Consider the following 57,671-nt stretch of genomic DNA (forward strand, 5'->3'; position numbering starts at 1 on the left):
GTTACATGGAAGTTACTGAAGAACTTAATGAAAACAGGATGTTAAGTCTTCAGCAACAATTAAAGGGAACATAGCCTTTGTTTTAGGATATTGGTGTTTCCTAAGGAGAGGGTATATGAAGCTTGAATTTTGTTTAAATCCAGATCAAACAGACCTTGATTTTGTTCGTGAAGGTATTCGATCTTATAACCGACTGCATTTACCTGAAGGGGAAGTGCATGCTATAGGCTGTTTCGCAAAAGATGAGAATGGCAAGATCATGGGTGGCTTGACTGGCGAAATGTTTAAAAATACGGTGTTTGTTGAGTTTTTGTGGGTAGACGCTGAAAGTCGAACCTCTGGTCTCGGTAGTCAATTAATGTCGATGCTAGAACAAAAAGTAAAGCCTCATGGGGTTACCCATGTTTATTTGGATACCTACAGCTTTCAAGCTCTTGAGTTCTATCTCAAATTGGGTTTTGAGAAAGTGGGGCAGTACTCAGGCTATCCTGCAGAGGGCATCCACAAGTACTTTCTACAAAAGGAAATTGTAGGCTAGGGAAAGCACGGGTTAGCTTGACTTGTTCTAGTGAAAATCAAAAAAGAGGCGCGAATTTGCGCCTCTTGTTGTATCAAATATCTATGTTTCTCTTTGACTTACAAACTTTGCTGGTGCGCGTCGATAAGTTCGTTCATCTTCGCTTCTGCTGCTTGCTGTGCTTGTTCATAGCTCATATCCGCAGGGAAGAGGTTGATGACTTCGTAGTAACATTTTAGTTTTGGCTCAGTACCAGAAGGACGAACAATCACGCGAGATTGATCTTCTAGGTGATAAATCAATACGTCACTTGCTGGTAAGTCAATGGATTCTTCAGAGCCGTCGTCAAACATGCGAACCGATGTTTTAAGATCTTCGGTTACTGCAACTTTTTTACCAGCAATCTCTGTTGGTGGATTGGCTCGGAGTTTGTCGCCGATTGGTGGAGAGTTCGGGTCGAGAGCGATGCTGCGTTGTGCGTTGAAGTAGAAACCGTGCTCGCGGTACAGCTCTTCCAGTTTATCCCACAGTGTTTTGCCTTGCGCTTTAAGCTTGCCTGTTAGCTGTGAAAACGCGACGATTGCAGATAAACCATCTTTATCCCACACCTTGTTACCCACGGTATAACCGAGCGCTTCCTCATAAGCAAACAAGAATGGGTTGGTTTCTGTCTCTTGTTCCATGGCAACGTTAGTAAGCCATTTAAAGCCAGTTAATGTTTGATAGTATTGTGCGCCATGCGCCTTAGCGATGCTGCTCAGCATTCTTGAGGATACGATGGTGTTGCCAACCAAAGCGTTAGGTTGCTGTTCCAGCAAGTAATCGCCAAACAGTGAGCCCACCTGATCACCTGTTAGCATTTGATACTCGCCATCTGGGCGTTTAACTGCCACGGCAAAACGGTCCGCATCTGGATCGTTCGCGCAAGCGATATCGGCATCTACGGACTTACCTAATGCCATCACCATATCCATTGCACCGGCTTCTTCAGGGTTTGGGAAGTTGACGGTTGGGAAGCTTCCATCAGGTTCGCGCTGTTCCTTAACACTTGCCACTTTTTGGAAGCCTGCGTCGGCAAGTAGCGTTTCCGCCATATTCGCGCCAACGCCATGCATTGCGGTGTAAGCAATAGATATATCGGTATTGTTGTCAGGAGTAAGCAGCGCGTTTTCATTCATTGTCTTACGGTAAGTTTGGTAGTAGTCGTCTTCCAACCAAACTAACAAACCGTGCTGTTTTGCATCATCGAGAGACATTAAAGGTAATGGCTTCGTTGTTGCGTCATCAATTTTCGCTGCGATTCCAGAGTCGTGTGGAGGAATAATCTGTGCGCCATTCTCCCAATATACTTTAAAGCCATTGTATTCTGGTGGATTGTGACTGGCAGTAACAACAACAGCGGCCGCCGCATTCAATGTACGGACACCAAACGCGACAATTGGGGTTGCTGCAACGTCATACGTTAGGTAAACCTTGATACCAAGGGCCGTCAGTACGGATGCGGTATCATGCGCGAATTGTTTTGAATCGGGACGACCATCGTAGCCAATAACGACACCACGACTCGCGGCATCTTTGACTTGCTCAAGCAAATAGTTCCCTAAACCAGTGGCGGTCTCTTGAATCACCAAGCGGTTCATTCGGTTTGGACCTGCGCCCACTTTTCCACGTAAGCCTGCAGTACCAAAGGCAAGGCGTGAGCCAAAGCGATCAGTAAGTTCTTGTTCATTGTTCGTATCGACGAGGTGTTGTAGCTCTTCACGAGTCTTAGGATCAGGGTCTCGTTCTAGCCATTGAGTAATTAGTGCTGTCATATCAGTCATTCCTTAGTAGGTGGAGCCTACTTTCTTGGACACTTCGTTTGGTAAGTATCTCAATGTTTTCTTTTAAATCAATGTAAATGGTTCTCAATTACATTTCAAAGAGGGCAATCGATAAACCGAATTAATTTTTCTTATCCGAACAAAATTTAATCATATTTAATTTCTTGAAGAACCTTGGAACTATAACTAGCCTTTTAACATAAATATAACAAACCGTGTCGAAATCGTAGTTTTTGTGATTTTTCGTAAAGTTGTTCGATATTTGCATCGGGACGCAAGGAAGCTCGCGTAGGCGTAGCGGCTGAGCAGAGGAGAGATCTTTTGAAAAGATTAACGACTACTCTAGCCTTATCACTGAATGTGATTTTAATCACATTTTCCTCTTTTGGTTGGTCAAAGGAAAATGACTACAACATGACAAAAGGGGTCACAGAGATAAGTGGGCAAGTGTATGAATTACATATGCTGATTTTCTATATCTGCTGTGTAATTGCTTTGATTGTTTTTGGTGTGATGTTCTATTCCATCTTCCGTCATCGCAAGTCAAAAGGAGCAGTTGCCGCACATTTCCATGAAAGTACAAAAGTGGAAATTATTTGGACGGTCATACCCATCATCATTCTTGTCGCTATGGCTATTCCCGCAACAAAAACTCTAGTAGCAATGGAAGATACAAGCCAATCGGATATCACGGTCAAGATCACAGGCTCGCAATGGAAATGGCATTACAGCTATTTTGGCGAAGATGTTGAGTTTTTTAGTTTGCTTGCCACCAGCCAAAAACAAATTGATGGAATCGAAGCTAAAGGCGCACATTACTTACTGGAAGTAGACAACCCTTTGGTGTTGCCTGTGAATCGCAAAGTGCGTTTTTTGATGACTTCTGATGATGTCATTCACTCTTGGTGGGTACCGGACTTTGCCGTCAAGAAAGACACCATTCCAGGTTTTATTAATGAAGCATGGACAAGAATTGATGAGCCAGGCGTATATCGCGGCCAATGTGCGGAGCTATGTGGTCGTGCACACGGATTTATGCCAGTGGTGGTGCATGCGATGGAAGAAGAAAAGTTCGATGAATGGCTAGCGAGTAAGAAGCAAGAACTCGCACTTCAAAAAGCGGCGGCACAAGAAGCGCTCTCTCAAGACTTATCTATGGACGAATTGATGTCGCAAGGCGAATCGATATACACGGCGCGTTGCGCTGTGTGTCATCAGGCAAATGGTGAGGGGATTCCGGGGGCATTTCCCGCGATTAAAGGCAGTCCTATTGCAACCGGAGACGTTACAGAGCACATAGATATTATTGTCAACGGTCGCCCAGGCACCGCAATGCAGGCTTTTTCTAATCAGTTAAGTGACAAAGAAATTGGCGCGGTTATCACATATCAACGAAATGCATGGGGCAACGATACTGGCGATACAGTGCAAGCATCCGATGTGAATGCCTTTAAGGCACAAGACAGTGCTAAGGAGGAAATATGAGTAAGCCAATAGATAAGGCAGTGAAGTCTGCGCCAGCAGAAGCCAGTGCGAACAGTACCATTGCGATTGATGATGGTCACGAGCATCATGCCCCCCAGGGCATCACTCGTTGGTTGTATTCTACAAGTCATAAAGACATAGGCACCCTCTACCTTTGGTTTAGCTTTGCGATGTTTCTAACAGGTGGTGCGATGGCTATGATCATTCGTGCCGAACTGTTCCAGCCAGGGCTACAGCTAGTCGATCCGCAGTTTTTTAATCAAATGACCACGGTACACGGTTTAGTAATGGTATTTGGTGCGGTGATGCCAGCATTTACGGGTCTTGCTAACTGGATGATCCCGATGATGATCGGCGCTCCAGATATGGCGCTACCGCGCATGAACAACTTGAGCTTTTGGATCTTACCTTTTGCATTTCTCATCTTGTTGAGCTCGTTGTTTTTACCTGGCGGCGGTCCTGATTTTGGTTGGACGTTTTATGCTCCGCTGTCCACGACTTATGGCCCGGATAGCACAGCGCTGTTTGTATTCTCTGTGCATATCATGGGTATCAGCTCCATTATGGGCGCGATTAACGTTATCGTGACGATCGTAAATATGCGAGCTCCGGGAATGACTTGGTTCAAGTTACCAATGTTTGTTTGGACTTGGCTAATCACCGCTTTCTTGTTGATCGCGGTTATGCCGGTACTAGCGGGTGCGGTGACCATGGTTCTTACTGACAAATATTTCGGGACTAGCTTCTTTGACGCAGCTGGTGGTGGTGACCCGGTAATGTTCCAACACATCTTTTGGTTCTTTGGTCACCCAGAAGTGTACATCATGATTTTACCGTCGTTTGGAATCATCTCCGCCATTCTGCCTGCTTTCAGTGGTAAGAAGCTGTTTGGTTATCATTCGATGGTTTACGCGACGTGCAGCATTGCATTGTTATCTTTCCTTGTGTGGGCGCACCACATGTTTACCACGGGGATGCCAGTTTTTGCTGAGCTCTTCTTCATGTATTGCACTATGCTGATTGCGGTACCAACGGGGGTTAAAGTCTTTAACTGGGTTGCCACCATGTGGCGTGGAGCTCTGACATTTGAAACGCCAATGTTGTTTGCCATTGCCTTTATTGTGCTGTTTACCATTGGTGGCTTCTCGGGACTGATGTTGGCGATTGTGCCGGCGGACTTCCAATATCATGACACTTACTTCGTAGTTGCCCATTTCCATTATGTGTTGGTATCTGGTGCGGTATTCTCGATCATGGCAGCGGCATACTACTGGCTACCTAAGTGGACGGGTAATATGTACGACCACAAGCTGAGTTTATGGCATTTCTGGTGCTCAATTATTTCCGTCAATGTCCTGTTTTTCCCAATGCACTTCCTAGGCTTAGCGGGCATGCCAAGACGCATACCGGATTACGCCATTCAGTTTGCTGATGTTAATCAAATAGTATCAATTGGTGGGTTTGCATTTGGGTTGTCACAACTGATCTTCTTATGGTTGGTGATCAAGTGTATTCGTGGCGGGGAAAAGGCTTCTGCAAAACCGTGGGAACGTGCGGAGGGCTTAGAGTGGACAGTGCCAAGCCCCGCGCCACATCATACGTTTACTACACCGCCTGAGATTGACTAGCAAAGAGTGGGGTGAGTGACATGAAACCGAATCCATCAAACAAGAAGCTCACAGTGAAGTTACTTTTGGCGACCCTGTTAATGTTTGGCTTCGGCTATGCACTGGTCCCACTTTATGACGTGATGTGCGACGCACTGGGAATCAATGGAAAGACAAGTGAAGTGGCCGCCATTCAACCGACAGGTATGCAACCGGACATGAGTCGAACTATTCGCGTGGAGTTTATGGCGCATGTCAGCCCAGATATGCCTTGGGAGTTTAGACCCAAAGTGATTTCGATGGATGTTCACCCAGGTGAAGTCGTACAAACCGAATACCTTGCATTTAATGAAAGCGGGCAGAAGTTGGTGGGGCAAGCCGTTCCTTCTGTTTCTCCCGGGACTGGAGCTGCTTACTTCAATAAGATTGAGTGTTTTTGCTTTAACCAGCAGCCTCTGGATGGTAAACAGCAAGCTCAAATGCCGTTGATTTTTTATATCGAACCGGGCTTGCCGGAGTCTATACACACGTTAACGCTGTCTTACACACTCTATAAACTTCCCCCTCCTACAGGCTCTTAGCCACTCAGGGAGAGAGATACAGACCAAGATTGGTCAGTAAGGAGAGAAATTATGAGTAACAAGCCAGGAATATATTATGTTCCCGCTCAAAGTAGCTGGCCGATCATCGGTGCATTTGCTCTGTTTTTGGTTGCTGTTGGCGCGGGCATGACCGTCCAGGGGACACAAAGTGACGGTGCAGTGGGAACCATTGGTGGCATTGTGCTAGCGGTGGGCTTCTTGTTCTTGCTTTACATGTTGGCTGGTTGGTTTAGTAATGTGATTACTGAATCACTGAATGGAAAATACAGCTCGCAAATTACTCGTTCTTTTCGCCAAGGAATGAGCTGGTTTATCTTTTCTGAAGTGATGTTTTTTGGTGCCTTTTTTGGTGCCTTGTTCTACGCCAGAATGATTTCTGTGCCTTGGTTAGGTGGGGCAGATAATAACTTCATGACTAACGAAGTCCTGTGGCCAACCTTCGAAGCGATGTGGCCACTCACACTGACACCGGGGGGAGAAACAACACAAGCTATGCCGTGGCAGGGCATACCCCTTACCAATACTATCTTGCTGCTATTGTCGTCTATTACGCTACATATGGCGCATATAAGCCTTGAACAAGACAAAAGAACGGCACTGATTGTTTGGTTAGAGATAACCATCGTACTTGCTGGCTTTTTCCTATATTACCAAGCGGTTGAGTATGTTCATGCTTATCAAGACATAGGGCTCACGTTGCAGTCCGGTATTTACGGTAACACGTTCTTCATGTTGACGGGGTTCCACGGTTTACACGTTTGTCTTGGGACTATCTTCTTGATCGTGCTGCTGTTCAGAATCGCTAAAGGTCACTTTTCGCCAAAGAACCATTTTGCCTTTCAAGCGGGCAGCTGGTATTGGCATTTCGTGGATGTGGTTTGGTTATGTCTGTTTGTGTTTGTTTACGTACTTTAGGCGCAGTGTGAACTCTTCGTTCGACTAATAAGGGCGAGGGTTTGGTGCTAGCCAACCCGAGCTGAGCGCAATAAGCAAAAGGACGACCACCAAAGCGGAGAACATGACTCGACGGCCTAAGTAATGACTCATGGGTTTGTCTCTTTTTTCAGGATTATCTGGGTCTTCACGAACCATTTCGATAAGCGCTTTTGCGAGGTTGAAGATAATGAAAAGCAGCAAAAGGACAAGCGTCAGTTTGAATAGAAATACGGTGGACATGGCACCTCCGGTTTCATCATTGTTGTTATCAAGACAATTATGGCTATCGAAACGGTTTTGGGTTGCAGTTGGTTTAACTGTGGTTGTGTTTTCTCTTTTGGTCAAACTGGGTTTTTGGCAGTTTGAGAGAGGGCAAGAAAAACAAGCATTGGAACAAGCCATTCTCGCGCGTGCGGATAGTGCGTACCAAGCACTAAGCGTCGTTCTTGAAGACAACGACTGGCGAGAGGAAAGTATCCTCGGGAAAAAAGTGGAAGTTAATGTTGTTCCTCAGGCGTTTCCCGTAATTTTGTTAGATAACCAAACGCATCAAGGCAGTGTGGGATATTTAGCATTTCAGATTGTATTGACGAGCGATGAGCCTAGTGCCTATGCGTTATTGGAGCTTGGTTTTGTCGAGGGAAGAGCAGATCGCTCAGTGTTACCAACGGTCACCAAACTCGATAATTCGACTTTCATCACAGGACGCCTGTACCGAAAATCTACTAATCCACTGAGCTCAGAGTTAATGCCGGAAGTTGGCGATGTTATTCGCGTGCAAAACCTAAACATCGCGCAATTGAATCAGCTACTGAATATTGAACTTATGCCCGCAGTCTTGCTGCCAGACAATTTAACTCGTTGGCCCTATGACTTTCCTTGGAATCCATTGCCACTCAATAGTGCCAAACATTTTGGCTATTCGATTCAATGGTTTTCGATGGCAGGTGTTTTCTTATTACTGACTTTAATTGTTTTTGTTCGTTGGCAAAAAAAGTTGCGTCACATGGAGGTGAAGCATGACATCTAAAGTAACCAAAGGACGACTAATGTTGATTGCGCTGGTTTGTACGTTCGCGCTTCCCGCTGTCATTGCAAAAGTCATTCTCACACAAGGGTGGTATCAAAGCGGAGTGACCAATAGAGGCGAGTTAGTCGAACCATACACGACGTTAGAGCAACTTGGTCAAGAGTCACCTCTCAAAGACCATGGTTGGCAACTCGCTTATGTATTGCCTAACGAATGCACTGAAGAGTGTAAACAGCAGCTTTACCTGCTTCAGCAAAGCCATGTTGCTTTAGGTAAGTATCAAGAGCGAGTAGTGCCAGTCGTTTGGCAGACTGAGCATTCAGATCCCATGGAAGTATCGATGTTAGCGATGCAAATGAATGAATTGGTTACCTCTAAAGTGAAACCTGGGCAAATGTTGATCGTTGATCCTCTTGGGCAGCTGGTGATGTCTTACTCGCCGAAACCAAATGAGGACTTAGTCCTATTGAATAAAGGTATGTTGGCGGACTTACGCAAGCTCTTAAAACTGTCACGAGTCGGTTAGAGGAAGTGCATATGAAATTAATTCAGTTGGTGAGATTCAGTTTGCTCCTAACTCTCGTGGTGATCATGTTAGGGGCATATACTCGCCTTTCAGATGCAGGGTTAGGTTGCCCGGACTGGCCTGGTTGTTATGGGCACTTTTCTGTGCCGCATCAAGAAGAAGACGTCATACGTGCTAACCTGAACTTCCCCGAGCGGGCAGTAGAGCATGAGAAAGCATGGCTTGAGATGATTCATCGCTATTTTGCAGGAACGTTAGGTTTAGTCATTTTTGCGATGGCAGCGATATCAGTAAGGTCTGAGCGTGTAAATTCAACCATTCCGATGTTGCTCAGCGTATTGGTGATTGGGCAGGCACTTTTGGGAATGTGGACAGTTACTCTTAAATTAATGCCCGTCATCGTGATGCTTCACTTGCTCGGTGGTTTTGTTTTATTGGCGTTACAGGCGATTTTTTACTGCCAATTAAAAGCGCAAAACAATCTCTATTTCTCTCCATCTTCTAGCTCTCTGAGAGGCTTTTCATTGTTGGTTTTCCTGGTTGTTTTGGTGCAAGTGCTCCTTGGAGGATGGACTTCGTCAAATTATGCTGCGCTGATGTGTACCACACTGCCGATTTGTGAGGGAGACTGGATGAGCCATCTCTCATGGAAAGAAGCGTTTTCTTTCTGGCAAACTGGATTCGAGAATTATGAATTTGGTGTCTTGGAGTATCCGGCAAGAATGACTATACACGTCACTCATCGTATAGGCGCTATTGTTACCGCCACCGTGGTATTGGCTTATAGTATTGGGCTTATGAGGCAAGATTCTCATCATTCACAGAGAATTGGAGGGTGGTTGTTATTCACTCTGGTGTGCCAAATTATGCTGGGTGTAAGCAACGTAGTATTTCAACTTCCTATCTATGTCGCGGTGGCGCACAACCTTGGTGCCGCTGTTATGTTGAGTCTCGTTTGTGTTAGCCAGTTTTACTTGTGGCAGGGTAAAACGGCTTGGAATTACACCGCGAAAGGAGTTCGCTATGAGTAAAGAAATCGCGCTGTCGTTAAATGGGCGAAAGCGACTAAGTTCCGTTTATTTGAAGTTAACGAAACCTAAAGTGGTGGCGTTAATGTTGGTGACGGCAGTAGTAGGTATGAGCTTAGCCCCGGTTGATGATTTCCCCTGGTTGCAGGCGGTAGTTGGCCTAACGGGGATTGGTCTGATGGCAGGGTCTGCGGCAGCGTTTAATCATCTAATTGACCGCCGAATTGATGCGAGAATGGCACGTACACACAAACGACCATTGCCATCGGGTGAGACTAAACCATCATCGGTGATAGCCTTCGCTACAGTTTTAGGTGTCTTAGGGTTTGTACTTCTCTATGCGATAGTCAACCCGCTGACGGCATGGTTGACTTTGATGAGTTTGCTCGGCTATGCGATGGTATACACAATGTACCTCAAACGTGCTACGCCCCAAAATATCGTCATTGCAGGGATTGCCGGTGCGATGCCGCCTCTTCTCGGTTGGACTGCTGTAACAGGGCAATTACATGCGAATGCCTGGCTGCTCGTAATGATCATTTTTATCTGGACGCCACCACATTTTTGGGCTCTGGCTATTCATCGTGTCGAGGATTACCGCAAGGTAGATATTCCCATGCTGCCAGTGACACACGGCATTGAGTACACCAAAACTTCTATTCTGTTGTATACGGTGCTATTGACTTTGGTTTGTGTCCTACCGGTTTTGGTTGGTATGGTCGGCGTGGTGTATCTTTTTGCCTCGCTACTCCTCAATGCTGGCTTTATGTACCATGCATGGAAGCTAAAATATGCACCAGAGCCAAATACCGCGATGGAGACGTTTAAATTCTCTATCTATCATCTTTTGGCGTTGTTCATTGCATTGCTTTCGGATCACTATATTGGTTATTAACCTTTCTTAAAACAGAAAACGCCGCGTGGTTCGCGGCGTTTTTGGTTTTGATACTTTGGCTTTAAGACAAAGCTTTCTAGATTTATTGAATTTCTAGCAGTTCAACATCAAAGATCAAAACACTTGCTGGTGGAATTGGGCCAGAGCCACTCTTACCATAGCCAAGCGTGCTTGGTACGAAAAGGCGGATTTTCTCACCTTCTACCATGTATTGTAGACCTTCTTGCCAGCCTTTAATGACTTGGTTAAGACCAAATGAAATCGGCTCACCACGATTAACAGAGCTATCGAATACCGTGCCATCAATCAAGGTGCCGTGGTAGTGTACTTTTACTTTACTTGTTGCCGTTGGGTGAACCTCACCTTCGCCTTTTTCAAGAACCATGTATTGAAGGCCACTTTCTGTTGTGATGACGCCTTCTTTTTTCGCATTTTCTAGTAAGAATGCTTGGCCTTTGGCAAAGTTTTCATCTGCTACTTTATGGTTTGTCCAAGTACGGTAAATGAAAAAGCCCGCCAAAATAAAAATAATAAGAGGAAACAAAAATTTAGACACGTAATCTCCTTGTCTATTTAGGTTGTTTTAGCAAAAAGTTGATGGTTTCTGCCATGGCTTCAACGCTGTCATGACCACCAGTAATCACTTGATATTTTCCGTTTACGATAAAGGCTGGAACGGAGTTAATTTGGCCGCGAGTCGTGATCGCTTCTGCCTTAGTGATGTACTCAAACAGCGCTTTTTGCTGTGCTTCATCTAAATGGTAAGGGCTGATAAGGTTGCGAGACTCAAAGGCTTTCTCTACGGCGATTTGGCGTTCCTCAGCCGTTGCATCGGCACCCATTTGCACAGCAGTAAAAAGATCCGCCATAAACGCTTTATCTGGTGTTGATTCAAGCTGCATTACGGCAGTATAGAAGATGATGGCGCTCACTTGTGCACTTTCATTGAACGTTACATGCATTTTTTCAACGCTTTGATCGGTCAATGATTCAATTTGAGGGACAAACTCTTCCATTGAGCGGCAGTGGCCACAAGTTAAAGAGAATGCTTCAGTCAGGGGAGCTAAATCATATTCTTCAAGGGATACTGGCAAAACTTCGTATTGTTTGCCTTGCTGAGGCTGACTCTTGCCGCTATCGCATGCCGACAAAGCCATTACGGCAACAACAACAGCAAAGCCTTTCGATATGGTTTTTAACATAGTAGTGCTCTAAATGAGAAATTTGCGTTAGTTTATCGGTTAACGATAGTGACTAAAACCATTAAATAACAATAAAATGAGACCATTGGTAACAGACTTTGCCTGACGTATGGGCTGTAAGGGTAGGGTATTTTAGTGTTGCTTTTTATTTGAGAGATGATTTTGCATTGACTCCAGTGGCATGAACGCTGCATAGACAAACCAATCGGTGGACAAAAGCGCTAAAGATTCGGCGTGTTTTGTCGACACAATGAACAAGAGTTTTTCTACGTTGGTAATGGTATGAAGCATTGGTTTTTAATTGTTTGTGGCATTCTGGCCGGGTGCAGCAGCCTCGATCAAGATATGGTCCCTGGTGGGAACATTTTAGATACAGCTCCTAAATCAAACACTGAGCTGAGACACCCAGAGTGGGGATACCCGAGCGCATCCAATGTGGCTTCTTCCCCTCGTTCATATCAAACGGCGAGGGCGTCAGTAAAAAAGTCGCAAAACGTGACCTCTCTGGAAATGTTCCTGAGCAGGCATAACATTCCTCACGAGACGCTTAGTGGTGGTCACCTGATGATACGTTTGAAAGAGCAAGTGCATTTTCAAACGGGCTCTGCACGGTTATCTGCTCAATCTCAAGATTGGATTCGAAACATTGGTCACTATCTGGCTGGAAGAACTGATGTTGATGTCGTGATTGATGGTCATGCGGATAGTACGGGAGCTGAAAGTTTCAACGACACGCTATCTGAAAAGCGAGCTCGTGAAGTAGAAAAACAACTATTGGCGACGAGTATTCCACGTCAACGAGTGTTTTCTAGAGGCTTCGGAGAGTATGTACCGAAGTGCAGCAATGCGACAGCAAGTGGTAAAGCTTGCAATCGGCGCGTAGAGCTAACATTGATCGTGGATGAATAACACAGACGTTGGGCGGTAATCTTCGTTGTGTTGTTCTCGCATACTCGTTATTTGCTTAGTGGAGTTTAAGTTCGGAGTTGAGCAAGAAGACTGAATAAGGAAAGCTCGCACGGCAACATTTAGCTAGAAAAAATAGAAAAGAGGCACCGTTAGGTGCCTCTTTTACATCCGCCAATGTTCATAGGGGGAACTTAGGCAAATTCTTTTTCAACGTAAGCGACGATGTCAGATGACTCGTATAACCACTGTGTTTCGCCATCTTTTTCGATACGAAGGCAAGGGACTTTAACTCGCCCACCACCTTGCTCTAGTTCAGCTCGATGAGTAGGATTATTTTTTGCATCACGTAGCTCAATGTTCACCGATTGACGTTTCATTGCACGGCGGACCTTTACGCAAAAAGGGCAGGCTTCAAATTGGTAAAGTGCGTATTGTTTCGCTTTTTCATCAATACGTTGCTGTTCTTTTGCGGTGCGCTTAATACCACGAGGTGAGAACACCGCGTTCAGCAATAAGATAACCTTGCCTAAAATCCAACGGATAAACTTCATAATGATCCCTTGATGTTCATTGGGTAACTGTCCTTTAAGAATGCAATCATGATGCTTGTTGCACTGAGCGTGAAGTCTATCAGTTGTTTGAAATGGATAAAACCATGTATTTTATGCGGAAAATAGACGTTTAAACCAACCCCAAAAGCCACTTGCTGAAGCCGGACGGGCTTCCTTACCTTGATAAAAACTTTGCATGAGTTCGGTTCTGAATGCATCAACGTCCATGCGTTTTATGACAAGCTCGTGCTGCAATGTATTTTGAGTCTGCTCAGCATGATCGTGCGCCAAGCTGAAATCCATATTTAAATAGCCTTGCGTGTATAACCAAAGGTGGGTGACTAAGATTAGGTCTTCAGCAGATTGGTTAGTAAACTTATCCGCGTGCTCATTACCCAAGGAGTCAGTCAGAACTTGCTGCATACGCTGGGTAGAGTGAGCATGTTGCTCGTAGTTAGCACTTGCTTCAATATGTGATTTGGTCAAAAGGCCAAGCAGGTGAAGAGTAGGTGCTGTTGTGGGTTTGTTCTCACAGACTTTTGTAAATAGTTGTGACTGTTCTTTTAACCAACGTCGCTTTGCTGCTTTATGTTCTTTAACAAAGGGGATTTCTTCAAATCCCATCTCTTGACTCAGTTCACTAAGAGACGTCATGGTTTTTTAGTTCCTTCACCGTTACTTCGATATGCTGATCATTGATATCAACAAAAATTGAGCTGCCAGTAATCATAACAGAAAGGCTAGTACCTCGGTCAAGGTGCTGACAAATCAAGTCGATAGCGTCATAGTCAAAGCTCTCTACGTTGACGGGAAGCATTGAGAACTTTCCTGACATTTTGTCCCACCAGACAGCCGCTTTGGTGTTATAAGTGTAAACTTTTACATGCTTTGCTAGGCGAGAAGCTTTCTTAATTCTGTCTGGTTCTGGTTCGCCAATTTCAATCCAGTGAGTAATGCTTTGATCATCGCCAACATGCCATAAATCAGGCTCTTCAATCGTAGAGAGTCCTTTTGTAAACTCCAGATTGCTTTGAGCATTTAAACAGTAAGCTAGAATGCGAGCCAACATTCTTTGCGGCTTTTCAGAAGGGTGAAGGGCGATAGTTAGATTCTTAGAATCGTAATAGTCATTATTCATATCGGAAATGGCGATACGAAATTTGTAAATGGTTGGTTTAAGAGCCATAGATTTATATCGTTTTGTTGGCAAAATAAGTTTTAGGCAAAAAAATAGCCAGCTTTAAAAGCTGGCTATCGTATCAAATTCTTTAAGAATTAAAGTACTTTGATTTGCTCTGCTTGAGGGCCTTTTTGACCTTGAGAGATAACAAATTCTACTTTCTGGCCTTCAACTAGAGTACGGAAGCCGTCACCAGTGATTGCAGAGAAGTGAGCAAATACGTCAGGACCGTTTTCTTGTTGAATGAAACCGAAGCCTTTAGTTTCGTTGAACCACTTAACTGTGCCAGTAGCTGTGTTAGACATGTCTATTTCCTAAATATCTAAATAATGTAATCTTTCGCCTCAACGGCGCTTATAGCGTGGAAAAATAAATTGCTATTGCGTACCACAGGACGACGGGTTACAAGTAATCCAACGAAATGTGAAAACAAAGAACTTTCTTTCTAGCCGTGTTTGAGTCTAGGTTAATTCCACGAAGAGTCAACATATATTAGTGCTTTATGGACAAATATTTGTATTTAGTCACTATTTAACCAGCATGTTTTTGATTAAACTTCAAATAAATGACGGTGATGTGAAGTTTTTTAGCATAAAATTCAACTAAATCTATAAATTTGACTTATTTATATAATTATTGTCCAATCTGGTTCGACCATTAAGGAGGATTTATGGCAAAGCGTAAAATCAGTCCTCAACCGAGTGGCTCACAACATGAGACCGACTTCGGCAGAGGTGAAATCAAAGACAACGCGTTAAAAGCGGTTGTTACCAGTCAGCTGTTCCAAACACGAGTCGTTAAAGCGAAAAAAGGTAAAGGTAGCTTCAGCCGTAAAATGAAGCATAGAGGCAAAGAGCCCTATTCAAAGTTCTCCCCAAGGTGGATTTTGAATAGGGCTTTTTTGTTGGTACTAGGTGTTTGCAAAACTGATGATATTCAATTTTTAGTACCAGATAAGTTTTCCTAATTTATCATGTACTGCTTCAACTGCTTCAACTGCTTCAACTGCTTCAACTGCTTCAACTGCTTCAGCGAGCTAGGCGTTGAAAGTACCAATTAAGTACTAAAACTTACTAAGTTAGATTCATATCAATAAGCGTCACTTCCTGTCTTATGCAACTCTACTATATCTTTAGTCTAATCAAACAGCCGAGATTATGGTTTAAAAAGACTGGTGAGAAGTAGGTATGTCATCGACGAGTTATGGTACTTATGGTTGCAAATGTAAAAAAGCGTGTGCTTCTTTATTACTACTGTGGCTGTCCATTTGTCCGATGGCGCATGCACACAAGTCAGAGTCTCATTCTTTAATTGTTGCTAACTCCAAAGCGTGGAAGCCGTTCTCTTACCTTAGCCCAGATGGTGAACCTAAAGGTATTTTAATCGACTTTTGGAAAGAGTACGCGGCGAACAACCAAATCGACGTTCAGTTTCTCCTTTTGGATTGGGATGCTTCTTTACAAGCCGTAAAAGAGGGTAAGGCTGACTTTCACGGAGGACTTGTCTACTCGCCCGAAAGAGCGAAGTATATGGACTTTGGCGCAGTCATAATGCCTATCCAAACCAAACTGTACGTAAATAAAGATGTACTTTCGGTTGATATCAGGAGTGTTTTAACTGGCGAAATGACGCTGCCAATTGGCGTTGTTAAAGGAAGTTACGAGTCTGAGTTTGTTCAGACGAATTATCCGAATGCACCTATCGCAGAATACATTAACAATGATTCGATGATACAAGCCGCCGTCGATAAAAAGGTGCTGTACTTTGTTGCAGACCTGCAAGTTGCTAACTTTTATATGGCAACCACGCCGGGAGCGGGTATGTTTGTCCCGACAATTAGCTTATATAGTAAAGATCTTCGGATTGCAGCAGGAATGCACAGTGCAACTTCCATTTTAGAGGTATCAAGAGCGTTTGAAAAAGTCATCGATACGGATCGTGAGCGGATCCTCACCCGTTGGAGTGTGGTGAAAACGGTTTATCCACTTTATCTTTTCCCTATTGCTATTTTCATTATGGCGGTTGCAACGCTTTATCATATTTTTGCCCTCAAACGTATGGTTGCTCTTCGGACAAGGCAGTTAACGATTGCCAATCAGCAATTGCTAGAGATGACGTTGACGGATTCTCTCACAAAGCTATACAACCGTAGACACCTGATTGAGCAATTGGCGCTACTGAATCATTTGAAGCGAAACTTAACGGTGATGGTGTTTGATATTGATGATTTTAAATCAATCAATGATCGATATGGCCACCTTGCTGGAGACCGAGCAATAGTTGCCATCGCAGAAGCCGCTAAGTCGATGACTGATGACCGAATGACATTGGCGAGAATTGGAGGAGAAGAGTTCGCACTCGTTACGTCTTCTCTGTCAGAGCGAGAAGCGCTCAATTTTGCCAATATGCTTTGTAAAGCCGTTTACGATCAGCCTGTTATACTGGGCGGACAAGCAATTCATTTGAGTATCAGTTTGGGCTGTGCTTACTATCCTGAGTTTACCCACATCGTGAGCTTGCAAGATGCTGACGAGTTGATGTATCAAGGTAAGTCTGAAGGAAAGAATCGTGCAGTTTTCCAAGTTATAACAGACTGTCAGCTTCAACCTGCGCTTCGTCAAGTGAATTAGGTCTCGCTAATTCAACTGATACTTCAAACCATCCTCAAGCCTCAAAGTTTTAGTCAGAGTAAGGTGGTAAGCGTTGACGATCACGTTGCGTTGTTTTCTTTGAGGCCAATTTGCGTACAAATACTATCACTTTCATATATATAAACCCCCGCTTGCTCACGTTTTTATCATAGAAGCAGTAATTGTTTTAAAGTGATAAGTGATTTCTTGGTAAAGATCAGAACCCCTGTCTACACTCAGTGTAAAGTAATGCATATAAAGCATGATGCATACGGTGTTGTACAAAAACAATTAAAGAAGATAAGAAATAAGTTGGCTTGAGAAGGACGGGGAATGAACAACGAATGCTTTGCTAGGTTCCGAGCTGTCACGGATGAACTGTCAATGAAAGAATCGTTGTCAGTTGGGAAAGACCCTTATGCTCACTATCTCAAAGATATTGTGGGGATTGATTTGTTGTCTCGTGAAGAGGAGTTGCATTACGCCAAACTTAATCGAGCTGGTGATGAAGAAGCGCGCGAAATGTTGATTGAGTCTAATCTTCGACTTGTTGTGAAAATCGCAAAAGGCTACCTCAAACGGCCAGGCAATAACTTTACTCTGCTCGATTTAATAGAAGAAGGTAACATTGGTTTGATAAAAGCGGTCGATAAGTTCGATCCTGAGCCAGGCTACCGTTTTTCTACTTATGCGGTATGGTGGATTCGCGAGAATATAGAAGCGGCATTAATGAACAATGGCCGCACGGTACGTTTACCTGCTCATGTGTGCAAAGAGATAAATAGCCTGGCTTTAAAAAAGCTCGATGCGTCAAAAAGTGAGAGCAAGGAGTTGTCTATTTCTGAACTCTCACGCTGCTCAGGGGTGAAAGCAGAGCGTATAGATGAACTTGTTGCTCTTAGTGGTTTTATTGATGTATCGACCACTGCGGACCTTCATCGTGTTCCATTTGTTCTTGAACTGTGTGAAAGTGAGTATACGCCAGATCCACAACAAGACTGTGAAAACCAGTGCTTTACTCAAGCTATTGAAAATATTATTAAAACCTTGCCAACTAAGTTGCAGAAAGTCTTAATCCATCGATTCGGATTATTTGACCAGAGAGTGAAAACCTTGTCGGAAATAGGCCTGTTGTTAAACGTGTCTAACGAGCGTGTTCGTCAGATGCAGATAGAGGCGGTTGAACGCGTGCAGAAACGTCTCCGGTTCGATGGTTGGGTTTAAGATTTTTAGCCCCTTATCCTAGCCGATTAATTTACTGGCTTGCTACTCTGTTCTTCCGTAAGTAACAGCAGCTCAAGCTGTGCTTTAGCTGCTGCCTCCAATCTCCATACACTCAATAATCGGTTAAGTGCTGCGCGATAAGTACGACTTTTGAGTAAAAAAGCGAGCGTACTTGTGTAGTTGTTTACGACTTGCGCTTGTGTCTCGACTAATGCGGTTTTGTTTTCGATGTCGATGTGTTGAAGGTTAAAGTCAGGAAGAAACGCACACTCATACCATACCTCTACAATTTCACGAATTTCGAGTTCTTCTTCAGGCACGTCAAAGTCTTGTAACTGGTAGTTTTCTGGTATCGTTGATAAATAAACCACATCCAATTTGTCTGCAACAAATGTATACATCGGATTCCTTAGTGTACGCGCTTACAGAGTAAATAGTCTCATCGTTTACATTTTTGTCAATGACCGTGCTCAATTATGAATGATGAACCACACCACATTCCGAACTTAACTTAGACTTTTTAAGTACTTATCGGTTAACCCGAAATACTTCAAGTTGCCATCTGGCTCCAAGACTAAGCTCATATTGGAAGTAGAGATCATGCCCGGATCATTCGTTGAGAAAATAACGGTCTTATTGAGTAGTTTGTCGCTGAATAACCGCTTGAAGTAGTGCGAGTTTTCTTGCTCTGCACCATTAAATGGCTCGTCAATGATAATCAAAGATTGTTCGCAGTTACCTAGCCCTAATGCGAGCCGCAGTCTTTGTTGAATACCATTTGGTAAACTTTTACAGATATCAACGCTCAATTGAGTGTCCAGGCCTTGTGGCAACCATGTATCGAGCTCAAAGAAACTCACCATTTCACGCATTTTTTCTGTTGGGATTAACCCATTATGCAAGATGAAGTTAGTCTCCAAGGAGCCTTCAAAAATATGCAGGTTAAACGGGATGTAGTTAATCGAGGTTCGATAGCGGTAACTGTTGAATTGTTTGATGTTATAACCGTCCACCGAAACTGAGCCTTGATAGCGTTCCTCTAGCCCAGCGATAATAGAAATGAGCGTCGTTTTACCGCAACCTGTTGGTCCACAAATCACAACTTTTGCGCCCGGTGGAATTTTAAAACCAAGATTAGTTAAGCCTGTTGCCGCACCACTATAACGATGGCTCACACCAGAGCCGACGATACTACCTTGAAATAGGCGAATAGGGGGGCTTTTCTCTAACGTTAGCTTATCGTCATTCATCGCCATAAGGTTGTTGATTTGCGCAGAAGACGCCTTAATGGATTGGAACTTAGAAATAGAGTTGTAGATGCCCATAATAGGCCCCAACGCCTTCCAGACTAAAATTACGGTAGCAAGCATTGCACCTGCATCGGAGGTGCCGTCCATCACGCCGATAACGGCCGCGACGATACTTGCGGTACCAATAACCTGAATCAAACTCCCGCCTGCTGCCTGAACCCTGCTATTAGTCACTGAAACATGTTCTGCATCGCTGGTGCTTTGTAAATGCGATGCGCTAAAGCGGGACTGGATAACACGCAATAATGGCAAGCCTTGGATGGTTTTTATACCACGAAGAATCTCATTCCATTGGTAAGAAACCATGGCGTTGGCGCGAGAGCTCTTGGACGTGGCTTGCGAGTAGATGTAACGAGAATAAACACAGAACACCAACATTAGAATCAACCCCGCCATAACGACTAGCGCTGCGGTACCAGACATAAGAGCAATGGCAATAATGAATACGATAACAAACGGCATGTCGAAGTAGCTTAATGTTGACTCTGCGGTTACCAAACGGCGGAAAGTGTCGATGTCCTTCAATCGTGCTAACTGAGAAGAGACACCAGCGGTAGATGTCATCGAATAAGGAAGCCACAACAGTTTGGATATTACGTTTTGAGAAATATGCACCGCCAAATCCTTTCCTGATGTGGCGATGATGTTGACCCGCATTTTCTTGAAAAAGTATTCCGAGAACCCAACAATCACAGCAAATAACGTGAGCCAATAAAGCGTGGCTTGCGAGCTAGAGGTTAAGGCGAAGTTGTACACACTCATAATAAAAAAGGGCTGGAGTGTGCCGAGAATGCTGACCACGAAGCTGAGAATAATCAGGCTTTTGAGTTCATTGTTGTAGCGATAAAACGCGTATTTAATCCAGTTGCTGCGGTCTTGAGATTCAGGTGGTGGCTCTCGGAACAAGCGCGAGTATTCGCTGATAGAGACCAACAAGCATGGCTTTTTGCAGAGCGGGTATTCAATGGTGTTGTTATTGGTGTAATCAAACAGGATCAGCTTGCCGTCTTTGGTGCCCAAGAAAATCGCAGTGAGGTTTTCTATCTCGATAAAACAAGGATGAGGGTGCCCCTCGATGTGCTCCAACGTTTTTAATTTGGTGACGTCACAACGGTAACCAAGGCGCTCAATCGTGGCAATAAAACTGTCACTGTCTTTTGGTTTAGGGATAAAAGCGTCGCTGAGGATAGAAGGTGTGCCTTCCCATTCAAGCGCAATGAGGGTGTAAGCTAAACCACGAATTAAAGGTGACTGACTGTATCGTTCATCATAACTGCGTGCCTCAAAGTCCAACAAGCGCTGAGGGACATTATTAAAATCAACCAAAATACTCATTGGTCACCTCCGGTAAGTTTGACGCGTTTGAGGCGATGATTGAGTTTGTCCATCTTATTGCTGACGATGATGAGTATTTTGTCGTTGGCGCGATACGCAGTACTGGTCAAAACCAATCGAGCAAAGTCGTCGTCATAAACACAGTCGATATCGTCGAAGATCAACACTCGTTTGTTTGCAAGCAAGGCACGCACTAGCAGCAAGGCATAAGCAACTTGGCGCGAGAATGGATTGCGTAAATGTCCTTTAAGTTCGGTGTAAAAACCAGCAGGAAGGGCATCGATTTGTGCTTTGATGTTCATGGTTTCGCAAAGCGCAAATGCGGTGTTGTTTAAGCTCGGGCGAAAACAAGTCAGGTTGTCGATGATGGTGCCTTCGACGAATGAGCTGGTTTTGTCGACCATCAGTACGCTATTGCGCCAGACGTTGTAATTAACGTCATCAAGCGGTGTTTCGTTGATTTGGATATCGAGCTTGGCGTCGGTGTTTTGCCGCGTAATGCAATTCGCGAGGTGGGTTTTGCCTGCGCCGCTTTTCCCTGTTAGCAAGTAAGCCTGACCGCGTTCAAACTCGATGCGTTGCTTTTCCGAATACTTCACCGATATACGCTCGACTTCTGTCGTGTCATTTTGTTGTTCTACAGATGCAGCAAGTTCAAGCAGTTCGGCGATACGTTGAATATGAAGCTTGTTCAACTCCCAGCGGCTCACCGTGCGCATCACTTGTTGGTATGGGGCGAAGTAGCGGTTGGTAAGCATGATGATGGCTGCCATGATGCCTTGGCTAGATTGCATGTTGATAACTGCCGTTGCTAAAACTACCACCACACAAGCAATGGAGAGCTGTTGTATGAGCGACAAGATAAGGCTGAAGTTTGATTCGATTTGCTCGTATTTGATGTTCTCGACTTCACGCTCTTCCACCATTTGTGTCATCAAGCTCTCAACGCGATATTCCATATTGCGCGCTTTGATATCGAGTGGGCTAGAGATGATCTCGATGATTTTTGAGGTGGTTAAGCCTTCGATGTCGGATTTGTTTTCTAGGCTGTTGATTTTTTGCTTGGAAAGACTGAGTGCGAACACGGCCAAAATGATGGAGGCGAGCAAGATGGTCACCCCTGCCCAGATGTTGATCAGACCGATAATCAGAATGGTCAGTATGCTGACGGCAAGGTTGATCAATGCCCGTACAGATTCTCCGCCAAAGAAGGATTTAATCTCAGGAATGGTGGCAATACGCTCTAGGTATTCACCGGGTTCTAGGCGACGAAATTTTGATATCTCAGCCAAACAGATGGATTGAAACACTTTGTTGGTTAAGTTGGTTTCGAACTGCTTCATGATCACCGACGAAATCTTCTCTTCCTGATTCTTTAAGTGATAGTCGAGGAAGATGGTGATCAAGATAATGGCAAACAGAAGAAACAGCGTGTCTTTAGCTTGGTTAGGTAAAACACGGTCAAAGATAATCAAAATCGAAAAGGGCAACACTAAACCAAACAGTGTTGAGATGACCGTTGAGAAAGTCAGATAACACTTGTCAGCAAAGTTAATCTTCTGGGAAAAATGCTCAGTTTGCATTGCGACCTCCTTTCTTAATAGATGGTTTGGAGAGAAGGTGTTTTGGAACTAAGTCTTGATTGCTTCTGCCTTCGATATCACTCATCAACTGCATGATGCTTTCGATGGATTGCACCGAAAGCATGCCTTTGATTTGCTCTAGATTGATCGATTCAATGATGTAGTCATAGCGCGCGCTCTCGTAATCACGTAGTGCGCTAAACAGTTTACTTTCCGCTGCCAGTAAGTCGGTAATGGTTCGCGTACCAAGCTGGTAAGCGCGTTGAATGCCTTTGTAGGAAGCGTAGTTGGCTCGGATGATGTTCTCGTAACTGCTAATAGCACGGGAGAAGTCATTAATGTTGAGCACCGAGGTGTTAACGCTATTGCGAGTCGTGAACAACGAATCTTGGTAAAGTAGCTCCGTTCGCTCGATAGCCGTCGACGATTTTTGATAACCGTAGTAATCCGAACCACCGGAGAAAATCGGCACATTCAAGTTCAAGCCGACGCTGGTGGAGTTACTGTCCCCTGTTGCGGTTGGGTCGGTTCGGTCATAGTTGTTCGCATCGTCGTAACGGTAACTGGCAGAGAGCGACACGGTCGGAACGAAGTTTGAACCGCTTTCTTTCAAGCCTCTTCGGCTGCGTTCTACGGTTTTCTTCGCAACCAATAAATCGTTATTGAGCTTCAAAGCTTGTTCAAGAATCGCGCGTTGTTCGGATTCGCTGATTTCCGCCAAGGGCACGCTTTCGTAGATGTCCTGCGATGGGGTGACTGGATATTGAACTTGAATTTCCAAACCGTTCAAAATTACGCGTCGGTCTTTCTCTAAGGTTCTTAAGCGATTGGCAATGCCTTCTTTCTGAGCAATCACCTCATACAACTCGCTCGCCGCAGTGTTGCCAAGCTCCACGTTGCGACGCATTTGGCGTTCACTTGTTTCAGATGATTTAAGCTCGACTTTGGTGGCTTTGATTTGCGCGTTGTTTTTCAGGTACTCGAAATATTGCGTCGCGATTTCAGAAATGGTGCTCTGGATTTTGTTCTCGTGTTTGATTTCTTCAATGTTGAAATCAAGCTTCGCGGTGCCGTATTTGAAGATGTCGCCAAGGTTAAACACCGATTGAGATAAAGACACGCTGTAGCTGTTTGAGTTGTAGCTTGAACGCGTATCCGGTGTTCCCGTTAATATGGTTTCGTTTTCATTCCATGTGGTATCAGCGGCACCGTTTAAAGAGGGCAGAAACTTAGAACGGCTAATGTCGATGTTGTATTCGTTTTCTTCCACGCCTTTGTCACTAGCGCGCAGAGATAAGTTGTTTTCCAAGCCGAGTTTGACCGCCTCAAGCAAGGTGGTCGCCATTGCTGAAGGAGCATTGCTCAATGTTAGCGCTGCCAATACGCAGCTAGTTAAGTTTCTGTACCGCCACATACTTGTTGATCACCTTGATGATTTCGTCGTTTTTATAAGGTTTGCTGATCACGTAATCCATTCCAGCTTCGATACAAGCTTGGTGTTCATTACTGCTGGTCAATGCTGTCGCACCTATAATGGTGCAAGGGTGTTGTCCGCTCTCTTGTTCGTATTGTCGAATGCGTTTGGTTGCTTCAATACCGCCCATGCCAGGCATGATGCAGTCCATAAAAATGATGTCCGAGCGCTGATTCATGAAGTGCTGAACAGCGTCTGCGCCATCGCCAACGGTGTCGGCTTCGTATTCTTGCTTGCTCAAAATACGTTTGAGTAGAATCTGTTGAACACGGTCATCTTCCACAATCAGGAATGAGCTGTTCTCCATCTGTTCTTCAGAGGCTTCAGCTTCCATGATTGCTAATAGGTTAGGGATGAACTCATACGGAATCGCAGGGGAGTTCAGAATCTTGTCGACAAAGGTATGGCTCTCTTGTGCTTGCTGAGTGCTAGTGACTGAAAGCAACAACTTGGTGTTCGGGTGATTGCGCAGTTGCGATTTCACCGTTTTGCTCAGTGAGGGCAGCTTGTTTGGCTCGAACGTGTCGGTCAGCATGATGGCATCGTATTCGCCAAAGGTTTTTGCAGCAGAGAAGAGTTCGTTCGGCGTTCGAATTGGCGTGATCTCCAAGCCCAAGTTGACTAACATTTTGCTCATCACATCAATGCGCAGCTGAGAGTTGGCACATAGTAATAGGCGCTTATTGTCGAAGCGAGTTTTCTCGGTGTGGAAGCTTTTGGCTTTCAAATCGAGCTGAATTTGAAAACGTTCCTGATTGCCTGATTGATACCAATGGCTCTCGTAATAGCCATAATCTTTCAACACGCTTTTCGCCAAATCGTCTTTGGTTGCAGTGTGCTGTTTATGGTCGCTCCAGTGTAGGGTATTGAGCTTGGCAAGCGGCACATCCAGCGTGGTTAAGAAGTTTAGATTGATGGTCAGGCGGGTATTTTCAATGTCTGACGCCGCACCTGATTCAATGGTGACAAACAGTTTCTTGTCGGCTTTGAGTTGGATGGCATTTGATAGCTGAAGGAACAACACCCAGAATAAGCTGGTGGATTGTCCTTCAACACGGTTTGGTAGGTTATCCGAGATAAAGCAGTCTAGCTCACCTTCATTTCGCTGCACTTTTGAACTGATGTGAATCATCAATTCAGACAGTACATTCAGCAGTGAAAACTCTTTCGATTTGCTCTCGGTCCCTTGTGAAATGAGTCGGTTGTAGTTCTCTGCCAATTCAGACAGGGTATTGGCAGCCGAGGTTATATCTTGCGCCATCAACACTCCGCTCTCATCGGTCTCTTGAACGAGATATTGCACGCCGCCGTTAATGGTGTTGGTGATGCCACGAATCTCGTAACCAATCAGAGCATAGAGCTGCTTGTAGAGATCGTTATTGCGTTTTTGCTCTTCGAGTTTGCTGAAAATCAGTTTTAGGTGTGAGTAGATCTGACGCTGCTTAGGATTGATGCTCACTTCATTCAGCAACTCTTCCAACCTTTGTAAATCCAGTAGTTTGAGTTCTTGATAAAGCTCATCGAATTCTTGGTCAATGTCACGCTCATTCGAGCTGGATTTTTTCAGTTTAAGGATTGCCACCAAGTTCGATAGCACTGCGATACCAACCAGTACGACAACGACCACAAACAACCAAATGAAGAACTCGTTTTTCTCCATCATTAGGTCGCTCGCATGGTTGTTAAATATGGTCCGGTAGTTGTCGTCCATTTGCAGGTAGTTATTGGTGAGCGAGAGGTACAGTGCCAACACATCGTCGCGTGTTTTTTGGCTGTCTGAGAAGCGATTGATTGCCAGTTCAAGCTGCGTGTATTCGGTCGCGCCCACCAAGCTAAACTCGGTTTTGTTGAGTGACGCGAGCGACTTAAATTGGTCAATTTCGTCTTTCAGAACCTCAAAATCAAGCTCTGTTGTACTGCAATAACGTGCGCTTAAACAGCGTTGAAGCGTTTGAATATCAAACTCGATAGTTTGGTTGAGCTGTTGAGCTTGAACCAACAGAGGCGCGTTTTGCACTTTCTCGACTGAATCCACTTTTTCCCAAGAGATATACAAATAAAAGGCGAGGGCAGCCAGCATCAAGCTGAAAGCAATGCTTAGGCGCATAACAGGAACGGAAATATTGTAAGAAGGTTTGCTACTCATCCATCACCTCTCATCGAATGCGTCTTCGATAGCCGACATAACCGGCTTCGCTGCGTATTCGATAACCCGGCGTGAGCCTGTTTTTACATCTGCGGTAAACTCCATATAGGGGGACAGCTTGTATTGTGTGCCTCCGCGCTCTAGATAGTTTTGACTGATTTGGATTTCCGCGAGATAGAATTCAGCGTCTTCTTCTTCATAAGAAGAACGGCTGATCGATGCAATTCGACCTTCCAAAAATCCGTATTTGGCAAAGTTGTAGGTATCCATCTTCACTTTGACCGCTTGTCCGATTTCTACAAAACCCATGTCTTTACGCGGGATCTTCGCCTCTCCGTGAAGGGCGTTATTGATCGGTGCAATGTCCGCGATGCTTTCACCTGGCGGTATCACAGCGGAGCGGAAGTTGAAGTGCACTTTATCTACTACACCGTCAATAGGGGCGTAAACCACGAGGCGATCCACTTTATCTGAGTGTTGAGGACGTAATATACGCTTCAACTTTAAGTCCTTGTTTGCTTGAATGATTTGTGCTTGATACTCGGCATTACGATTCTCCACCAAGTCTCGGTACTGCTTCTCTAGTTTGTCGAGTTGGAAGCGCTCATTCATGACCGACTCATCAAGGTTTTCAATCTCACGCACCATGTTTGACTCTTGAACCTGCATATTCAGAACATCGACGTAAGACGCCATTTCCTCTTTGTACAAGGTGTTCTTAATATTGAGCTGCTTGCGTATCAAGGAGAGCTGGTTCTCGGAGCTTTTACGGCGCTTGAGCATTGAATCAATAAGCGAATTCTTATGTTGGATATCGTGAGTGATCAACTCTTCATTGGAACGGTTTTTAGAAAATTCTTGCTGCCAGGTATTCATGTTTACCTGAACCAATTCTGGGTATTTTTCGATGTAGGCAGAAAAATCGGGTTCCACCATATCGCGCAGGCTTTCGTAACGAATCTTGTCTAGCTCAAGCTGAATGATCTCTGTGTTTACCGTATCAAGTTGAGTGTTTCTATCCAGAGAGCGAAGGCGTGCAATAGGCTGACCTTCATAAACCACTTCGCCTTTGCGCACTAGCATTTCTTCTAGAATACCGCCTTCAAGGTGTTGCACTTTTTCGATGTCAGATTCGAGCAATAGCTCACCGCGCACCGACACCACAATGTCGATACGAGCCTGAGATGCCACGGCGATAGCCACCATGGAAAGCAAAAAGATAACCAGCAAGGTTTTGTGTACGCTGGTCATTGCACTGGCTAGCACGATTGTATCGTCTGCTGTTACCTTCGAAGCTTCGTTGTTCGAAACGAGCGCCTTTTTGAGGTGATGTTCTATTTGCTTATTACTCATGAGCCACCCCTACGATTCACTACCTGTGCGGCTATCGATTGAATTTTCGATTTTTAACAGCTGGCTAATTTGTTTGTTTACGTTGTTAAGCTCGGTTTTAACATCCTCAATCAATTCATTAGGAGCAGGGAAATGGTGTTTGTTTAAGTGTTCAAGCTTTGCCAATTTTGGTGGTAAGTCGTCATCACATAACAAGACGAGAATCGTCTTTAGTCTTTTTGAATAACATCTGAGTGCTTCAAAACGGTTTTGTTTATGCAGCATCTCAATATCAATCCCTGCGTCACTGAAATCTTGGTAAAAATCGCCTAATAGCAATTGCAGCCCTTTATGGCTGTTGTCGACTGAGCGCAACAGATTTGTCATATTTATCATTATCCCACCGCACTAATTGCTTTAATGACAACAAGTAAGGATCTTTATACTGGGTTTTCAAATTTTTTTGTTTTTATGGAACTCGAAAGGTATGAAAAAAGTTGTATAAAAAAGTTGGTTTCTAAAAATGGTGTCCTTTACTGCCTCTAAATACGACCAGTTAGCTAAAAAGCAACGGAGGCTGTAATGGCAGGCGACACTAATCAAGAAAAAGACAATGAAAAGCTTAACGATGCGGTAGAGCAAACAGAAACGAAGGATACGGGGACAAAAGAAGAAAAACAGCAGTCGACCGTCTCTTCGACTGTAGCGACTGGTGCTGAAAGTGCAGATGCTGTTGATGAAGCCAATCGTGCGATGGAAGAAAATCCTAGTGGCGCGGGTACGGAAGAAGAAGCAGTGAGCTCGGGTGGCGCAGTTCAAGAAGAGGATACTGAAAGTAGCAGCGACTCTGACGCTGCACAATCCAATGTTGTTGATAGTGTAGCTTCTAGCGGAGAATCAGGTGACGAGGCTCTGGGCAGCGGTGGTTCGGATTCTGGGGCGGGTGCCCAAGCGGTCGGTGGTGGTGATGCCTCTGGCTCTGAAGGTGGTTCGGACGCAGAAGGCAATGAAGCGCAAGGACAAGCGGTACAAACTTCATCTGCGCCAAGTGCTTCTTCAGACTCTGAAGGTTCTCAAGGTGGTGACGAGCTAGATTCAGAAACCACTGAAGAGAGCTTCGCGGTGGATGTACAAGACACCAGCGAAGAAACCACGACGCAAGTAGAAGACGATTTCGACTCCGAAACTACGAGCGAGACGTTCCAAATTAAAGTCGAAGGTGAAAATGACGCGCCAGAAGTAGGGCAAGATCTGGCATACATCATGGATGAAGATGGCACTATTACCTTCACTCAAGAACAACTTCTCGGGTACGCGAGTGATGTTGATGGCGATGATCTTGCCGCATTTAACGTGCAAGTGGGTGCTAATGCATCAGTTGTGGATAATGGTGATGGCACTTATACCGTCACACCTGAAGCTGATTTTAATGGTGAACTCGACTTAACGTTTGATATCAGTGATGGTCAAGAAACCATTTCTAGTTCGATTGATTTAACTGTTCGTCCAATCAATGACGCACCAGTGCCGGAAGATAAAACCTTTGAGGTGGAAGAAGACGGCACGCTGATCTTCACCGATGCTGACCTGCTTGCTGGTGCAACGGATATTGAAGGCGATAACCTCACAGTTGAAGGCGTGAGCTACGACGGTGGCGACGGCATCCTGACCGACAACGGTAACGGGACTTACACTTTTGCGCCAAATGAAAACTTCAACGGTGATGTAAACTTCAGCTTCGACGTGTCTGATGGCACAGATACAGTTTCAGCGAATGTAGATGTGAGCGTTACGCCGGTGAATGATCCTCCTGTGGCTGGTTCAACGTCTTACACGGTTCACGAAGACAACTCTATTACCATTTCTGATGCGCAGCTGTTGGCAAACTCTTCGGATTTAGAAGGGGATGTCTCGATAGATAGCGTGAGCTACTCTGGCAGCGATGGTGTGTTGCAAATCAATGGTGACGGTACGTACACCTTCTCTCCAAATGAAAACTTTAATGGTGAAGTGACGCTTGATGTTGTCGTCGCTGATGAAGAAGGCGCAACGGATGTCACCACTGCCGGCATTACAGTACTGGAAGTGAACGATCCACCAGTCGCAGGACCAACTTCTTACACCATTAATGAAGATTCAGTTCTGACCTTTAGTGAGTCGCAAGTGCTGTTGAATGCCTCTGATGTGGAAGGCGATGTAGAGCTTGTTGGCATTAGTTACGATGGTCCGGATGGTATTTTCACTGTTAACGATGATGGCACGTGCAGCTTCGCGCCAAACGAGAACTTTAACGGACAAGTTCAACTTGATGTGACCATTCGAGATGAAGATGGGGCAGAAGTTGATACCGTCATCAATGTGAATGTATTGCCAATCAATGATGCGCCAGTATCGGGTGATTTGGCTTACAGCGTTGATGAAGACGGTGCGATTACACTCAGCCAAGAGCAGCTTCTTTCTCAAGCGTCTGATATTGAGGGCGATGACCTGACTGCTAGCGATTTGACTGTCGATGGAAACGCAACCGTTACAGCGAACGATGATGGCAGCTTCACGATTACGCCAGATGCGGACTTTAATGGTGACATTGATATCCAATTCAACATTACGGACGGCACAGACACTATCCAAGCAACGGCGGATCTAACGGTTAATCCGGTTAACGATCTTCCTGTTCCTCAAGACCAGCAGTTCAGTGTTGAAGAAGACGGCACGCTGCAGTTTACTGACGCAGACTTGCTTGCTGGTGCGACCGATATCGATGGCGATAACTTAACGGTTGATGGCATTAGCTACACAGGCAGCGATGGTGTGCTGACTGACCACGGCGATGGTACTTACACCTTTGCACCAAATGAAAACTTCAACGGCGACGTCAGCTTTAGCTTTGGTGTTTCTGACGGCACTGAGACCGTACCTGCCAATGTGGATGTGAGCGTCACTCCGGTGAACGATCCTCCGGTTGCGGGTTCAACGTCTTACACGGTTGATGAAGATAATGCGATTACGATTTCCGACGAGCAGCTTCTGGCTAACTCTTCGGATTTAGAAGGGGATGTCTCGATTGATAGCGTGAGCTACTCTGGCAGCGATGGTGTGTTGCAAATCAATGGTGACGGCACGTACACCTTCTCTCCAAATGAAAACTTTAATGGTGAAGTTACGCTTGATGTTGTCGTCGCTGATGAAGAAGGCGCAACGGATGCCACCACTGCTGGAATTACGGTGCTGGAAGTGAACGATCCACCAGTCGCAGGACCAACTTCTTACACCATTGATGAAGATTCAGTTCTGACCTTCAGTGAATCGCAAGTGCTGCTGAATGCCTCTGATGTGGAAGGCGATGTAGAGCTTGTTGGCATTAGTTACGATGGTCCGGATGGCATTTTCACCGTTAACGATGATGGCACGTGCAGCTTCGCGCCAAACGAGAACTTTAACGGGCAAGTTCAACTTGATGTGACCATTCGAGATGAAGATGGAGCAGAAGTTGATACCGTCATTAATGTGAATGTATTGCCAATCAATGATGCGCCAGTATCGGGTGATTTGGCTTACAGTGTTGATGAAGACGATGCGATTACACTCAGCCAAGAACAGCTTCTTTCTCAAGCGTCTGATATTGAGGGAGATGGTCTGACTGCTAGCGATTTGACTGTAGATGGAAACGCAACCGTCACAGCGAACGACGATGGCAGCTTCACGATTACGCCAGATGCGGACTTTAATGGTGACATTGATATCCAATTCAACATTACAGATGGCACAGACACTATCCAAGCAACGGCGGATCTAACGGTTAATCCAGTTAACGATCTTCCTGTTCCTCAAGACCAGCAGTTCAGTGTTGAAGAAGATGGCACGCTTCAGTTTACCGATGCAGACTTGCTTGCTGGCGCGACCGATATCGATGGCGATAACTTAACGGTTGATGGCATTAGCTACACAGGCAGCGATGGTGTGCTGACTGACCACGGCGATGGTACTTACACCTTTGCACCAAATGAAAACTTCAACGGCGACGTCAGCTTTAGCTTTGGTGTTTCTGACGGCACTGAGACCGTACCTGCCAATGTGGATGTGAGCGTCACTCCGGTGAACGATCCTCCGGTTGCGGGTTCAACGTCTTACACGGTTGATGAAGATAATGCGATTACGATTTCCGACGAGCAGCTTCTGGCTAACTCTTCGGATGTGGAAGGCGCAGTGTCCATCGATAGCGTGACCTATTCAGGCACCGATGGCGTATTCCAAGACAACGGTGACGGCACTTACACCTTCATGCCGAATGAGAACTTCAGCGGTGATATCAGCCTTGATGTGATTGTGGCGGATGAGCAAGGTGCGATTGACGAAACGACTGCAGGCATTACCGTCATTGAAGTGAATGACCCTCCAGTTGCCGGTCCAACGTCTTACACGATTGACGAAGATTCAGTACTGACATTCAGTGAGTCACAAATTCTTGCTAACGCATCTGATATCGAGGGCGATGTAGAGCTTGTTGGCATCAGCTATGAAGGCTCGGATGGTATCTTTACCGTCAATGGCGATGGTACTTGTAGCTTTGCACCAAACGAGAACTTCAATGGTCAAGTTCAGTTGGATGTGACCATTCAAGATGAGAATGGGGCAACCGTTGATACGCACATCAATGTCGATGTATTGCCAATCAACGATCCACCAGTATCGGGTGATTTGGCTTACACCATCAACGAAGACAGCTCAATCACGCTAAGCCAAGAGCAGCTGCTTGCCAAAGCGGGCGATATTGATAGCGAGAACCTTGAAGCCATCAATCTATCGACAGATGACAACGCAACGATTCAATACAACGATGATGGCAGTTACACCATCACACCGGATGAAAACTACAACGGCGACCTAGATCTGACCTTCGATATCATTGATAACGATGGTGGCTCGGTACAAGTTGGTCTGGACATTACGGTTAATCCTGTGAATGACTTGCCACAAGCGCAAGATCAACAGTTCACGGTAGAAGAAGATGGCACCTTGCTGTTCACGGATGCAGACCTATTGGAAGGCGCATCGGATATTGATGGCGATGATCTGTCTATCGAAAACGTTCTCTACACAGGTGCAGATGGTGTGCTTACCGACAATGGCGATGGCACCTACAGCTTCGCGCCGAATGAGAACTTCAACGGTGATGTTCAGTTCACATTCGATGTGTCTGACGGCACAGGTTCAACACCAGCATTCATTGATGTCAGCGTGACACCAGTGAACGATCCGCCGGTTGCAGGTTCTACGTCTTACACGGTTCAAGAAGACGGTCAAATCACCATCAGTGACGAGCAGTTGTTAGCCAACTCTTCTGATGTGGAAGGCGACGTAGCCTTGGCGAATGTTAGCTACTCTGGTAACGACGGTAGCTTCGTGGACAATGGCGACGGCACATATACCTTCACACCAAATGAGAACTTTGACGGTAACATTTCGCTCGACGTTACGGTCATCGACCAAGATGGTGCAACGGATACGACAACCGCAGGCATCGATGTTATCGCGGTGAACGACGCTCCTGAAACATCAGGCATTCAAGCTGAAGTGGATGAAGATAACGCCATCACCATCACGCAAGAACAGTTGCTTGCGAATGCGACAGACATTGAAGGTGATGACCTTGTTGCCAGCAATCTACAAACCAATGACCCAGATGCGACGATCGTAGCCAACGATGATGGTTCATTCACCATTACGCATACGGAAAACTTTAACGGTGAGTTGGACTTCACTTATAACATCAGCGATGGCGAAAATGATGTTCTGACCACGTTGGATCTGACCGTTAATCCTGTCAACGATGCGCCAGAAGCGGGCGACGAGATCTTTATTCAAGCAGAAGAAGACCAAACAGTGGGTGTTTCTCTGCGTGAAGAGCCTGCGTTACGTCTCGACCAAGCCCCTGAAAACGGCATCATTGAAGCAAATCTAAATGACGAATGGGTACAGCTAGAAGTCGGGCAGGAGGTGCCTGCAGACACGGAAGTGCGCTTCATTCCAAACGATGATGCATTGGCGAACGGTACGCATACGAGTAAAATTGGTACCTTTGATGACAACGCTAGCCTCGATGATTGGGGGACTGCTGTTGACCCTTACACACGTGAGTTTGTTGATGGTGATTTGAAAGTTACCGTTCAAAGTAATGACGACCCACTCGGTGCGTGGAATGGTAAAACACACATCGGTCACGGTATTGGCGATACTGACCGCCAAGGCTTGAGCGGTGATGAAAAACTGACTGTGACCGTTGAAGGCCAAGACATCAACGAAATCAGCTTCCACCTAGATGGTCTAGGCGGCTGGTTTATGGAAGAGTCTCGCCACTTTACGGAAGTCGAAATTCGCGCCTTTAACTCTGATGGTGACTTGATCGACTCGATGACTTACCACAAAGAAGATCGTGGTAGCTATGAGACGGATTACACCCTAACGGTGAACGAACCGGTATCTTACTTTGAGCTAGGTACGATTCAAGGTAACGGTACTTACGTGGTTCAAAACATGACGGTTTCGCAAACTTGTCATGATGAAGCGGTGTTCACATCTATTGGCGTGGACGGCACGGAAATCACGGAAACGGTAGAACTGAATATCCGTGAAGGTGACAGTGAAATCGAACTGACGGCTGATCTGCCAAATGTGACCATCGATACCGAAGGTTCTACGCAGTTTGCCTCTGTGGTTATCACTGAAGAGCAGCTTCTCGCACAAGCGAGTGATATCGATAGTGACGTTCTTGATATTCAAAACCTAGAGCTGGTGGGGGATAACGCGGAGCACGCTACGTTAACCGACAACGGCGATGGTACATGGACAGTCACACCAGATGAGAACTTCTACGGTGAGATTGAGCTAGGTTACCAAGTCACGGATGGTGAACTCACTGACGACAACATCATCAACATCAACTTCGAAGCAGTAAACGATGCGCCAATCGTTTCTGGTCCGATTGTGTTGTCGACTGATGAGGATGTGGGCATTACGTTTAGCGCGGACGATCTGCTTGCCAATGCAAGTGACGTGGAAGGCGATGCGCTGTCTATCTCTGATATCTCTTACAGCGGTGATAACGGTGAGCTTGTCGACAATGGCGACGGCACTTACACCTTTATGCCGAATGAAAACTTCAATGGTGAAGTCGACATTGATTACAAAGTCTTCGATGGCACCGATGAAGTCGATACCCATCTAGATCTGACCGTTATTCCGGTCAACGATGTACCAGTTCCTGGTGCACCGCTGCATACTCAAATGCTAGAAAACGGCACCATCATCATCGAAGCAAAAGACCTGTTATCAGGTGCGACCGATGTGGATGGCGACATCCTGCATATCGAGAACCTGCTGCTTGTTGACCAGTCACAAGGTACGTTGACAGACAACGGCGACAACACCTTTACCTTCGAGCCAACTTCGAACTTCTATGGTGAAGTGAACCTGACCTTCGACATCAGCGATGGTCAAGCAAGTGCCCCAAGCACTGCGAAGATCGATGTTGAGATCGTCAACGAAGGTCCAGAGGTCAGCGGCCCGGTTGATGCGGTCGTCGATGAAGATGGCTCAATTACCATCACTCAAGAAGACTTGTTAGCGAACGCGACGGACGTGGATGGTGACAACCTTGAAGCGGTGAACCTGTCGACCAACGATCCTAATGCAACCATCGTTGAGAACGCTGATGGTAGCTTCACGATTACACCGAGCGAAAACTTCTTTGGTGAAATCGAATTTACTTATGACGTAACTGACGCGATCGAAACCGTCGCCGCGGATCTAAACCTCACCGTTAACCCAGTGAACGACCTGCCAGATGTGCCTGATTTGTCCTTCACCACAGAAGACGGCGAAGCTATCACGATTACTGAAGCAGAGTTGCTGGCTCAAGCAACGGACATCGAAGGCGATGACTTATCTGTTGTGAACGTGACGAGCTTAAGCGATACGGTTCAAGTAACAGACAATGGCGATGGCACCTACACGTTAACGCCAGAGGAGGGCTTCTTTGGTAATGTTGACCTCACGTTTGATGTGAGTGATGGCACCGATGTGGTGGCGGCAAACATCGACTTGAAAGTTGAGTTCGTCAACGACGCACCAGAAGCAGCGCCAATCGTGGCAGACGTGGACGAGGATGGCTCTATTCTCGTGACACAAGAAATGCTGCTTGAAAATGCCAGCGATCAAGATGGTGATGACCTATACGCAACGGCACTAGAAACCAATGATCCTAATGCCTCTATCGTGGATAACGGCGACGGCACCTTTACCGTTACGCCTTCACAGAACTTCAACGGAGACATCGAGTTTACTTATGAAGTGAGCGACGGTGAATTGAGTGTTGCCAATGAAATGACATTGACGGTGAACCCAGTCAATGACATTCCAATTGTTGCGCCTGGCATGTACCACATTGAAGAGGATGGCAGCATCCTGTTCACGCAAGAAGATCTGCTAAGTGGCGCGATTGATATTGATGGTGATGACCTCACTGTTACGAGCATTAACTACTCGGGTGATGAAGGTACTGTAACGGACAACGGTGACGGTACATTTAGCTTCGTACCAGAAGAGCACTTCAGTGGTGACTTACAGTTCAGCTTTACGGTTTCTGACGGTACGGATGAAGTTGAGCAAGACATTAATGTCCATATCGAAGCCGTAGCAGATGCGCCAGACCTAGTCATCACTGATGGCGACGGTCGAAACGTGGATGACCAAGCGATCTTGGTTGAGCCAGGCGGTATTGTTGAAGTGAACATCGCCGCAGCATTGGTTGACCAAGACTTGTCAGAAACGCTGACTGTGACCGTTGATGGTGTTCCAGAAGGTTCGGTGATCAGCTACGACAACGAAGGGGTACTTAACGATCAAGACAACGGTATCACCAGTTTCAATGATACTGAAATCACGGTTACCTTTGAAGGTGAAACCGCGGGTTACCAAAACGCAGCTGGCTATTACAAAGTTGATGAAGACGGCAATATCACGGGCGTTGAAGTGGTGTACGAAAACGCCTCTCAAGTTGGTGGCGGCGGTGACCTCGTTCCGGGACAAGATCAGTTCAGCTTCCAAATCTCGGAAGGGGAAAGCTTCAACCTATTCTTGATTCCTAACGGTCATAACTTCAATGACTTTGCGTCCATGCAAGATGGTCAGTACGAGTTCCGTGCAGCAGATGGCTCTCCTGCGAACATGGATACAGTTGACCCACAACTCGTGTTTGTGGGTGCTGATGGTTCTGAAACCGTGATTCAAAGCCAATTTGGTGATGCAGTCTTCCATGGCGGCACAAGCTCAGAGCTCAACCAAGATGGCATTGAACATACTCGAACTACTGTGAACGAAGACGGTGAACTGGTTTACGGCTTTGAAGATCTCTACGGTGGTGGCGATGCCGATTATAGTGACTTCAACTTCACCATTGATGTTGGTGAAGTGAACAGCCAGATCTACAGCGGTGAAGTAACAGTCGGTCCAGATGGTTCTGTAACGCTTCCAACCACAGCAATTGAACAAGAGCTACAGATTCAATTGCCAGAAGACTTTAACCAACAGCTAGAAATCAATGTAACGGCAACGGCGACAGAGCTATCAAATAATGATTCTGAAACCGTTTCTCAAACCATCTACGTCAATGCAACGGGTGCTCACATTGAACATACGCCTGAAGCATTGCCTGTTTCTGCTGTGGTTGAAGAAGATGGTTCAATCCTAATCACGCAAGAAGATTTGCTCGCTAATGCGCGTGACTTGGATGGAGACCAACTGACAGCACTGAACTTGGCAACGGATGATGAAAACATCACCATCACAGACAATGGTGACGGTACTTACACCTTAACGCCAGATGCGGACTTTAATGGTGACATCACCTTTACGTTCGATGTGTCTGACGGCGATGATGTTGTCTCAACCAACCTTGAGTTATTGGTGTCACCAGTTAACGATGCGCCTGAACCACAAGATCAAGCGTTCACCATTGGTGAAGATGGTGTGCTGACCTTTACTGATGCGGATCTCCTAACAGGCGCTACCGATATTGAAGGGGATGACTTATCTGTTGAGGGCGTCACTTACACAGGCGCGGACGGTGTTCTTACTGACAATGGTGATGGCACATATAGCTTCGCACCAAACGAGAACTTCAATGGCGACGTGAACTTCACTTTCGATGTTTCCGATGGCACGGATACCGTGACGGCGAATATCGACGTAAGCGTGACGCCGGAGAACGATCCACCGGTTGCAGGCAGCACGGCTTACACCGTTCATGAAGACAATTCGATTACCATTAGTAACGAACAGCTGTTGGCTAACTCGTCTGATATAGAAGGCGAAGTGGCGATTGATAGCGTGAGCTACAGCGGTAACGATGGCGTGCTGGAAATCAACGGTGATGGTACGTACACCTTCTCACCAAACGAAAATTTCAGCGGCGAGGTGAGCCTAGATGTTGTCGTTGTCGATGAAGATGGTGCAACGGACTCGACCACTGCAGGCATTACTGTGATTGAGGTAAATGACTCACCAATCGCAGGTCCTACCGCATACACTATCGATGAAGACCAAGTTCTAACCTTCAGTGAATCGCAAGTGCTACTGAATGCTTCGGATGTTGAAGGGGATGTTGAGCTAGTAGGCATCAGCTACGACGGTCCAGATGGCATCTTCTCAGTAAACGGTGATGGTACTTGTAGCTTTGCACCGAATGAAAACTTCAACGGTCAAGTACAGTTGGATGTGACCATTCGCGATGAAGATGGCGCAGAGGTTGATACTTACATCACAGTCGATGTCTTACCAATCAATGATGCACCTGTATCTGGTAACTTGGCGTACAGCGTTGATGAAGACAATTCAATTACGCTAAGCCAAGAGCAGCTTCTTGCTCAAGCATCGGATGTAGAAGGGGACGCGCTAACCGCGACTAACCTAGTGGTTGACGGTGATGCAACGGTTACGGCAAATGATGATGGCAGCTTTACCATTACGCCTGATGCGAACTTCAATGGTGACATTGATATCACGTTCGACATCAACGATGGCACCGACACTATTGTTGCAACGGCTGACCTAACGGTTAACCCAGTTAATGACCTACCACAGCCAGAAGATCAAGCGTTCACCATTGGTGAAGATGGCGTCTTGCTGTTCACTGATGAAGATCTGCTTGATGGCGCAACGGATATCGATGGCGATGACCTATCGGTAGAAAGTGTGTCTTACACTGGCACAGATGGTGTTCTAACCGACAATGGTGATGGCACTTACAGCTTCGCGCCAAACGAAAACTTCAATGGCGACGTGAACTTTACCTTCGATGTTTCTGATGGCACGGATACCGTGACCGCAAACATCGACGTAAGCGTGACGCCAGAGAACGATCCACCGGTAGCAGGCAGCACGTCTTACACGGTGCATGAAGACAATTCGATCACCATCAGTAACGAGCAGTTATTGGCTAACTCATCTGACGTCGAAGGCGAAGTCGCGATTGATAGCGTGAGCTACAGCGGCGCAGATGGCGTGTTCCAAGACAATGGTGACGGTACGTACACCTTCTCGCCAAACGAGAACTTCAATGGCGAAGTGAGCCTAGATGTTGTCGTGGTCGATGAAGACGGTGCGACGGATTCAACTACCGCAGGTATTACAGTACTTGAGGTGAACGATCCACCAATCGCAGGTGCGACTAGCTACTCAGTGAACGAAGACGAAGTCATCACCATTAGCTCTGAACAGCTATTGGCGAACGCTTCTGATGTTGAAGGTGAAGTTGCGATTGATAGCGTCAGCTACAGCGGCTCCGACGGTATCTTTACCGATAACGGTGACGGTACATTCAGCTTCGCACCAAACGCCAACTTCGATGGCGATGTCAGCCTAGATGTTGTCGTGACCGATGAAGATGGTGCAACGATAGCAACCAATGCAAACATTGATGTATTGCCAGTCAACGATGCTCCAGTATCAGGTGATTTGGCTTACAGCGTGGATGAAGATGGTTCTATCACTCTTAGCCAAGAGCAACTTCTTGCTCAAGCCAGCGACGTGGATGGCGATGACCTAACCGCATCCAACCTGACTGTTGACGGTAATGCGACCGTTGTTGCGAACGATGATGGTAGCTTCACTATCACACCGGATGCGGACTTCAATGGCGACATTGATCTGAGCTTCGACATTACGGACGGTGATGCAACCATTCAAGCCACTGCCGATCTGACTGTGAACCCAGTGAATGACTTGCCAACGGTTGGTCAGCCACAGTTTGTTACGCAAGAAGACACCAGCTTCACCTTTACCGAAGAGCAATTGCTGCAAAATGCAGGTGATATCGATGGTGATAACTTAACGGTTGAAAACGTTGCCTCTGACAGCGGTACCTTGGTTGATAACGGTGACGGCACTTACACCTTCGCACCAAACGAAAACTTCGACGGCAACGTGAACGTGACGTTTGATGTCAACGATGGCACCGCAACCGTGCCAGCAGAAGCGAACATTGATGTTCAATCTGTGGTCGATATGCCAGAGCTGTCGATTGCTTCTGATAACTTCGAGTCTGGCTCGAACGGTTGGAACGCGAACACTGAGAGCTCACAAGGCTTCGAAACGGGCGACATGCTGGGTCGTATTGGTGGCACTGGCGGTGATGAAGCGGTCAGCAAAACTTACGATATCCCAAGCGATGTCAATGAAGTGAATATCTCGTTTAGCTTCTACGAAATCGATTCTTGGGATGGCGAGTCGTTCCAAATCTTTGTGGGCGGTGAACAGCTAACCACCTTGGAAAACTCCGCGTTCCGTACTCAAGATGGTACGACAACGCTTTACGACTCAGATGGTAATGAAGTGGGTGAAGTGATCCACGGAGCCTCTCAACGTGAAGGCTTCAGTGGTTGGAATGACCAAGCTCACCAAATCAACCTAACGGTTCCTGTCGAGGATGGTGAATTGCAACTGGGCTTCGGCTCAACCTTGAATCAAGACGTTTGGGATGAATCGTTCGGTATCGACAACATCGAAATCACGGTAGCGGATGCGGATTACCAAATCATTGGTACCGAAGATACACCAGTGCCGCTTGATATCGATGCAGCGTTAACCGATACCGATGGTTCAGAAAACCTCTCTATCTTGATTGAAGATGTGCCAGAAGGCAGCGCGCTATCAGCGGGTGTCGATAATGGTGACGGCACTTGGTCACTACAACCGGGCGAGCTAGAAGGGCTAGAGTTTATTCCTTCTGCGGACTTCAATGGCGATGTGACGCTAACCGTGAATGCAACCTCTACAGATGTGGATACCGGAACCACGGCAACAGCAACGCAAGATGTGACGATTCATATCTCGCCAACCAATGATGCACCAGAAGTGACGGGTGATATCAGCGCAGTCACTGCCGAAGACAATAGCATTACGCTAACTCAAGAGCAGTTACTGGAGCACGCTGTTGATATCGATGGCGATGACTTAAGTGCAATCAACCTGAGCACCAATGATGAAAATGCAACGGTTGAAATGAACGAGGATGGCAGCTTCACCATTACTCCGAGCGAGAACTTCTACGGTGACATCGAGTTCACCTACGATGTGACTGACGGGGAAGAAGTGGTTGCTGCTGGCCTCGACTTAACAGTAACACCAGTCAATGATGCTCCAGAGCCACAAGATCAAGCGTTCACCGTGGGTGAGGATGGTATTCTTACCTTCACAGATGCAGACCTATTAACAGGCGCGACGGATGTAGAAGGTGACAACCTAACCGTTGAAGGCGTGACTTACACAGGTGCAGACGGTGTCCTAACCGACAATGGCGATGGCACGTACAGCTTCGCACCAAACGAGAACTTCAATGGCGACGTAAACTTTACCTTCGATGTTTCCGATGGCACGGACACCGTGACCGCGAATATCGATGTGAGTGTGACGCCAGAGAATGATCCACCAGTGGCAGGCAGCACGTCTTACACAGTGCATGAAGATAACTCGATCACCATCAGTGACGAGCAACTACTGGCTAATTCGTCTGATATCGAGGGTGATGTTGCGATCAGTAGCGTGAGTTACAGCGGTAACGACGGTGTGCTAGAAATTAATGGCGATGGTACTTACACCTTCTCACCAAACGAAAACTTTACAGGCGATGTTAGCCTAGATGTTGTCGTGGTTGATGAGGACGGCGCGGTTGATACAACAACAGCGGGTATTACCGTTCTTGAGGTGAACGATCCACCAATCGCAGGCACAACCAGTTACACCATTGATGAAGATGAAGTTATCACCATCAGCGCAGAACAGTTGTTGGCAAACTCTTCCGATATTGAAGGTGAGGTAGTACTAGATAGCGTGAGCTACAGTGGCAGCGAAGGTATCTTTACCGACAATGGTGATGGTACGTTCAGCTTTGCACCAAACCAAAATTTCAATGGTGAAGTGAATCTTGATGTTGTAGTCGTGGACGAAGATGGTGCGACCGCTTCGACGACGGCAAACATTGATGTTCTGCCAATCAATGATGCTCCGGTATCGGGTGACTTGGCTTACAGTGTCGACGAAGACAACTCAATCACGCTAAGCCAAGAACAATTGTTGGCACAAGCAACGGATGTAGAAGGTGATGCACTAACCGCTTCCAACCTAGTGGTTGACGGTGATGCGACGGTTACGGCTAATGACGATGGTAGCTTTACTATCACGCCTGACGCGAACTTCAATGGCGACATTGATATCACGTTCGATATCAATGATGGCAGCGATACTATCGTTGCAACGGCTGACCTAACGGTTAACCCAGTCAATGACTTGCCGCAGCCGGAAGATCAAGCGTTCACCATTGGTGAAGATGGTGTGTTGACCTTCACTGACCAAGATCTGCTTGATGGCGCAACGGATATCGATGGTGATGACCTATCGGTAGAAGGTGTCACTTACACTGGCGCTGATGGTGTCCTAACCGATAACGGTGATGGTACCTACAGCTTTGCTCCAAACGAGAACTTCAATGGTGATGTGAACTTTACCTTCGATGTTTCTGATGGCACGGATACCGTGACCGCAAATATCGACGTAAGCGTGACGCCAGAGACGATCCACCGGTTGCAGGCAGCACGTCTTACACGGTGCATGAAGACAATTCGATCACCATCAGTAACGAGCAGTTATTGGCTAACTCATCTGACGTCGAAGGCGAAGTCGCGATTGATAGTGTCAGCTACAGCGGCGCAGATGGCGTGTTCCAAGACAATGGTGATGGTACGTACACCTTCTCTCCAAACGAGAACTTCAATGGCGAGGTCAGCCTAGACGTTGTAGTTGTCGATGAAGAGGGTGCGACAGACTCAACCACTGCGGGTATTACCGTTCTTGAGGTGAACGATCCACCAATCGCAGGTGCGACAAGTTACTCTGTCAATGAAGACGAAGTCATTATCTTCACGGAAGAGCAACTGCTAGCGCAATCAAGCGATGTGGAAGGCGACGTGAGCCTAGAAAGCGTCTCTTACAGTGGTAACGACGGCATTCTAACGGCGAATGACGATGGCACTTACAGCTTCGCACCAAATGAAAACTTCAACGGTGGCGTAAGCCTAGACGTAGTCGTCGCTGATGAAGACGGTGCAACTGCGACAACCAACGCGAACATTGATGTATTGCCAGTCAACGATGCTCCGGTATCTGGCGACTTGGCTTACAGCGTCGATGAAGACGGTTCAATCACATTGAGTCAAGAGCAGTTACTGGCTCAAGCGGGTGACGTAGACAGCGATAATCTAGAAGCAGTGAACTTAACCGCGGTAGCCAATGCAACCGTTGTTGAGAACCAAGATGGTAGCTTTACGATTACGCCTGATGCGAACTTCAATGGCGATATCGACCTAAGCTTCGACTTGATTGATAACGATGGTGCGAGCGTGGAAGTGGGCGTCGACCTAACGGTGAACCCAATTAACGATGCGCCGCAATCAACGCCAGTGAATATTGCTGGCACCGAAGATACCACCATTCTTATCACGCAGGACATGTTGCTTGTTAACGCGACAGACATCGATAACACCTACGACGAACTGTCTGCTGTCGACTTAGTGATTGATGAGCAATACGGTGACTTGCTAGACAACGGTGATGGTACTTGGTCATTCACTCCGGCTGAGAACTTCAATGGTGATGTGCCAATGTCGTTCGGCGTCAGCGATGGTGATTTAGTTACGCCGGTTGAAGGCAATCTAAACGTCGAAGCGGTTAACGATGCACCAGAAGCGCCAACCATCCAGATGCAAGGCGAAGAAGATGTGGTCATGGTGATTGACCCAGCTTACATCGCTGATCAAGTTACGGATCTTGATGGTGACGAAATCAGCGTAGAAAGCATCACGGTTCGTGCTCCTGCAAACGCGACATTAACCCAACAACCAGATGGTATGTACCACTTGGTGACCACTCAAGACTTCAATGGTTTGGTGGAACTGGGCTACACCGCGACGGATGGTGAAGAAGTGGTTGAAGGCTCGTTGAATGTGGATGTCATTCCAGTCAACGATGCTCCATTCAATGTGGGTAATGCCTTTATGGCAACCGACGAGGATGGCGCATTCACCTTCGACGCTGGCGACCTGATGAACTTGTTCGGCGATATCGATACTGAAAACCTAGTCGTATCACGCATTATCACCGCAGAAGGTGAAGATGGTGGTGAGGTAACAGACAACGGTGACGGTACTTGGACATTCACACCGACTGGCGATTTTGCAGGGGTTTCTGACTTGCAAGTTGTGGTAAGTGACGGTGAGTTTGAGACGGTTCTTGATGTACCAGTGTTTGTTCGCCCTGTTGCGGATGGCGCGGTCATCACAACCGACCATGATGGTCCGTTAGTCTTCGGTGAGGACGAAACAGGTCACCTAGGCTTGAATGTCGGTCTAATCGACGATTCAGAAACGCTAAGTAACCTAGTGATGACTGGTTTCCCTGTTGGCTTCGAAGTTACGGATGGTGTGAACACCATTACCATCACGGAACCGGGTCAATACATCGACTTGAACGAGTGGGATATCTCAGACCTGCAAATGACGCCTCCGGCTGACTTTAATGGCGAGTTCTTCGTAACCGTGACCGCAACAACGGTGGATTACGGTGACGAGCCAGAAGAGTTCGAAGATGGCATCGATTCAGGTGACTTCGAAACCCTAGCGGGTGAACCCGTTATCCTAACCGCTGATGACCTAATCGGATTGGCAGAAAACGTAGACGCTGATGCGGGTGATGAAGTGAAATTCGTTCACCTAGCTGATCGCAGCCAAGGTGAGATTGTCGATAACGGTGATGGCACATGGACATTCAATCCAGCACCAGGCTTTACTGGTGAAGCGGATATCGCTTATGTGATTGATAAAGACGGTGTGCTTCATGATGAGCAAACAGGTGTGGTCGTGAAAGAAGACGCACCACAAGAGAATGCTTCTCCAGAAATCGACAGCATTTCTACCACAGAAATGGCAGCGGATGGCACCTTGTCGTTCACCAATGATGACATGCTATCGACCTTGAGCGATGCAGAAGGCGACAGCTTGAGCATTGAGTCAGTGAGCCTAATGGAAGGTCAAGGTGTGATAGAGACCGATAACCAAGGTAACTACCAATTCACACCAGCAGAAGGCTACACCGGAGATGTTCAAGTTGGCTTCATTGCAACTGACGGTGAAAACCGCATTGAGAGCTTCTTCAATGTCGACATCCAAGGTGAAGGTGAAACCACAACCAGTGAAGGCTACGCACTGGCTGATGATGGTTCACTAACCCTAACAGAAGCGCAGTTGATTGATGAGCTTGGCATTAGCCCTTCTGCAGAAGTGTTGGATGTCGCCGATGCAAACGATGCTGGTTTCTTTGCGAAATCAGGCGATGAAGAGTGGACATACTGGCCGAACGATGACTTCGATGGCAATTTGGCTATGGATGTTCAGGTCAACGACAATGGTGAAGTATCGACTCAGAATCTGAGCATCCAAGTTGCGGACGATTCAGCGCAAAGCGACGAGCCACAAATCCAAACTGCTCAAGCATCAGCAGAGCAGCAAGTTGGCGAAGCGCAACAGCCTGAAGAACAAGCAGCAAACGGTGCAGACAGTGAAGACGAGAGCACAGCTGATGTGACTGCAGCACCAGGCTATACCATTTCTATCTCGGTTCCAGATGAGGTCAGTGGTAACGAATCGGTGGATTATGCAGAAATGTCCGGTCTACCTGATGGTGCATCAGTAAGCAACGCACTGGATAATGGCGATGGCAGCTTCACATTAAGTGGCAACCTGAACCAACCAGTATCGGTTGACCTACCAGAAGGTTACGAAGGTACGAGCGAAATCCAATTCCAAGGTTACGATGAATTGGGCAGCGCAGTAGAAGGTGCGAGTGGCAAAGTTGAAGTTGAAGTCGATGATCAATACACCATGCAAGGTTCTGCTCAAGATCAGCAACCAGACATGGCGGGTATGGAATCTGGCGGCAGCGACTGGACAAGTGCGGGAGGTCAAGAGCAAGGTGTCGACTTCACGGATGACTCTGGCAGCTTCGACTCGGATACTCAAACGGGTACTGACCAAGGCAACGATTTCGATCAAAGCTCAATGTAACCAGTCCTAGACAAGGGCAGTGTCATTGCTGCCCGAACCAAAGCCATGCAGAGCCTACTTTGCATGGCTTTTTTGTTGGGCTTCTTTCTATGAGCTGTAGAAAAAAACTTGGAAATTGAAAAAAGTATTCTTAGCTAGTTTATACCCAAGTAACCTCGAGATGTTAGGTTCAGCGAGAATGGCTTGGTTTGTAGACGCGGCGGCGATTTAAAGGTCTAGTGGGTCTAAATCAAGAATCGACAACAAAGTATACAAACCAAGACAGCTCGCCCTTCGGGAGCGTGTCATTGACTCGGTTTCTGTGTCAAACAACTTGGAAAGAGCTGACTATTACGCTGCGTTGTTTTCCTTGACCCCGAATCAATGACAACGCTCTGAATCCTGCATCTTGAAGTCACTTGGGTATAAGAGTCATTTACAAGGAGGAGCGACATGTACCGTTATGTCAGTTCGCCAAAAGCATCGAAGTACATAGTGCCACCACCACAGCATCGAGAGTTGTCGAGTATCGATGTGCCGGAGTCAGAGCTTGAGATGCGTGAAATTCTGAACAATTGGTTTGCCGATGGATTGGCGCCCATCATTCAGAATGAAGACAATTACATCTCTGCTAATGAGCAACAGCGCTTTGAGCAGCTCAGCCGCACGGTGGGCGTGCTACTGCGTAATAAAGATTACTACTTCGCCACTAAGCGGATTCTTTCGTTGTGGGAGCAAGACTGCTTAGAAACGACTTACGTTAATTATCTGATTTTACGTAGTGAGCGCATACCATACTTCGAATAAGCCCTATTTATAGGCTTAAAATAGTGGTTTACATGGTTTTCTTAGTAACTTTTGACACCTGTATTTAACATTTTTGTAAACATCGTTATATTTAAGGCTCATCGTTGTCAGGAGTTTATGGATGAACCTTACGATATCAGGGAAGTTGCAGCTCAGTTTTGTGCTGCTAGCCGTACTTTTTATGGCATCAGCGGTATTCACGTATCGCAACGTCACTACCGTAGAGCAATACGCCTCTTCGTTACTTAAATCCGATTTACCGACCGTCGACACCAGTCGCGGCATCCAACAGTCCGTTCAAGCGTCGCTGTCCTCGATTCGAGCCTACATGTTGCTAGGTGGCGATGAAGAGGCGAGCGCACGTCTGAGTGAGGACGTGCGTAATATCATGGCATCTACAGACGAGTCGCTTCCAACGTTGCAGGCGTTGATCTCTGAACAGGATTTTCAAGCGATCCAAAGCCAGTGGGACGCGGTAAAAGTTTCTCTAAACAAGCTGATTGAACTTAGCCACAGTGATGAGAACTTACCCGCACACAACCTCTTTATTAACGAAGCGGCACCCATTGCAGAAGTGGCACTTGACCAGCTTCAAAGCTTAATCAACGAAGAGTCAGGAAACCCATTCGGTGGAGACAGAAAACGTCTGTTCAAAGTTTATGCCGACAGCTATACCTCGCTCGCCAATGCACTGTCTGCACTGCGAGATTTCCTGTTATACGGGCAGCAAGATCATCTAGACAAATACCACGACTTGATTAAATACCACAATCAATCTGTGGCGGAAATCGATAGCAAACTCGACAGACTTACCGATAACGACCAATCACTGTGGTCACTGTTTAAAGAAATGCAGCAACTGTACTTTCCTTTAGCAGAGCAGGTGATTGCATTGCGTCAATCGCCAGAATGGAACGAATCAAACTTGTTAATGGCGAATGAACTGTTGCCAGCAGCGGATGCACTAGACCAAAGTTTAGAAACGATCGTATTGGCTCAGCAAAGTCGTGCTGATCAAAGTGGACAGGGTATTAATCAGTCGATCAAGAACGTACTGACCACTATGTTGATTGCAGCAGCATTAGTTTTGTTTGCCGCAGTAGCGATTTCAAAATACATGGGCAACACCATTGGTCGCCGAGTGAAAAACTTATCGGAGCGAGCCAAGACGATCGCTTCAGGAGATGTTTCTCAGCCTCCGTTAACTGTTGTTGGGAAAGATGAATTGGCAGACCTTACCGATTCGATTAACCGCATGAACCAATCGTTAGCGAGCATCGTGGCAGGGGTGAGTGAGAAAGCGCACCAAGTGGATACCAGCATGGGGGCTTTATTGGAATCGGCGCAAGTCACTTCATCGAATGTTGAACAGCAACAGACCAGCATTGTTGAAATGGGAAGCCAATTGGATGAAATCGCTTTAGCCGCGCGTAACACCCTAGATCAAGCCAATCAATCGGTGCAGAAGCTTTCTGATTCAAAAGGCGAGATTGAACAAGGTCGCGATGCACTAGAGCAAAACAAAGTCACCATGGAAAGTTTGCACGGCAGCATTGAAACTGCGAGTACGCAAGTCACACAGCTAAGCAAAGAGAGCGAAGCCATTGGTCGAGTGACGGAAGTGATTGAAGGTTTGGCAGAGCAAACTAACTTACTGGCATTGAATGCCGCGATAGAAGCAGCGCGCGCAGGTGACCAAGGGCGAGGCTTTGCGGTTGTGGCGGACGAAGTGCGTATGTTAGCGACGCGCACTACTCAATCGACGACGGAAATCAACGGCATCATCAATGCGATTCAACGCTCGACCCATTCGGTGGTTGAGGAGATTGAACACAGTCAATCACTTGCGGAGCAGGGCGCTGAGCACATTGAAAAAGCGGTAACTCGTTTGCTTGTTACTACGGAGCAAATAGGTTCCTTGAATGAACAAATGGCAGAGCTTGCGGCAGCGGCAGAGCAGCAATCTCATGCGACCAATTCGATCACTGGATTGATGTCCGGCATTACTCAATCAGTGGATGAGGTTTCGAATAACAGCCAACGTGCATCAGAAACATCATTGCAAGTAAAAGAGCAAGTTACTGAGCTGAATCAACAGATGGCAACTTTCAAAACGGCATAGATAAGGTTTACGTCTGTTCATCTACTTTTGAACGTTAACCAAATAGTAAAAAAGCCCCAATTCTTTTTACACAAAAAGGATTGGGGCTTTTTGTTGGATGATACGCCGATATTCGTCTACTTGCTCATTGGATTTGGCTATTTAAATCATAGTTAAAACCAAATTCTCTTCACCGAGCCGGAGTCGTAATATGACTCCATCGGCAGCAAATACTGCAAAAGAATTTTTAAACTTTATACCAATCCCAGTAAGAGAATCGTTCGTTACTACGATTGGTATCATCCTTCTAGGAGCAAGATTATGAACAAACAAGTAAGCCTAATTGGTCTAGACAGCGAACAATCAGCACAACTAGCTCAACAACTAAATCAACTGCTAGCGCATTACCAAGTGTTGTACATGAACTCTCGCGGTTACCACTGGAATATTAAAGGTGCGCAATTCTTCGAACTGCACGTAAAATTTGAAGAGATTTACACTGATCTACAAACAAAAATCGATGAGCTTGCAGAGCGTATTCTAACTTTGGGTCATACGCCAGCGCACGCATTCAGCAACTACTTGGAAGCAAGTGAAATTAAAGAACATCAAAACGCGACTTCTGGTGAGGAGTGTGTACAAGGTCTGGTTCAAGGCTTTAGCGTTCTACTTCTAAAACAGCGTGAGATTCTACAAAACGCGGGTGAAGCAGATGACGAAGGTACAGCGGCATTGATGGGTGACTACATCCGTGAGCAAGAAAAATTAATGTGGATGCTTAACGCTTACCTACAAGGTTAAGCAGCGCATCACCCAAGCAATCCTTGGGAACGCATGAAACAATCGGGAATAAGTCATAAGGGGCACGTTGGTGCCCCTTTTTTTGTTTGCGTATTTTATATGTGTGCTTTATTTGCGTGGTAAGGATTGGAAATGGCTCAATAAATCGCTGAGTTCATTAAGCGCCAACGAGGCTGAATCATTGAAAGTTTCTTGATTACCGTGATGAACAAGGCAAGAGGGCATCTGTGCGTTATACGCTGCCTGTAAGTCGTAAAGGTAATCGCCGACATAAAGCACTTCATCAGGCATCAAACGCCACTCTTTCGCCAATACCTGAAGAGACAAAGGGTCTGGCTTGGGCGGGAAGCATTCACGAGTGATGACTCGTTCCACTGAGATTTGGTTGTGTTCTAGTTTGCGCTGCGTGGCGATTTGACAGTTGCGCGTCACGATAGCGGTTTTGATTTCATTTTGATGCAAGTGGGCGAGTAATTCATGGCAGCCAATCATTGGAGCAGACTGCTCAGCATCAGAAATCTCGTAATCAAATATCACGTTATGAGCGTGCTCTCTATGGTGAGGATGCTCAAGTGCGTCGACAAAATCCAATAGATCTTCACTCTGCGGACAACCTAGCTGTTGTCGCAATTCGCCGAAGTTCATATCAGAACTCACCAAGGTGTTGTCTAAATCAAACACCACGGCTTTAATTTTATCGAGCTGTAAAGGGAATGGAATCATAATGACCTCGTACAACTTAACCGAACTATCGTTTTAAAAAACAAAAGGTTATTGTTAAGTTTAGATTCTTCTGCTTAGATTGTACGAAAATAAATCACTAGTACGTCACAAATTAAATAGTCTTAACGATTTTAGTGTTTGATTACCTTTCCTCAAGACGAAAGATTTTGCCGCTGTCGGTAGAAAAGTAGATATAGCCATCGGGGCTGATGGTTATATCTCTTACTCGCTCTCCATGACTCTCCATCAATCTTTTTGATTCGGTGAGCTTGCCATTATCAATAGAAACCACGTTGATGTGCGCCAGTTTCAATGCGCCTGCGAGGATTTTCCCGTCCAATTCTGGGTATTTATCACCACGGTACAAAATCATATTACTGGGCGCGATAGAAGGGACGTATACCAGCTTGGGATCTTCCATTCCCGGTAACGACTTAGCTTCCCCAACGTCCAACGGTCCCCAATATTCTTTACCATGAGAGACTTTTGCCCAGCCGTAGTTCGCGCCTTTCTTGATTAGATTAATTTCATCGCCACCGCGTGGTCCATGTTCAATCGACCACAGCTGTTTTGTTGCTTCGTCGTAAAACATACCTTGTGGGTTGCGGTGCCCGTAACTCCATATCTCAGGACGAGCTTGGGAAGGTTTGAATGGGTTGTCTTGCGGAACCGAACCATCAAGGTTAAGGCGCACAATACTGCCAGCATGGGTTTGAGTGTCTTGGCCATTATCGCGTTCGCCACGGTCACCGATTGAGAAGTAAACTTTATCGTCTACAAATGAAATTCGACTGCCGTAGTGGCGACCCGTGTCGGTGATGGCATCAGCAACAAAGAGATCGTTCCAACCCACAAGTTGATTGTTTTGCAATTGCGCCGTCGCTAACGCCACCGTATTGCCTTTACTCGTGCGCTTGCTGTAGGTAAAGAAGAGTTGCGGGTTTTGCTTATCGGCATTCGGTGCGAGTGCAACATCCAATAAACCAGCTTGTCCACTGGTGTTCACATTGGGGACGTTAAACAGCTTTTGAGGTTTGCCTGTGGTGATATCCAGCAACGAAACCGTACCGTTCTTTTCATTGACGATAACGCGTTGATTATCTAAGAACTCGATCCCCCAAGGGATCTGAAATCCATTCGCCACTTCGTTGGCGCGGTATTCGGCAGTGTTGGCAGAAAAGGATAAACAAGCGAGTAGGGTAGCAGCAATCGTTCTCATGGTTCCTTCCAATATGAATCGTGTTAATACTTAAAAGCTAACACTAAAAGACTATGTTTGGCAGAGATTCACTTGTATATGAATGTAAAAAATCCCCGATACGAGATCGGGGATTGAATTAAGGCTAGAGAATTGTTTAGTTAGCGAGATTACATCGCTTCTTCGAAGATCTTAGAAATTTCTTCGTGAGTTGCTTGTTTAGGGTTAGTGAAACCACAAGCGTCTTTCAGTGCGTTGTCTGCTAGTGTTGGGATGTCTTCTAGTTTCGCACCAAGCTCTTTGATACCTGCTGGGATACCCACATCTTTCGCTAGAGTAACGATAGCGTCGATTGCTGCCGCTGCACCTGCTTCAGCAGACATGCCTTCTACGTTTACGCCCATTGCTTTTGCTACGTCACGTAGGCGCTCAGGACATACTTGCGCGTTGTAACGCTGTACGTGAGGTAGAAGAATCGCGTTACAAACACCGTGTGGAAGGTCATAGAAACCACCTAGCTGGTGTGCCATTGCGTGTACGTAACCTAGAGACGCGTTGTTGAATGCCATACCCGCCATGAACTGCGCGTATGCCATTTGTTCACGAGCTTCTAGATCTTCACCGTTTTTCACTGCTGTGCGTAGATAAGCCTGGATAAGCTCAATCGCTTTAATTGCTACCGCATCAGTGATTGGTGTTGCTGCGATAGATACGTAAGCTTCAATCGCGTGAGTTAGGGCATCCATACCTGTTGCCGCAGTTAGCGAAGCAGGTTTAGCTAGCATTAGCTCTGGATCGTTTACCGAGATAAGCGGTGTTGTGTGCTTATCAACGATAGCCATCTTGATGTGACGCTCTTCGTCAGTGATGATGCAGAAACGCGTCATTTCAGATGCAGTACCTGCCGTCGTGTTGATTGCGATAAGTGGCATCATTGGTTTTGCAGACTGGTCTACGCCTTCGTAATCTGCGATTTTGCCGCCGTTAGAAGCAACAAGCGCGATACCTTTCGCACAGTCGTGTGGTGAACCGCCGCCTAGAGAGATAACGAAGTCACATTCGTTATCAGTAAGAAGTGCTAAGCCGTCGTTAACGTTGCTGATAGTTGGATTTGGTTGAGTGCCATCAAACACAACGGTTGCTACATCGCGCTCAGTGAGAAGGTCTTGAACTTGTTTGACTACACCGATTTGGTTAAGGATCTTATCCGTAACGATCAAACCTTTTTTAAAGCCTTGAGATTGGATGCTGTCTGCTGCGTCTTTCAAACAACCAGCGCCCATTAGGTTTACCGTAGGGATAAAAAATGCACTTGTCATATTGGATAGCTCCGCCGTTATTTTTAATAATCTTTCTTAATTTGCCATTTACTGTCGCACATTCGTTTCCAGATTGAAGTTGATCTAAAGCAAGTTTACCCACTTAGAGGTACTTGCAAGAGAAAAACTGTGACAGTGATCTTGTTGCACTGCGTATAAGTGCAACACTGATATAAAGTAGAACAAATATGAAACTATGGACGCAAATGATTGGCAGAAATTGACTTCTGACGCGGATATATCTCTAAATTCGACTAAAGTATAAAAAATCCCCATTAATAACTTAATTATCAATGGGGATAGGGAAGTGTTTTATAAGCTAACTACTAATAATTAAGCTATTTTAATCAGTTTTGATACTAACTTTTCGATACCTGAAGCCGCTTGAGAGATATTCTCTGCCAACATGTAAGCAGGGGTTGAAAGTACGAGGTGTTTTTCATCAAAAACGATGTCTTCGACAGGGCACGTGGTGTGTTCACCGCCCATTTGATTAAATGCTATTGAGACTGCCTCATCGTTGCCTACCGTTCCTTTCACGCCTTGCTCATAAATCATCGGAATAATGACAGGAGAAATACACAGATAGCCAGCTGGTTTTTTCGCATTAGCAAACGCGCGACAAGCTTGAGCTACGTGTGTGTTAATGGAGCACTCCGCACCCGAAACAGCGAAGTCGGTTAAGTTTTTCGCGGCACCAAACCCACCTGGAAGCAGTAGGGCATCGTATTCATCGACGTTAAGTTTGGCGACATCGTCAATATTTCCGCGTGCAATACGAGCTGATTCGATCAATACGTTACGTGTTTCATCCATTTCGTCACCAGTTAGGTGATTGATGACGTGGAGTTGGTCAATGTTAGGTGCAAAGCAGTGCCAAGTTGCACCTGCCTTCTCGATGGCGTAGAGCGCCAACACTGCTTCGTGGATCTCAGAACCGTCGTAAACGCCTGAACCACTTAAAATGACTGCGACTTTTTTCATGTTTGGATTCCTTTACTCTGAACGTTCCTTAGATTGCTCTTCGCTATCTAGACCATGCGTTTCCGAATGTGTTTTAACGTTTTCACTCTCGTTGTCATCTTCATCATAGTAGCGCACAACAAAGGGTGTAAGCATAACACTAGAGGGCAGAAAATGTTTCATATCGACTCCAACGGCTTAATAGAATGATTTTTATACTGATTTTTATAAAACAGTACGTTGAACCTGATCATTTTTGAGTTAAGCTGACGTTTCCTTTGGCATTCGTGAGTGGTAGGTCACATGAAATCAGTGCAATTTCGTTTCACACTTTATGGTTGTATCGCGATTCTCTCTTGGAGTTGTCTGCTTGGCATCGCGAGGTTGGTTACGGAGAGTTTAGGTCCTGTAGGCGGGGCAGCCATGTTGTACTCTCTTAGCTCTGTTTTCCTTCTTATCGTGGTCGGTATTCCAAAGTTGTCTTACTTTTCTCCCAAGTATCTTGTGCTTGGTGGTGCGATGTTCGTTTGTTATGAAATATTTCTCGCTCTATCTTTGGGATATTCCAACTCGCGCGCGCAGGCAATTGAGGTGTCGATTGTCAACTACCTTTGGCCTGCACTGACGGTTTTATTTGCGGTCCTTGGCAGTAATAAAAAAACAAACTGGTTGCTTTATCCAGCAGTTACGCTGGCGTTTGTTGGGGTTGCTTGGACTGTGAGCGGTGAGAATGGCTTATCCATAACTCAGATCATGTCCAATGTTAGTAGTAACCCTCTGGTGTATTTTATGGCTTTCGCTGGCGCGGTTATATGGGCTTTTTATTGCAACTTAACCCAAAGGCAGCAATCTAAACATAATGCGATTACCCTGTTTTTCATTGCAACTGCTGTTTCGCTTTGGGTCAAATATGCGTTTACGGATGAGCCAACAATGACATTCAGTTGGGAAGCGATGGGGTACTTAGTGGCTTCTGCGGCTTTAATGGCTGGTGGTTATGGTTTATGGAACATCGCGATCGTTGGCGGCAATATGGTTTTTCTCGCCACCTTGTCTTACTTCACGCCCATTTTTTCCTCTTTATTTTCTTCCATTATTCTTGGCGTAACTCTGAGCCATAGCTTTTGGCAGGGCGTTGTGATGGTAACGGTGGGCTCGCTGATGTGTTGGTTAGTCACCAAAGAGAAGCGCGAAGCGGCTGGGTAAGTTACCAACGAGATCAGAGAATTTAAGTGAGCAACGAACAGATCTCCCTTGCGAGCTGTATTCGAATACGAAGCAAATAAATCGAAAAAATTAAAAAAGCTCCCGAGATTGGGAGCTTTTTATTGAGTTTTAACGGCTCTTTGGTGGCACTCTAATAAGCGACGTTCAAGTGTAGTTGAAGCTTGAATCTGTGCTTCGACAGTCGCTTGATAAGCTGCTTACGAGTGTGCTCTAGTGTATCAAGCTCCAATGTGTCGTCATCAATATGTACGTCCACATTTACTCGTAGCTCTTGGCCCACCTTCGTTACGCCAGCCAGTTTCAATTGATGCTCAGTCACTTTTTCAATCTCAAGAACATCTTTGCCAACGCTCTGACACAGCTCTTTGCTTGGTGTCATCATTAGTAGTTCACGTAAGGCACCTACTAGCATATCGAACGGTACTTTGAGGAAGTAAAAGCCCATTAAAACCATCATCATGGGGTCGGCATATACCGCATACTCAGAAAATGGCGTTAGTGAAACAGCCCAAGCCGAGATAAATCCTACGGTCACCGCCACACTTAGCAGAGTATCCATTTGCCACTGTTTTTTCTCCGCTTCAATCAAGCCTGATGAGAAGCGGCGGCTGCGTTTCGCCATAAACCACCAAGCGTAACCACAGCCGATAACATTCACGATGCCGAATAAGGTCGCAATAGAAGCATCGACCTCGCGACCTCCAGACATCAATGCTGATATCGCAGAGTAGAGAGAGAAGCTTACAACCACTAAAATGACGGCTGCTTTTATCGCAATAACGATTGGTTCTAAGACCGCTTTTCCAAATGGGAATACAGATTTTGAAGGCTTGTTAATATAGTAAGAAGCGGCCAGTGACAATAAAGTTAACAGTAAGCTGACCAAAGAGTAAACACCGTCAAACACGATGACAATTGAGCCTACAAGCAAGCCAAGTACCATACCACCAGCAGCGAACCCAGATGCCAAAAGGGCTGAAATGGTTAGAATACGGTTTTCGTTTTTGCTTGTCCTGTCACACATAAAAGATGCCTTTGAATTTTAATACCTTACTATTCTTCGCTCATAAGGTAATTTAGGCAACCACAAAGTGACCAGTAACTAATCTAAAAAATTGCGTTTTTATTTATGTTCTTATAAAACAATGGCTTACTGTGACTTTTTGGTGTCAGTAAAATTGACGCTCACTGATAAAATGTTTAGAAGTCAAATAAATACTCGCTCAATTTATCTGCTAACCACGTCATTGCTGGATGCTCAGTATGGCCGTTAGGTGAAAACATACAGTAGTCTTCTTGCGTCAATCCGTATGTGTGTTTGATAACGGCGAGCTTCTGCTGACGAAGGTAATGGCGGATTAATGGTTCAGGAAGCACGCCCCAAGCGTCTTCTTCTAAGATGGTGTTCAGCATGTAGTCAAAACTCGAAAAACCAATATATCGAGTCGAGAAAGGTTGCAGTTCAGGGTTGTCTTTCTCATTTAGGTACACCATTAGTGCTTGCATCTGACTACGTAGATCTTCGTCTGAGACACGGCGCATCTTACTTAGGCGGTGTTCTACACTGCATACTGACATCATACGTATCTTACCTAAAGGGTTATATACGATACGAGGATCGTCTACTCGCTCATAATCAACGCCGAAAGCAAAATCTACTTGGTGGGTACTGACCAAGTTGGCTAAGTCGCCACTGGATGCCAAGATTAAGTTGAAGGTTGTTGAAGGAAAGCGGTTATTCAATGTATGAGATAATTCTTGCCAGAGATCATCAGGTAAGGAGTCGTCACGTGCTACCCAAACTTCCGCGTTAAACCCTTCCGAGATTTGAGCGCAGGTCTTTCTGACCCGTTGTGCGATGATAAGTAGGTGTTCGCAATCTTTGTAAATGGCTTTCCCAGCTTCAGAGAGGGTGAGCTGGTTGCCAGTTCGGTTAAACAATTCAACGTCGAGATCTTTCTCTAATGCCTTAATCGACATACTGAGTTTGGTGCGATTGCAGTCGAGTTGCCTTGCCGCTTCAGAAACAGAACCACACTCAGCGATGGTGCAGAAGGCTTCTACTTGAGTTAAGTTCATGATTTGACACAACCAATAAATGAATTCAAATAATTTGGGTATTATGCAGATGCGCTCCCAAAGCCATGAAAGATTATCGAAAAAAACGCGAATCCGCCAGATAAGTCTATGGTCTTTTAACGGTTTTGCGGTAATCTATGTGGGTTACAAAAAGTGAACATGGAGGCCACGATGGCACAAGATTGGGACGGCTTAGCAAAAAACTGGGAATCAAATCCAGCAACAGAGCAATTTGCGCAGTCGGTGTTTGAGCAGTTACAACAGCTAACTCAGCTTGATGGCATTAAAGTACTAGATTTTGGATGCGGAACAGGGCAGTTAAGTCAACGATTGTCACCGATGGTTAAAGACATCGTAGCATTAGACGCATCGGAAGCCATGATTGAGGAACTCGATAAAAAAGAGCTCGTCAACGTAGAACCTGTGGTAGATGCATTATCTCGCGGCTTGGTCGCTCAGCATCCGGCCTTTCGTGGACAGT

40 protein-coding genes and 2 pseudogenes (1 of these 42 running past the window's edge) are annotated in these 57,671 nt (G+C 46.0%); 20 read left to right on the top strand and 22 right to left on the bottom strand.

Translation table 11 applies throughout. The features are described from left to right. Nucleotides 1–115: 115 nt before the first annotated feature. Nucleotides 116–538, top strand: a complete 423-nt coding sequence (locus R7035_RS15390; protein ID WP_054701313.1) for a GNAT family N-acetyltransferase — start codon at nucleotides 116–118, stop codon at nucleotides 536–538. 98 nt (nucleotides 539–636) lie between these two features. Here R7035_RS15390 and R7035_RS15395 read toward each other — a convergent pair whose 3' ends face one another. Then, the gene (locus R7035_RS15395; protein WP_025768465.1) at nucleotides 637–2,331 is read right to left on the bottom strand and encodes a phospho-sugar mutase; all 1,695 of its coding nucleotides are present in this window, start codon (nucleotides 2,329–2,331) and stop codon (nucleotides 637–639) included. A 330-nt stretch (nucleotides 2,332–2,661) separates the two neighbouring features. Between R7035_RS15395 and coxB the strand changes: the two genes are divergently transcribed. The 4 genes from coxB to R7035_RS15415 are packed head-to-tail and all read left to right on the top strand — an operon-like array spanning nucleotide 2,662 to nucleotide 6,949. Beyond that, entirely contained in the window at nucleotides 2,662–3,825 is a 1,164-nt protein-coding gene (gene coxB, locus R7035_RS15400; RefSeq protein ID WP_262651861.1) for a cytochrome c oxidase subunit II, read from the top strand. Next, nucleotides 3,822–5,453: a cytochrome c oxidase subunit I gene (ctaD, locus tag R7035_RS15405; protein ID WP_017821601.1), complete on the top strand. Its 1,632-nt coding sequence runs from the start codon at nucleotides 3,822–3,824 to the stop codon at nucleotides 5,451–5,453. Before coxB ends, ctaD begins: the two co-directional genes overlap by 4 nt. A gap of 20 nt (nucleotides 5,454–5,473) precedes the next feature. After that, the gene (locus R7035_RS15410) at nucleotides 5,474–6,013 is read left to right on the top strand and encodes a cytochrome c oxidase assembly protein (RefSeq protein ID WP_047101617.1); all 540 of its coding nucleotides are present in this window, start codon (nucleotides 5,474–5,476) and stop codon (nucleotides 6,011–6,013) included. Between the two features lie 51 nt (nucleotides 6,014–6,064). Then, nucleotides 6,065–6,949, top strand: coding sequence for a cytochrome c oxidase subunit 3 (locus R7035_RS15415; protein WP_053350485.1), 885 nt, complete (start codon nucleotides 6,065–6,067; stop codon nucleotides 6,947–6,949). Between the two features lie 24 nt (nucleotides 6,950–6,973). Here R7035_RS15415 and R7035_RS15420 read toward each other — a convergent pair whose 3' ends face one another. Then, complete coding sequence (locus R7035_RS15420; protein WP_005375504.1) at nucleotides 6,974–7,210, bottom strand: DUF2909 domain-containing protein; 237 nt, start codon at nucleotides 7,208–7,210, stop codon at nucleotides 6,974–6,976. Here R7035_RS15420 and R7035_RS15425 point away from each other — a divergent pair. Genes R7035_RS15425 through cyoE form a run of 4 tightly spaced genes read left to right on the top strand, consistent with a single transcriptional unit; the run spans nucleotide 7,209 to nucleotide 10,449 of the window. Further along, on the top strand, nucleotides 7,209–8,000 hold the full coding sequence (locus R7035_RS15425) for an SURF1 family protein (RefSeq protein ID WP_053350484.1): 792 nt from the start codon (nucleotides 7,209–7,211) through the stop codon (nucleotides 7,998–8,000). The two genes, R7035_RS15420 and R7035_RS15425, sit on opposite strands and share 2 nt — an antisense overlap. Next, the gene (locus R7035_RS15430) at nucleotides 7,990–8,526 is read left to right on the top strand and encodes a hypothetical protein (protein WP_053350483.1); all 537 of its coding nucleotides are present in this window, start codon (nucleotides 7,990–7,992) and stop codon (nucleotides 8,524–8,526) included. Before R7035_RS15425 ends, R7035_RS15430 begins: the two co-directional genes overlap by 11 nt. A gap of 11 nt (nucleotides 8,527–8,537) precedes the next feature. After that, on the top strand, nucleotides 8,538–9,557 hold the full coding sequence (locus R7035_RS15435; protein ID WP_017635865.1) for a COX15/CtaA family protein: 1,020 nt from the start codon (nucleotides 8,538–8,540) through the stop codon (nucleotides 9,555–9,557). Next, nucleotides 9,550–10,449: a heme o synthase gene (gene cyoE / locus R7035_RS15440; RefSeq protein ID WP_053350482.1), complete on the top strand. Its 900-nt coding sequence runs from the start codon at nucleotides 9,550–9,552 to the stop codon at nucleotides 10,447–10,449. Before R7035_RS15435 ends, cyoE begins: the two co-directional genes overlap by 8 nt. Before the next feature lie 82 nt (nucleotides 10,450–10,531). Here the strand turns inward: cyoE and R7035_RS15445 are convergent, their stop codons facing one another. Together R7035_RS15445 and R7035_RS15450 are read right to left on the bottom strand one after the other, a co-directional pair. Then, the gene (locus R7035_RS15445) at nucleotides 10,532–11,005 is read right to left on the bottom strand and encodes an FKBP-type peptidyl-prolyl cis-trans isomerase (protein WP_005375638.1); all 474 of its coding nucleotides are present in this window, start codon (nucleotides 11,003–11,005) and stop codon (nucleotides 10,532–10,534) included. A gap of 13 nt (nucleotides 11,006–11,018) precedes the next feature. Continuing rightward, nucleotides 11,019–11,651: a thiol:disulfide interchange protein DsbA/DsbL gene (locus tag R7035_RS15450; protein WP_042521488.1), complete on the bottom strand. Its 633-nt coding sequence runs from the start codon at nucleotides 11,649–11,651 to the stop codon at nucleotides 11,019–11,021. A gap of 282 nt (nucleotides 11,652–11,933) precedes the next feature. On the opposite strand from R7035_RS15450, the gene R7035_RS15455 reads away from it, so the two are divergent. Continuing rightward, entirely contained in the window at nucleotides 11,934–12,560 is a 627-nt protein-coding gene (locus R7035_RS15455; protein WP_025768460.1) for an OmpA family protein, read from the top strand. Nucleotides 12,561–12,751: 191 nt separating this feature from the next. On the opposite strand, the gene R7035_RS15460 is transcribed toward R7035_RS15455, so the two are convergent. The 4 genes from R7035_RS15460 to R7035_RS15475 form a co-directional block, all read right to left on the bottom strand. Next, nucleotides 12,752–13,111, bottom strand: a complete 360-nt coding sequence (locus tag R7035_RS15460) for a glutaredoxin family protein (RefSeq protein WP_256900995.1) — start codon at nucleotides 13,109–13,111, stop codon at nucleotides 12,752–12,754. Between the two features lie 111 nt (nucleotides 13,112–13,222). Next, the gene (locus tag R7035_RS15465; protein ID WP_005375629.1) at nucleotides 13,223–13,765 is read right to left on the bottom strand and encodes a hypothetical protein; all 543 of its coding nucleotides are present in this window, start codon (nucleotides 13,763–13,765) and stop codon (nucleotides 13,223–13,225) included. Next, a complete protein-coding gene (locus R7035_RS15470) occupies nucleotides 13,752–14,297 on the bottom strand; it encodes a YaeQ family protein (RefSeq protein WP_005375627.1) in 546 nt (181 codons plus the stop codon). The genes R7035_RS15465 and R7035_RS15470 overlap by 14 nt, the downstream gene beginning before the upstream one ends. 89 nt (nucleotides 14,298–14,386) lie before the next feature. Next, the gene (locus R7035_RS15475) at nucleotides 14,387–14,596 is read right to left on the bottom strand and encodes a cold-shock protein (RefSeq protein WP_005375625.1); all 210 of its coding nucleotides are present in this window, start codon (nucleotides 14,594–14,596) and stop codon (nucleotides 14,387–14,389) included. A 365-nt stretch (nucleotides 14,597–14,961) separates the two neighbouring features. Here R7035_RS15475 and R7035_RS15480 point away from each other — a divergent pair, with 365 nt between their 5' ends. The 3 genes from R7035_RS15480 to R7035_RS15490 all read left to right on the top strand — a co-directional run bounded on the left by R7035_RS15480 (nucleotide 14,962) and on the right by R7035_RS15490 (nucleotide 18,145). Beyond that, a complete protein-coding gene (locus R7035_RS15480; RefSeq protein ID WP_017635870.1) occupies nucleotides 14,962–15,258 on the top strand; it encodes an alternative ribosome-rescue factor A in 297 nt (98 codons plus the stop codon). 220 nt (nucleotides 15,259–15,478) lie between these two features. Then, nucleotides 15,479–16,921 carry a diguanylate cyclase domain-containing protein gene (locus tag R7035_RS15485; protein ID WP_017635871.1) on the top strand — a complete coding sequence of 481 codons (1,443 nt, stop codon included), beginning with the start codon at nucleotides 15,479–15,481 and terminating at the stop codon, nucleotides 16,919–16,921. 333 nt (nucleotides 16,922–17,254) lie between these two features. Beyond that, nucleotides 17,255–18,145 (top strand): RNA polymerase sigma factor RpoD/SigA, encoded by an 891-nt coding sequence (locus tag R7035_RS15490; protein ID WP_017635872.1) that lies wholly within the window; start codon nucleotides 17,255–17,257, stop codon nucleotides 18,143–18,145. 26 nt (nucleotides 18,146–18,171) lie between these two features. Here R7035_RS15490 and R7035_RS15495 read toward each other — a convergent pair whose 3' ends face one another. From R7035_RS15495 to R7035_RS15525, 7 genes are all read right to left on the bottom strand, one after another. Further along, nucleotides 18,172–18,546: a hypothetical protein gene (locus R7035_RS15495; protein WP_005375619.1), complete on the bottom strand. Its 375-nt coding sequence runs from the start codon at nucleotides 18,544–18,546 to the stop codon at nucleotides 18,172–18,174. 105 nt (nucleotides 18,547–18,651) lie between these two features. Further along, nucleotides 18,652–20,790 carry an ATP-binding cassette domain-containing protein gene (locus tag R7035_RS15500; protein WP_318146189.1) on the bottom strand — a complete coding sequence of 713 codons (2,139 nt, stop codon included), beginning with the start codon at nucleotides 20,788–20,790 and terminating at the stop codon, nucleotides 18,652–18,654. Beyond that, a complete protein-coding gene (locus tag R7035_RS15505; protein ID WP_213867813.1) occupies nucleotides 20,787–22,373 on the bottom strand; it encodes an ATP-binding cassette domain-containing protein in 1,587 nt (528 codons plus the stop codon). Before R7035_RS15505 ends, R7035_RS15500 begins: the two co-directional genes overlap by 4 nt. Next, the gene (locus tag R7035_RS15510; RefSeq protein ID WP_318146190.1) at nucleotides 22,363–23,787 is read right to left on the bottom strand and encodes a TolC family protein; all 1,425 of its coding nucleotides are present in this window, start codon (nucleotides 23,785–23,787) and stop codon (nucleotides 22,363–22,365) included. Before R7035_RS15510 ends, R7035_RS15505 begins: the two co-directional genes overlap by 11 nt. Further along, nucleotides 23,762–25,993: a response regulator gene (locus R7035_RS15515; RefSeq protein ID WP_256900993.1), complete on the bottom strand. Its 2,232-nt coding sequence runs from the start codon at nucleotides 25,991–25,993 to the stop codon at nucleotides 23,762–23,764. The genes R7035_RS15510 and R7035_RS15515 overlap by 26 nt, the downstream gene beginning before the upstream one ends. 3 nt (nucleotides 25,994–25,996) lie before the next feature. After that, on the bottom strand, nucleotides 25,997–27,346 hold the full coding sequence (locus R7035_RS15520; RefSeq protein ID WP_033906830.1) for an HlyD family type I secretion periplasmic adaptor subunit: 1,350 nt from the start codon (nucleotides 27,344–27,346) through the stop codon (nucleotides 25,997–25,999). 9 nt (nucleotides 27,347–27,355) lie between these two features. Then, entirely contained in the window at nucleotides 27,356–27,724 is a 369-nt protein-coding gene (locus R7035_RS15525; RefSeq protein WP_031777210.1) for a hypothetical protein, read from the bottom strand. A gap of 183 nt (nucleotides 27,725–27,907) precedes the next feature. Here R7035_RS15525 and R7035_RS15530 point away from each other — a divergent pair. The 5 genes and pseudogenes from R7035_RS15530 to R7035_RS15545 form a co-directional block, all read left to right on the top strand. Then, nucleotides 27,908–40,981 (top strand): annotated as a pseudogene (locus tag R7035_RS15530) (tandem-95 repeat protein); the annotation flags it as partial. Between the two features lie 66 nt (nucleotides 40,982–41,047). Continuing rightward, nucleotides 41,048–45,993: pseudogene (locus tag R7035_RS26175) on the top strand (tandem-95 repeat protein). 432 nt (nucleotides 45,994–46,425) lie between these two features. Next, on the top strand, nucleotides 46,426–46,779 hold the full coding sequence (locus tag R7035_RS15535) for a hypothetical protein (protein WP_005375589.1): 354 nt from the start codon (nucleotides 46,426–46,428) through the stop codon (nucleotides 46,777–46,779). 121 nt (nucleotides 46,780–46,900) lie between these two features. Next, a complete protein-coding gene (locus R7035_RS15540; protein ID WP_049537031.1) occupies nucleotides 46,901–48,901 on the top strand; it encodes a methyl-accepting chemotaxis protein in 2,001 nt (666 codons plus the stop codon). A 300-nt stretch (nucleotides 48,902–49,201) separates the two neighbouring features. Next, a complete protein-coding gene (locus R7035_RS15545; RefSeq protein ID WP_005388254.1) occupies nucleotides 49,202–49,681 on the top strand; it encodes a Dps family protein in 480 nt (159 codons plus the stop codon). Nucleotides 49,682–49,789: 108 nt separating this feature from the next. Here R7035_RS15545 and R7035_RS15550 read toward each other — a convergent pair whose 3' ends face one another. From R7035_RS15550 to R7035_RS15570, 5 genes are all read right to left on the bottom strand, one after another. Continuing rightward, a complete protein-coding gene (locus R7035_RS15550) occupies nucleotides 49,790–50,404 on the bottom strand; it encodes an HAD family hydrolase (RefSeq protein WP_005375585.1) in 615 nt (204 codons plus the stop codon). 142 nt (nucleotides 50,405–50,546) lie between these two features. Continuing rightward, complete coding sequence (locus R7035_RS15555) at nucleotides 50,547–51,623, bottom strand: PQQ-dependent sugar dehydrogenase (RefSeq protein WP_132936362.1); 1,077 nt, start codon at nucleotides 51,621–51,623, stop codon at nucleotides 50,547–50,549. A gap of 149 nt (nucleotides 51,624–51,772) precedes the next feature. Continuing rightward, a complete protein-coding gene (yiaY, locus tag R7035_RS15560) occupies nucleotides 51,773–52,921 on the bottom strand; it encodes an L-threonine dehydrogenase (protein WP_005442614.1) in 1,149 nt (382 codons plus the stop codon). Nucleotides 52,922–53,254: 333 nt separating this feature from the next. Beyond that, nucleotides 53,255–53,905, bottom strand: a complete 651-nt coding sequence (gene elbB, locus R7035_RS15565; protein WP_017634378.1) for an isoprenoid biosynthesis glyoxalase ElbB — start codon at nucleotides 53,903–53,905, stop codon at nucleotides 53,255–53,257. Nucleotides 53,906–53,917: 12 nt separating this feature from the next. Beyond that, nucleotides 53,918–54,067 (bottom strand): hypothetical protein, encoded by a 150-nt coding sequence (locus R7035_RS15570; protein WP_017634379.1) that lies wholly within the window; start codon nucleotides 54,065–54,067, stop codon nucleotides 53,918–53,920. A 120-nt stretch (nucleotides 54,068–54,187) separates the two neighbouring features. Between R7035_RS15570 and yddG the strand changes: the two genes are divergently transcribed. After that, a complete protein-coding gene (gene yddG / locus R7035_RS15575) occupies nucleotides 54,188–55,090 on the top strand; it encodes an aromatic amino acid DMT transporter YddG (protein ID WP_262651407.1) in 903 nt (300 codons plus the stop codon). A 151-nt stretch (nucleotides 55,091–55,241) separates the two neighbouring features. On the opposite strand, the gene R7035_RS15580 is transcribed toward yddG, so the two are convergent. Both R7035_RS15580 and R7035_RS15585 read right to left on the bottom strand, forming a co-directional pair. Further along, the gene (locus R7035_RS15580) at nucleotides 55,242–56,135 is read right to left on the bottom strand and encodes a cation diffusion facilitator family transporter (RefSeq protein ID WP_005389400.1); all 894 of its coding nucleotides are present in this window, start codon (nucleotides 56,133–56,135) and stop codon (nucleotides 55,242–55,244) included. Between the two features lie 176 nt (nucleotides 56,136–56,311). Next, entirely contained in the window at nucleotides 56,312–57,190 is an 879-nt protein-coding gene (locus R7035_RS15585; protein ID WP_005375568.1) for a LysR family transcriptional regulator, read from the bottom strand. 171 nt (nucleotides 57,191–57,361) lie between these two features. On the opposite strand from R7035_RS15585, the gene R7035_RS15590 reads away from it, so the two are divergent. Beyond that, on the top strand, nucleotides 57,362–57,671 hold the 5' portion of the coding sequence (locus tag R7035_RS15590; protein ID WP_017821100.1) for a class I SAM-dependent DNA methyltransferase. The gene runs 266 nt beyond the window's last position; the window shows 310 of its 576 coding nt (coding positions 1–310); the start codon lies at nucleotides 57,362–57,364; its stop codon lies off the right edge, out of view.

This window comes from Vibrio sp. 1731 (assembly GCF_033339955.1).
Classification (GTDB): Bacteria; Pseudomonadota; Gammaproteobacteria; order Enterobacterales; family Vibrionaceae; genus Vibrio; species Vibrio alginolyticus.

What these genes read in the sequence shown, in the direction of transcription:
- R7035_RS15390 (WP_054701313.1), top strand. Translation starts at nt 116, where the DNA reads ATGAAGCTTGAATTTTGTTTAAATCCAGATCAAACAGACCTTGATTTT.
- R7035_RS15395 (WP_025768465.1), bottom strand. Translation starts at nt 2,331, where the DNA reads ATGACAGCACTAATTACTCAATGGCTAGAACGAGACCCTGATCCTAAG.
- ctaD (WP_017821601.1), top strand. Translation starts at nt 3,822, where the DNA reads ATGAGTAAGCCAATAGATAAGGCAGTGAAGTCTGCGCCAGCAGAAGCC.
- R7035_RS15410 (WP_047101617.1), top strand. Translation starts at nt 5,474, where the DNA reads ATGAAACCGAATCCATCAAACAAGAAGCTCACAGTGAAGTTACTTTTG.
- R7035_RS15415 (WP_053350485.1), top strand. Translation starts at nt 6,065, where the DNA reads ATGAGTAACAAGCCAGGAATATATTATGTTCCCGCTCAAAGTAGCTGG.
- R7035_RS15425 (WP_053350484.1), top strand. Translation starts at nt 7,209, where the DNA reads ATGGCACCTCCGGTTTCATCATTGTTGTTATCAAGACAATTATGGCTA.
- R7035_RS15420 (WP_005375504.1), bottom strand. Translation starts at nt 7,210, where the DNA reads ATGTCCACCGTATTTCTATTCAAACTGACGCTTGTCCTTTTGCTGCTT.
- R7035_RS15430 (WP_053350483.1), top strand. Translation starts at nt 7,990, where the DNA reads ATGACATCTAAAGTAACCAAAGGACGACTAATGTTGATTGCGCTGGTT.
- R7035_RS15435 (WP_017635865.1), top strand. Translation starts at nt 8,538, where the DNA reads ATGAAATTAATTCAGTTGGTGAGATTCAGTTTGCTCCTAACTCTCGTG.
- cyoE (WP_053350482.1), top strand. Translation starts at nt 9,550, where the DNA reads ATGAGTAAAGAAATCGCGCTGTCGTTAAATGGGCGAAAGCGACTAAGT.
- R7035_RS15450 (WP_042521488.1), bottom strand. Translation starts at nt 11,651, where the DNA reads ATGTTAAAAACCATATCGAAAGGCTTTGCTGTTGTTGTTGCCGTAATG.
- R7035_RS15455 (WP_025768460.1), top strand. Translation starts at nt 11,934, where the DNA reads ATGAAGCATTGGTTTTTAATTGTTTGTGGCATTCTGGCCGGGTGCAGC.
- R7035_RS15460 (WP_256900995.1), bottom strand. Translation starts at nt 13,111, where the DNA reads ATGAAGTTTATCCGTTGGATTTTAGGCAAGGTTATCTTATTGCTGAAC.
- R7035_RS15465 (WP_005375629.1), bottom strand. Translation starts at nt 13,765, where the DNA reads ATGACGTCTCTTAGTGAACTGAGTCAAGAGATGGGATTTGAAGAAATC.
- R7035_RS15470 (WP_005375627.1), bottom strand. Translation starts at nt 14,297, where the DNA reads ATGGCTCTTAAACCAACCATTTACAAATTTCGTATCGCCATTTCCGAT.
- R7035_RS15475 (WP_005375625.1), bottom strand. Translation starts at nt 14,596, where the DNA reads ATGTCTAACACAGCTACTGGCACAGTTAAGTGGTTCAACGAAACTAAA.
- R7035_RS15480 (WP_017635870.1), top strand. Translation starts at nt 14,962, where the DNA reads ATGGCAAAGCGTAAAATCAGTCCTCAACCGAGTGGCTCACAACATGAG.
- R7035_RS15485 (WP_017635871.1), top strand. Translation starts at nt 15,479, where the DNA reads ATGTCATCGACGAGTTATGGTACTTATGGTTGCAAATGTAAAAAAGCG.
- R7035_RS15490 (WP_017635872.1), top strand. Translation starts at nt 17,255, where the DNA reads ATGAACAACGAATGCTTTGCTAGGTTCCGAGCTGTCACGGATGAACTG.
- R7035_RS15495 (WP_005375619.1), bottom strand. Translation starts at nt 18,546, where the DNA reads ATGTATACATTTGTTGCAGACAAATTGGATGTGGTTTATTTATCAACG.
- R7035_RS15500 (WP_318146189.1), bottom strand. Translation starts at nt 20,790, where the DNA reads ATGAGTATTTTGGTTGATTTTAATAATGTCCCTCAGCGCTTGTTGGAC.
- R7035_RS15505 (WP_213867813.1), bottom strand. Translation starts at nt 22,373, where the DNA reads ATGCAAACTGAGCATTTTTCCCAGAAGATTAACTTTGCTGACAAGTGT.
- R7035_RS15510 (WP_318146190.1), bottom strand. Translation starts at nt 23,787, where the DNA reads ATGTGGCGGTACAGAAACTTAACTAGCTGCGTATTGGCAGCGCTAACA.
- R7035_RS15515 (WP_256900993.1), bottom strand. Translation starts at nt 25,993, where the DNA reads ATGAGTAGCAAACCTTCTTACAATATTTCCGTTCCTGTTATGCGCCTA.
- R7035_RS15520 (WP_033906830.1), bottom strand. Translation starts at nt 27,346, where the DNA reads ATGAGTAATAAGCAAATAGAACATCACCTCAAAAAGGCGCTCGTTTCG.
- R7035_RS15535 (WP_005375589.1), top strand. Translation starts at nt 46,426, where the DNA reads ATGTACCGTTATGTCAGTTCGCCAAAAGCATCGAAGTACATAGTGCCA.
- R7035_RS15540 (WP_049537031.1), top strand. Translation starts at nt 46,901, where the DNA reads ATGAACCTTACGATATCAGGGAAGTTGCAGCTCAGTTTTGTGCTGCTA.
- R7035_RS15545 (WP_005388254.1), top strand. Translation starts at nt 49,202, where the DNA reads ATGAACAAACAAGTAAGCCTAATTGGTCTAGACAGCGAACAATCAGCA.
- R7035_RS15550 (WP_005375585.1), bottom strand. Translation starts at nt 50,404, where the DNA reads ATGATTCCATTCCCTTTACAGCTCGATAAAATTAAAGCCGTGGTGTTT.
- R7035_RS15555 (WP_132936362.1), bottom strand. Translation starts at nt 51,623, where the DNA reads ATGAGAACGATTGCTGCTACCCTACTCGCTTGTTTATCCTTTTCTGCC.
- yiaY (WP_005442614.1), bottom strand. Translation starts at nt 52,921, where the DNA reads ATGACAAGTGCATTTTTTATCCCTACGGTAAACCTAATGGGCGCTGGT.
- elbB (WP_017634378.1), bottom strand. Translation starts at nt 53,905, where the DNA reads ATGAAAAAAGTCGCAGTCATTTTAAGTGGTTCAGGCGTTTACGACGGT.
- R7035_RS15570 (WP_017634379.1), bottom strand. Translation starts at nt 54,067, where the DNA reads ATGAAACATTTTCTGCCCTCTAGTGTTATGCTTACACCCTTTGTTGTG.
- yddG (WP_262651407.1), top strand. Translation starts at nt 54,188, where the DNA reads ATGAAATCAGTGCAATTTCGTTTCACACTTTATGGTTGTATCGCGATT.
- R7035_RS15580 (WP_005389400.1), bottom strand. Translation starts at nt 56,135, where the DNA reads ATGTGTGACAGGACAAGCAAAAACGAAAACCGTATTCTAACCATTTCA.
- R7035_RS15585 (WP_005375568.1), bottom strand. Translation starts at nt 57,190, where the DNA reads ATGAACTTAACTCAAGTAGAAGCCTTCTGCACCATCGCTGAGTGTGGT.